Source organism: Halotalea alkalilenta DSM 17697 (assembly GCF_000621205.1).
In the GTDB taxonomy this organism is placed as follows: Bacteria; Pseudomonadota; Gammaproteobacteria; order Pseudomonadales; family Halomonadaceae; genus Halotalea; species Halotalea alkalilenta.
In genome coordinates, this window is record NZ_JHYY01000024.1 from 55,198 (window position 1) to 111,529 (window position 56,332).

General features: G+C 65.5%; 51 protein-coding genes and 1 tRNA gene (2 of these 52 running past the window's edge). 29 read left to right on the top strand and 23 right to left on the bottom strand.

The window, feature by feature from the left end; translation table 11 throughout:
* Positions 1 to 749, top strand: partial view of a lysophospholipid acyltransferase family protein gene (locus Q376_RS0104655; protein WP_027349328.1) — the 3' portion only. 4 nt of this gene lie to the left of the window's left edge; only the last 749 of its 753 coding nucleotides appear in the window; its start codon lies off the left edge, out of view; it ends in the stop codon at positions 747 to 749.
* Between the two features lie 86 nt (positions 750 to 835).
* Here Q376_RS0104655 and fabB read toward each other — a convergent pair whose 3' ends face one another.
* From fabB to Q376_RS0104675, 4 genes are all read right to left on the bottom strand, one after another.
* A complete protein-coding gene (gene fabB, locus Q376_RS0104660; protein WP_027349329.1) occupies positions 836 to 2,053 on the bottom strand; it encodes a beta-ketoacyl-ACP synthase I in 1,218 nt (405 codons plus the stop codon).
* A gap of 13 nt (positions 2,054 to 2,066) precedes the next feature.
* A complete protein-coding gene (fabA, locus tag Q376_RS0104665) occupies positions 2,067 to 2,582 on the bottom strand; it encodes a 3-hydroxyacyl-[acyl-carrier-protein] dehydratase FabA (protein WP_027349330.1) in 516 nt (171 codons plus the stop codon).
* Between the two features lie 280 nt (positions 2,583 to 2,862).
* Positions 2,863 to 4,284 carry a deoxyribodipyrimidine photo-lyase gene (gene phrB, locus Q376_RS0104670; RefSeq protein WP_027349331.1) on the bottom strand — a complete coding sequence of 474 codons (1,422 nt, stop codon included), beginning with the start codon at positions 4,282 to 4,284 and terminating at the stop codon, positions 2,863 to 2,865.
* Between the two features lie 23 nt (positions 4,285 to 4,307).
* Entirely contained in the window at positions 4,308 to 4,685 is a 378-nt protein-coding gene (locus Q376_RS0104675; RefSeq protein WP_027349332.1) for a CbiX/SirB N-terminal domain-containing protein, read from the bottom strand.
* 225 nt (positions 4,686 to 4,910) lie between these two features.
* On the opposite strand from Q376_RS0104675, the gene Q376_RS0104680 reads away from it, so the two are divergent.
* Positions 4,911 to 5,819 carry a TIGR01777 family oxidoreductase gene (locus Q376_RS0104680; RefSeq protein ID WP_027349333.1) on the top strand — a complete coding sequence of 303 codons (909 nt, stop codon included), beginning with the start codon at positions 4,911 to 4,913 and terminating at the stop codon, positions 5,817 to 5,819.
* Here Q376_RS0104680 and rapA read toward each other — a convergent pair.
* Both rapA and Q376_RS0104690 read right to left on the bottom strand, forming a co-directional pair.
* Entirely contained in the window at positions 5,816 to 8,767 is a 2,952-nt protein-coding gene (rapA, locus tag Q376_RS0104685) for an RNA polymerase-associated protein RapA (protein WP_027349334.1), read from the bottom strand. The two genes, Q376_RS0104680 and rapA, sit on opposite strands and share 4 nt — an antisense overlap.
* A gap of 129 nt (positions 8,768 to 8,896) precedes the next feature.
* Positions 8,897 to 9,751: a TlpA disulfide reductase family protein gene (locus Q376_RS0104690; protein WP_155834145.1), complete on the bottom strand. Its 855-nt coding sequence runs from the start codon at positions 9,749 to 9,751 to the stop codon at positions 8,897 to 8,899.
* A 59-nt stretch (positions 9,752 to 9,810) separates the two neighbouring features.
* On the opposite strand from Q376_RS0104690, the gene Q376_RS21430 reads away from it, so the two are divergent.
* From Q376_RS21430 to Q376_RS21435, 3 genes are all read left to right on the top strand, one after another.
* Positions 9,811 to 11,298 (top strand): phospholipase D family protein, encoded by a 1,488-nt coding sequence (locus tag Q376_RS21430; protein ID WP_052364952.1) that lies wholly within the window; start codon positions 9,811 to 9,813, stop codon positions 11,296 to 11,298.
* 137 nt (positions 11,299 to 11,435) lie between these two features.
* Positions 11,436 to 12,500: an HAD family hydrolase gene (locus Q376_RS0104700; protein WP_043446278.1), complete on the top strand. Its 1,065-nt coding sequence runs from the start codon at positions 11,436 to 11,438 to the stop codon at positions 12,498 to 12,500.
* A gap of 86 nt (positions 12,501 to 12,586) precedes the next feature.
* Positions 12,587 to 13,792, top strand: coding sequence for a pyridoxal phosphate-dependent aminotransferase (locus Q376_RS21435; RefSeq protein ID WP_052364953.1), 1,206 nt, complete (start codon positions 12,587 to 12,589; stop codon positions 13,790 to 13,792).
* A gap of 69 nt (positions 13,793 to 13,861) precedes the next feature.
* On the opposite strand, the gene Q376_RS0104710 is transcribed toward Q376_RS21435, so the two are convergent.
* Both Q376_RS0104710 and Q376_RS0104715 read right to left on the bottom strand, forming a co-directional pair.
* Positions 13,862 to 15,310 carry a pyridoxal phosphate-dependent decarboxylase family protein gene (locus Q376_RS0104710; RefSeq protein ID WP_027349337.1) on the bottom strand — a complete coding sequence of 483 codons (1,449 nt, stop codon included), beginning with the start codon at positions 15,308 to 15,310 and terminating at the stop codon, positions 13,862 to 13,864.
* 304 nt (positions 15,311 to 15,614) lie between these two features.
* Complete coding sequence (locus Q376_RS0104715) at positions 15,615 to 15,866, bottom strand: hypothetical protein (RefSeq protein ID WP_027349338.1); 252 nt, start codon at positions 15,864 to 15,866, stop codon at positions 15,615 to 15,617.
* Positions 15,867 to 16,215: 349 nt separating this feature from the next.
* On the opposite strand from Q376_RS0104715, the gene Q376_RS0104725 reads away from it, so the two are divergent.
* Positions 16,216 to 16,395, top strand: a complete 180-nt coding sequence (locus Q376_RS0104725; RefSeq protein ID WP_027349339.1) for a hypothetical protein — start codon at positions 16,216 to 16,218, stop codon at positions 16,393 to 16,395.
* A gap of 32 nt (positions 16,396 to 16,427) precedes the next feature.
* The gene (purU, locus tag Q376_RS0104730) at positions 16,428 to 17,276 is read left to right on the top strand and encodes a formyltetrahydrofolate deformylase (protein WP_027349340.1); all 849 of its coding nucleotides are present in this window, start codon (positions 16,428 to 16,430) and stop codon (positions 17,274 to 17,276) included.
* Positions 17,277 to 17,356: 80 nt separating this feature from the next.
* On the opposite strand, the gene Q376_RS0104735 is transcribed toward purU, so the two are convergent.
* From Q376_RS0104735 to Q376_RS0104770, 8 genes are all read right to left on the bottom strand, one after another.
* The gene (locus Q376_RS0104735; protein ID WP_027349341.1) at positions 17,357 to 18,139 is read right to left on the bottom strand and encodes a DeoR/GlpR family DNA-binding transcription regulator; all 783 of its coding nucleotides are present in this window, start codon (positions 18,137 to 18,139) and stop codon (positions 17,357 to 17,359) included.
* Positions 18,140 to 18,237: 98 nt separating this feature from the next.
* Positions 18,238 to 19,182, bottom strand: a complete 945-nt coding sequence (locus Q376_RS0104740) for a choline kinase family protein (protein ID WP_043446311.1) — start codon at positions 19,180 to 19,182, stop codon at positions 18,238 to 18,240.
* Between the two features lie 16 nt (positions 19,183 to 19,198).
* On the bottom strand, positions 19,199 to 20,134 hold the full coding sequence (locus Q376_RS0104745) for a phosphotransferase (protein WP_027349343.1): 936 nt from the start codon (positions 20,132 to 20,134) through the stop codon (positions 19,199 to 19,201).
* Positions 20,134 to 21,417, bottom strand: coding sequence for a Zn-dependent hydrolase (locus tag Q376_RS0104750; protein ID WP_027349344.1), 1,284 nt, complete (start codon positions 21,415 to 21,417; stop codon positions 20,134 to 20,136). The genes Q376_RS0104745 and Q376_RS0104750 overlap by 1 nt, the downstream gene beginning before the upstream one ends.
* A 30-nt stretch (positions 21,418 to 21,447) precedes the next feature.
* A complete protein-coding gene (locus tag Q376_RS0104755) occupies positions 21,448 to 23,280 on the bottom strand; it encodes an ABC transporter ATP-binding protein (RefSeq protein WP_027349345.1) in 1,833 nt (610 codons plus the stop codon).
* Positions 23,277 to 24,185: an ABC transporter permease gene (locus tag Q376_RS0104760; protein ID WP_027349346.1), complete on the bottom strand. Its 909-nt coding sequence runs from the start codon at positions 24,183 to 24,185 to the stop codon at positions 23,277 to 23,279. The genes Q376_RS0104755 and Q376_RS0104760 overlap by 4 nt, the downstream gene beginning before the upstream one ends.
* Positions 24,185 to 25,165: an ABC transporter permease gene (locus Q376_RS0104765; protein ID WP_027349347.1), complete on the bottom strand. Its 981-nt coding sequence runs from the start codon at positions 25,163 to 25,165 to the stop codon at positions 24,185 to 24,187. The genes Q376_RS0104760 and Q376_RS0104765 overlap by 1 nt, the downstream gene beginning before the upstream one ends.
* Positions 25,166 to 25,225: 60 nt before the next feature.
* Complete coding sequence (locus Q376_RS0104770; RefSeq protein ID WP_043446283.1) at positions 25,226 to 26,806, bottom strand: ABC transporter substrate-binding protein; 1,581 nt, start codon at positions 26,804 to 26,806, stop codon at positions 25,226 to 25,228.
* Between the two features lie 172 nt (positions 26,807 to 26,978).
* On the opposite strand from Q376_RS0104770, the gene Q376_RS24660 reads away from it, so the two are divergent.
* Positions 26,979 to 27,362, top strand: coding sequence for a hypothetical protein (locus Q376_RS24660; RefSeq protein ID WP_155834147.1), 384 nt, complete (start codon positions 26,979 to 26,981; stop codon positions 27,360 to 27,362).
* On the top strand, positions 27,320 to 28,081 hold the full coding sequence (gene hisN / locus Q376_RS0104775) for a histidinol-phosphatase (protein WP_027349349.1): 762 nt from the start codon (positions 27,320 to 27,322) through the stop codon (positions 28,079 to 28,081). The genes Q376_RS24660 and hisN overlap by 43 nt, the downstream gene beginning before the upstream one ends.
* A 149-nt stretch (positions 28,082 to 28,230) precedes the next feature.
* On the opposite strand, the gene Q376_RS0104780 is transcribed toward hisN, so the two are convergent.
* Together Q376_RS0104780 and ispB are read right to left on the bottom strand one after the other, a co-directional pair.
* A tRNA-Pro gene (locus tag Q376_RS0104780) sits at positions 28,231 to 28,307 on the bottom strand.
* 94 nt (positions 28,308 to 28,401) lie between these two features.
* Positions 28,402 to 29,376, bottom strand: coding sequence for an octaprenyl diphosphate synthase (gene ispB / locus Q376_RS0104785; protein ID WP_043446286.1), 975 nt, complete (start codon positions 29,374 to 29,376; stop codon positions 28,402 to 28,404).
* Between the two features lie 369 nt (positions 29,377 to 29,745).
* Between ispB and rplU the strand changes: the two genes are divergently transcribed.
* From rplU to Q376_RS0104850, 13 genes are all read left to right on the top strand, one after another.
* A complete protein-coding gene (rplU, locus tag Q376_RS0104790) occupies positions 29,746 to 30,054 on the top strand; it encodes a 50S ribosomal protein L21 (protein ID WP_027349351.1) in 309 nt (102 codons plus the stop codon).
* A gap of 34 nt (positions 30,055 to 30,088) precedes the next feature.
* Positions 30,089 to 30,346, top strand: coding sequence for a 50S ribosomal protein L27 (gene rpmA / locus Q376_RS0104795; RefSeq protein WP_027349352.1), 258 nt, complete (start codon positions 30,089 to 30,091; stop codon positions 30,344 to 30,346).
* 254 nt (positions 30,347 to 30,600) lie between these two features.
* Complete coding sequence (cgtA, locus tag Q376_RS0104800) at positions 30,601 to 31,818, top strand: Obg family GTPase CgtA (RefSeq protein WP_027349353.1); 1,218 nt, start codon at positions 30,601 to 30,603, stop codon at positions 31,816 to 31,818.
* A gap of 124 nt (positions 31,819 to 31,942) precedes the next feature.
* Complete coding sequence (gene proB, locus Q376_RS0104805) at positions 31,943 to 33,076, top strand: glutamate 5-kinase (protein ID WP_027349354.1); 1,134 nt, start codon at positions 31,943 to 31,945, stop codon at positions 33,074 to 33,076.
* A gap of 228 nt (positions 33,077 to 33,304) precedes the next feature.
* Positions 33,305 to 33,571 (top strand): 30S ribosomal protein S20, encoded by a 267-nt coding sequence (gene rpsT, locus Q376_RS0104810; protein ID WP_027349355.1) that lies wholly within the window; start codon positions 33,305 to 33,307, stop codon positions 33,569 to 33,571.
* 75 nt (positions 33,572 to 33,646) lie between these two features.
* On the top strand, positions 33,647 to 35,197 hold the full coding sequence (gene murJ / locus Q376_RS0104815; protein WP_027349356.1) for a murein biosynthesis integral membrane protein MurJ: 1,551 nt from the start codon (positions 33,647 to 33,649) through the stop codon (positions 35,195 to 35,197).
* A gap of 118 nt (positions 35,198 to 35,315) precedes the next feature.
* Positions 35,316 to 36,365: a bifunctional riboflavin kinase/FAD synthetase gene (gene ribF / locus Q376_RS0104820; RefSeq protein ID WP_027349357.1), complete on the top strand. Its 1,050-nt coding sequence runs from the start codon at positions 35,316 to 35,318 to the stop codon at positions 36,363 to 36,365.
* Between the two features lie 39 nt (positions 36,366 to 36,404).
* Complete coding sequence (gene ileS, locus Q376_RS0104825; protein WP_027349358.1) at positions 36,405 to 39,269, top strand: isoleucine--tRNA ligase; 2,865 nt, start codon at positions 36,405 to 36,407, stop codon at positions 39,267 to 39,269.
* On the top strand, positions 39,262 to 39,792 hold the full coding sequence (lspA, locus tag Q376_RS0104830; protein WP_027349359.1) for a signal peptidase II: 531 nt from the start codon (positions 39,262 to 39,264) through the stop codon (positions 39,790 to 39,792). The genes ileS and lspA overlap by 8 nt, the downstream gene beginning before the upstream one ends.
* Positions 39,789 to 40,253, top strand: a complete 465-nt coding sequence (gene fkpB / locus Q376_RS0104835) for an FKBP-type peptidyl-prolyl cis-trans isomerase (RefSeq protein ID WP_027349360.1) — start codon at positions 39,789 to 39,791, stop codon at positions 40,251 to 40,253. Before lspA ends, fkpB begins: the two co-directional genes overlap by 4 nt.
* Positions 40,254 to 40,391: 138 nt before the next feature.
* Positions 40,392 to 40,775, top strand: coding sequence for a hypothetical protein (locus Q376_RS0104840; RefSeq protein ID WP_027349361.1), 384 nt, complete (start codon positions 40,392 to 40,394; stop codon positions 40,773 to 40,775).
* Entirely contained in the window at positions 40,772 to 41,566 is a 795-nt protein-coding gene (locus Q376_RS0104845) for a PilW family protein (protein WP_027349362.1), read from the top strand. The genes Q376_RS0104840 and Q376_RS0104845 overlap by 4 nt, the downstream gene beginning before the upstream one ends.
* Positions 41,563 to 42,009, top strand: coding sequence for a hypothetical protein (locus tag Q376_RS0104850; protein WP_027349363.1), 447 nt, complete (start codon positions 41,563 to 41,565; stop codon positions 42,007 to 42,009). Before Q376_RS0104845 ends, Q376_RS0104850 begins: the two co-directional genes overlap by 4 nt.
* Here the strand turns inward: Q376_RS0104850 and Q376_RS0104855 are convergent.
* Both Q376_RS0104855 and Q376_RS25025 read right to left on the bottom strand, forming a co-directional pair.
* Complete coding sequence (locus Q376_RS0104855) at positions 41,988 to 42,476, bottom strand: GspH/FimT family pseudopilin (protein WP_162177880.1); 489 nt, start codon at positions 42,474 to 42,476, stop codon at positions 41,988 to 41,990. The genes Q376_RS0104850 and Q376_RS0104855 overlap by 22 nt on opposite strands.
* Positions 42,477 to 42,543: 67 nt before the next feature.
* Positions 42,544 to 42,786 carry a PP0621 family protein gene (locus Q376_RS25025; RefSeq protein ID WP_043446290.1) on the bottom strand — a complete coding sequence of 81 codons (243 nt, stop codon included), beginning with the start codon at positions 42,784 to 42,786 and terminating at the stop codon, positions 42,544 to 42,546.
* Between the two features lie 204 nt (positions 42,787 to 42,990).
* Between Q376_RS25025 and Q376_RS0104865 the strand changes: the two genes are divergently transcribed.
* Positions 42,991 to 44,643 carry an NAD+ synthase gene (locus Q376_RS0104865; RefSeq protein ID WP_027349365.1) on the top strand — a complete coding sequence of 551 codons (1,653 nt, stop codon included), beginning with the start codon at positions 42,991 to 42,993 and terminating at the stop codon, positions 44,641 to 44,643.
* 57 nt (positions 44,644 to 44,700) lie between these two features.
* On the opposite strand, the gene Q376_RS0104870 is transcribed toward Q376_RS0104865, so the two are convergent.
* On the bottom strand, positions 44,701 to 45,504 hold the full coding sequence (locus tag Q376_RS0104870) for an outer membrane protein assembly factor BamD (protein ID WP_027349366.1): 804 nt from the start codon (positions 45,502 to 45,504) through the stop codon (positions 44,701 to 44,703).
* A gap of 228 nt (positions 45,505 to 45,732) precedes the next feature.
* Between Q376_RS0104870 and rluD the strand changes: the two genes are divergently transcribed.
* From rluD to clpB, 3 genes are all read left to right on the top strand, one after another.
* A complete protein-coding gene (gene rluD / locus Q376_RS0104875) occupies positions 45,733 to 46,689 on the top strand; it encodes a 23S rRNA pseudouridine(1911/1915/1917) synthase RluD (RefSeq protein ID WP_027349367.1) in 957 nt (318 codons plus the stop codon).
* Between the two features lie 32 nt (positions 46,690 to 46,721).
* Entirely contained in the window at positions 46,722 to 47,507 is a 786-nt protein-coding gene (pgeF, locus tag Q376_RS0104880; RefSeq protein WP_052364955.1) for a peptidoglycan editing factor PgeF, read from the top strand.
* Between the two features lie 205 nt (positions 47,508 to 47,712).
* Entirely contained in the window at positions 47,713 to 50,289 is a 2,577-nt protein-coding gene (clpB, locus tag Q376_RS0104885) for an ATP-dependent chaperone ClpB (protein WP_027349369.1), read from the top strand.
* Positions 50,290 to 50,364: 75 nt separating this feature from the next.
* Here clpB and treA read toward each other — a convergent pair whose 3' ends face one another.
* On the bottom strand, positions 50,365 to 51,948 hold the full coding sequence (gene treA / locus Q376_RS0104890; RefSeq protein ID WP_043446294.1) for an alpha,alpha-trehalase TreA: 1,584 nt from the start codon (positions 51,946 to 51,948) through the stop codon (positions 50,365 to 50,367).
* A 653-nt stretch (positions 51,949 to 52,601) separates the two neighbouring features.
* On the opposite strand from treA, the gene Q376_RS0104895 reads away from it, so the two are divergent.
* From Q376_RS0104895 to ilvC, 3 genes are all read left to right on the top strand, one after another.
* Positions 52,602 to 54,335, top strand: a complete 1,734-nt coding sequence (locus tag Q376_RS0104895; protein WP_027349371.1) for an acetolactate synthase 3 large subunit — start codon at positions 52,602 to 52,604, stop codon at positions 54,333 to 54,335.
* Positions 54,335 to 54,826, top strand: a complete 492-nt coding sequence (gene ilvN, locus Q376_RS0104900) for an acetolactate synthase small subunit (RefSeq protein WP_027349372.1) — start codon at positions 54,335 to 54,337, stop codon at positions 54,824 to 54,826. Before Q376_RS0104895 ends, ilvN begins: the two co-directional genes overlap by 1 nt.
* A gap of 75 nt (positions 54,827 to 54,901) precedes the next feature.
* Complete coding sequence (ilvC, locus tag Q376_RS0104905; protein WP_027349373.1) at positions 54,902 to 55,918, top strand: ketol-acid reductoisomerase; 1,017 nt, start codon at positions 54,902 to 54,904, stop codon at positions 55,916 to 55,918.
* Between the two features lie 96 nt (positions 55,919 to 56,014).
* On the opposite strand, the gene Q376_RS21445 is transcribed toward ilvC, so the two are convergent.
* Positions 56,015 to 56,332 carry the 3' end of a TetR/AcrR family transcriptional regulator gene (locus Q376_RS21445; protein WP_155834151.1) on the bottom strand. The gene runs 336 nt beyond the window's last position, so only the last 318 of its 654 coding nucleotides appear in the window; its start codon lies beyond the right edge, outside the window; the stop codon is at positions 56,015 to 56,017.

Genomic DNA, 56,332 nt, shown 5'->3' on the forward strand with positions numbered 1-56,332 from the left:
ATGTATTACGCAGTTCGTTGTTCTACATCGGCTACGTGTCGATGGTGCTGGTCAGCGCGGTGACGCTGGTGCCTGCTGCCTGCTTTTTGCCGCTAAGACCGCGTTTTTCGGTACTCAATCTCTATAACCGGACGATCATCGCCTGGTTCAGCCTCTGTTGCGGGGTGACGGTCAGGGTGCGCGGCGGCGATAGGCTGCCGGCTGGTCCGTGCGTGATTCTCTCCAATCACCAGAGTGAGTGGGAGACCTTGTTCCTGCAACTGCTCAAGCCGCCGACCTGTACGGTACTCAAGAAGGAGTTGCTGAAGATCCCGGTGTTCGGCTGGGCGCTGCGCCTGGTGCGGCCTATCCCGCTGGATCGTTCGCGCCCGTCGGTAGCGCTGAAGCAGGTGCTTAGCGAAGGCGCTGAGCGGCTGCGTGAGGGGCTTTCGGTGCTCATCTTCCCCGAAGGCACCCGGGTGCCGCCGGGCAGCCGCAAACCGTTCAGCAAGAGCGGCGTGCATATTGCCTGGCGGGCCGGGGTGCCTGTGGTCCCGATCGCCCACAATGCCGGCGAATGCTGGACCAGCGGCGGCTGGATCAAACGCCCGGGGCGGATCGAGGTGGTGATAGGCGAGCCGATCGCGACCGAGGGGCGCGATGTCAAGGATCTGCTCGTCGAGGTGGAGAACTGGATCGAGGACCAGCTCGAGCAGATATCCACGGTGCCTCGCCCGAGTCGTCGAACGATGCCGGTCGAGCAGGTTTGACCTGGGCCAAACTGTAAGGTGGGTCAACGAAAGACCCCGCGAATCGCTTCGCGGGGTCTTCTTTTCATGACGGGACGTGCTGTGGATCAATCTTCCAGCCGTTGGAACACCAAGCAGGCGTTGGTGCCGCCGAATCCGAAGCTGTTCGACATGACGCGTTCGAGGCGCACGCCGTCGCGCCGCTTGAGCACGACATCGAAGCCTTCGGCCTTGGCATCGAGTTCTTCGATGTTCGCCGAGGCGCAAATGAAGTCGTGCTTCATCATCAGCAGCGAGTAGATCGCCTCCTGGGCCCCCGTGGCGCCGAGCGAGTGCCCGGTCAGCGACTTGGTCGAGGAGAGCGCCGGCACGGCTTCGCCGAAAACCTCGCGCAGTGCGCGCAGCTCGCTCATGTCACCTACCGGCGTCGAGGTGCCGTGGGTGTTGATGTAGTCGATCGAGCCTTCGACGGTCGCCAGCGCCTGCTGCATGCAGCGCGCACCGCCCTCGCCAGAGGGAGCGACCATGTCTGCGCCGTCCGAATTGGCGCCATAGCCGACCAGCTCGGCGTAGATCTTCGCACCGCGGGCCCTGGCGTGTTCGTACTCCTCGAGTACCAGCATGGCGCCACCGCCAGCGATGACGAAGCCGTCACGCTGCGAGTCATAGGCGCGAGAGGCTTTCTCCGGCGTATCGTTGTAGCCGGTGGAGAGCGCGCCCATCGCGTCGAACAGGCACGACAGCGTCCAATGCTCCTCCTCGCCGCCGCCGGCGAAGACGATGTCCTGCTTGCCGAACTGGATCTGCTCCATCGCGCTGCCGATGCAGTGCGCGGAAGTGGCGCAGGCCGAGGAGATCGAATAGTTGAGCCCCTTGATCGAGAACGGCGTGGCCAGGCAGGCGGAAACGGTGCTGCCCATGGTGCGCGTGACGCGATATGGGCCGACCCGGCGAAGACCCTTCTCGCGCAGGACATCGGCGGCCTCGACCTGGTTGGCCGAGGAGGCGCCACCGGAGCCTGCGATCAGGCCGGTGCGAAGGTTGGATACCAGCTCGGGGGTGAGCCCCGCGTCTTCGATCGCCTGCTGCATCGAGACATAGGCATAGGCCGCGGCATCGCCCATGAAGCGGCGATGCTTGCGATCGACCAGCGCATCGAGGTCGATGTCCACTACGCCGGCGACGTGACTGCGCATGCCGCGCTGCGCGTACTCTTCGCGGTAGCGAATGCCCGAGCGCCCTAGCTTGAGGGACTCGAGGACCTGTTGCTGATCATTCCCGAGGCACGAAACGATGCCGATACCAGTGACTACCACTCGTCGCATGGGGACCTCCCAATCAGAAATTCGAAGTGGAGGTGAACAGGCCGACGCGAAGATCGTTGGCCTGGTAGATCGGCTCTCCATCCACGGAGACCACGCCGTCGGCGATGCCGAGGATCAGTCTACGGGTGATGACCCGCTTGACGTGGATGTGATAGGTGACCTTTTCCGCGCTCGGCAGGATCTGGCCGGAGAACTTGACTTCTCCACAGCCCAGCGCACGGCCACGGCCAGGGTTGCCCAGCCAGCCGAGATGGAAGCCGACCAGCTGCCACATCGCATCGAGACCGAGGCAGCCAGGCATTACCGGATCGCCTGGGAAGTGGCACTGGAAGAACCAGAGGTCGGGATGGATGTCGAGCTCGGCGATCAGCTCACCCTTGCCGTACTGCCCACCGGTCTCGCCGATGTGGGTGATACGATCGAGCATCAGCATGTTCGGTGCTGGCAGCTGAGCGTTGCCCGGGCCAAAGAGTTCGCCTTGGCTGCACTTGAGCAGCTCTTCATGGCTAAAGGAGTGTTGCTTGGTCACAGAGACGCTTTCCGAAGATCTGGGTAGGGGGCTTGTTCGTCAGGCGCCCGAGTTTAGAGCATGTCACCCGGTGCCCGCCAATCGCGCCATTCTAGCGTTCCCGGCGCTGCGCCGTGCCTGGTGGTCACCTGGCGCGGGGGTGTCAGGCCCTGTCGTGGCGAGGATCTTGTGCACGCCACGTGGGCATTAGCCGGCGGCATTATGCCATAGCTGTGCGGCGGGTGACTAAATCGAAGCCTGCGGCTCGATGATGCGCCCGGCACAGGGTAATCATCACATACTAGCCTGGGTGCTTGAACGCTGCGGCGAAAGTAGACAGCGCCCGTTCACGTGCCGCGCGGTGATCGACGATCGGCGCAGGGTAGCCGCATGCCTCACGCTGCTGCGCGCTCGGCGCGTGGCGGGCCTTGGCATCGAGCTCCTCGAAGCCCTCGAGCCAAGCGGCGATGAAGGCGCCCTCGGGATCGAAACGCTGCGACTGGGTGGTCGGATTGAACAGGCGGAAGTAGGGCGCAGCATCGGTGCCGGTCGAGGCGGCCCACTGCCAGCCGCCGTTGTTGGCACCGAGCTCTCCGTCGACCAGGTGGTCGAGAAAGAATGCCTCCCCCTCTCGCCAGTCGATCAGCAGATGCTTGGTGAGGAACATCGCAGTGACCATGCGCAGCCGATTGTGCATCCACCCGGTCTCGACCAACTGGCGCATCGCTGCGTCGATCAGCGGATAGCCGGTGCGCCCCTGCCGCCAGGCTTCGAGCTCCTCGGGGGCATCGCGCCAGCGGATCCGCTGCGCCTCCTGGCGAAACGGGCGATGACGACAAACCTGGGGATAGCCGACCAGGATGTGCTGGTAGAACTCCCGCCATACCAGCTCATTGACCCATGTCGAGGTGCCTGCGTCGCCGTCGGCGAGGTGTCCATGATTATGGTGCAGGACCGCATTGAGGCACTGGCGTGCCGAGATCGCCCCGACGGCCAGATAGGCGGACAAAGCGCTGGTCGCGGCCAGGGCGGGAAAGTCCCGGTCGCGCTGATAAAGACGCAGCCGGTCACGGATGAATCGCGAAAGCCTCGCCTGCGCTTCCTCTTCGCCAGCCGGCCAGAGCGCGGTATCGATCGTCGCGCGCCGTGGCGGGGCGGGAAGCTCTTCGCTCACGATCTCGGCTGGAGGGGACTGGCGCTCGGGCATCGGCGAGGGCTTCAACCGGGCTCCCTCCAACTCGCGGTGCCAGGCCTTGGCGAACGGGGTGAAGACGCTGTAGTACTCCCCCTTATTGGTTCTGAGCTCACCGGGCGCGAACTGCACCGTATCGGTATAGCGATGCACTTCGAGCCCCGCGGCGCGACAAGCCTCGGCCACCCGACGGTCGCGCTCGCGTTCGTTGACCGCGTACTCGTCGTTGAAGTGCAAGGCGCTACAGCCGAGCGCTCGGGCCCGTTTCACCAGTGCCTCGGGCACTTGATCGAAGCGCTCGACCTCGAGCACCAGCAGCGGGATGTTCAGTGCATCGAGCCCAGCGGCGAGCGCCTTGGCGCTGCGATACCAGAAATCCAGCTTGTTGGCGCCGTGGCCGTGCTCCCGCCACTGCTCGTAGCAGGGGGAGACGAGCGCGATCACCTCGCCCCTGGCGCTGGCGGCGCTGAGCGCACGCTGGTCCGCGCAGCGCAGATCGTTTCTGAACCAGACCAACTGGCGCTGAGACATCGCTTCCTCCCCGATCCGGTGGCTCACGCCCGTAGGCCGCGTTCCGCGACGATTTCCGCCACCACATCGATGAATGCCGGATGCTGCCCGACCGGCGGCAGCAGGGCCAGTTCGAGCCTGGGGTGCTCCTGGGCGAGAGCCTCGAGCTGCGCTGGCACGTCCTTGCGCAGGTGGCGCCCGGCGGCGAAGAACAGCGGCAGGACGTCGATGCGGGTTCCCTCGGGATGCGCCTCGGCGAGTTCCTGTACCACCTCTTCCAGCAGTGGCGAGCAAAGCTCCATGTAGGCGAGTCGCAGTTGAGGACCCAACCGTTCGCGAAGGCGTGCCTCGAGCGTGGCGAAGGGGGCCTGCCAGGCGGGATCGGTCGATCCATGGGCGAGGATGATCAGCGTGCTTTGCATGGGCGAGCGGCTCTGAAAACGTGTATTCGTCCCAGTCGGAAGGGAGCGTGTGTCCCGCCCATGGTACGACGCCGGAGGCATGGAAGGGGAGGCATCGATGCCCACGGAGAGGCTGCAACGGTGCTGACGCGAGGCAATCTCATGCCAAGGTGGGCATGGCGAGCGGGGAGGCGGGGAACTACCGTAGGTAGAGCGGCGCGATGTCGTGCAATGAGGAATGCCCGTATGTACGTGGTCTTGAGTGGTGCCACCGGCTTCGTCGGTCGGGCGCTATGCCGTCGATTGAAGGCCGCCGGCCACCGGCTGGGCGTGGTTTCTCGCGACCCCGGCGGCGCGGCCGGGCGGATCGGCATCGAGGTGGATGCGCATGACAGCGCGGTCGGCTTTGCCGCTGAGCCGGTAGCGGCGGTCGTCAATCTGGCGGGCGCGCCGATCTTCGGCGGGCGCTGGAGCGAGTCGCGCAAGCGTACGCTGATCGACAGCAGGGTCGCGGCCACCGCTGACCTGGTCGCGCTGTGCCGGCGCCTCGATTCTCCGCCTGCAGTGATGGTTTCCGCCTCGGCGATGGGCTACTACGGCGATCAAGGCGAGCGCGAGGTCGTCGAGGCGACGCCCCCTCACGATGAGTTCGCCCATCGCCTCTGCGCCCTCTGGGAGCAGGCGGCGAAGCCGGTCGAGTCGCTTGGTGTGCGCCTGGTGATCGCGCGCTTCGGGTTGGTGCTGGATCCTGACGGCGGGATGCTGCGTTCGATGCTGCCGACGGTGCGCTTTGGCGCCTGCGCCAGGCTCGGCGATGGCCGCCAGTTCATGCCGTGGATAGCGCGCAGCGACCTGGTCGAGGCGCTGGTGTGGCTGCTCGAGGATCGCGCCCAGGAGGGAGTGTTCAACCTGAGCGCGCCGCGGCCGCTGCGCAACGCCGAGTTCATGGCGGCGCTTGGACGGGCGTTGCACCGGCCGGTGCCGTGGCGGATTCCCGCACGGCTGCTCGAACTCGGCCTCGGTGAGATGTCGCGCATGCTGCTCACCGGCGCCGACATGCGCCCGCGCCGGCTGCTCGAGGCGGGATTCGAATTCTCTCATCCCGAACTCGATGGCGCGCTCGCGGCAATGCTCGAGCGCAAGCGCTCGCGCTAGTCTTCGGCACCGACGGTGACGATGACCCTGACCGCGTCGAGACGCAGGCGGGTGTCGTCGATCGCAGCGCTCAGCGTGTCGCGCTCCGCGACCAGCGCATCGATCTCTTCCTCGCGCACTGCGGGATTGCGGCTCGCCAGCGCGCGCAGCCGGGCGATCTCGCGGTCCAGGCCCGTAGCCAATCGTTGCTGTCCATCTTCGATCAGCGTCGGCAGGGTGCGCTCTGCCTCGACCTCGGCGCGTTCGAGCAAATCACGCAGCTGGGGCAGGCACTGCTTGATCAGGTCCCGCGCCATCGCTCGCTTTACCTTGCGCAGGTTCTTGGCGAGCCCGCCGAAGGAGACCTTGTCGGTGAGATTCTGGCCCTGGTCGTCGAGCAGCACCCGCACCGTGGTGGGTGGCAGGAAGCGTCCCGCCTGATAGCGGCGCGGTGCCGGGGTATGGGTGACGAAGACCATCTCGGCCATCAGCCGGCCGCCGGGAATCGCGGGGTGCTTGAGCAGCGCCAGGGCGGTGTTGCCGAGCGTGCCCTCGAGCGCGCGGCCGAGCATTTCGCGCACCAGCGGATGCTCCCAGCTGAGCCGCTGGACATCGTCGCGGGACAGCGCCTGCGCGCGCGAAAGGGTCGCGGTAAAGCCTTCCTCGCCCTTGGCGAGCCCCGGCAGGCCGTCGAGCATGTGCGGTCCGGCGACCAGATGGAGCAAGCCATCGCCCAGGTCGCTGGTCTCGACACCAAAGACATCGAACGCTTGCTCCAGGTAGCTTGGCAGCTTCGCGTCTTCGTCGAGTTCGATGATCGCGCGCTTGAGCTCCTCGACCCGACCGCGCTCGGCGATGCTCTTGGCCAGCAGCCGATAGCGCCCCGCCGCGCGTTCGGCCAGCCGCTCGCGGCGGCGCTCGGCGGTACGCTCGACCAGGCCATCGAGCTTGTCAGCGTCGAGCAGCGCTTCGTCGAGCTCTTGGCTGAACGCCTCGAACAGCTCTCCACCGAGCCCATTGGGAGCGCCGAAGGCCTCCAGCCCGTCGCGATACCAGCGCATCAATGCACCGTCGGGGGCACCTTCGAAGCAAGCCACGTGCAGCTCGATCGGGAAACGCTGGCCGATCCGGTCGAGCCGGCCGATGCGCTGCTCGAGCAGGTCCGGGTGGGGAGGCAGGTCGAACAGCACCAGATGGTGGCAGAACTGGAAGTTACGCCCTTCGGAGCCGATCTCGGAGCAGATCAGCAGCGGGCTGCCATCCTCTGCGTCGGCGAAGTCGGCCGCGGCGCGATCACGCTCGACCAGCGAGGTGCCTTCATGGAACACCGGCACGTGCTGGCCGCTGAGGACCTGCAGCGCGGTGGCGAGATCCCGTGCGGTCTCGTTGGAATGGCAGATCACCAGCGCCTTCTGGCCCGGGTGGGTCTTCACCCATTGGCGCAGCCACTCGACCCTGGGGTCGAGGCGCCACCAGGGATCGGCCTCCTCGCCGGCGAGCGCGGTGTAGGTCAGCTCGGGGTAGATCAACGCATCGGGATAGGCGAGCTCATGCTCGACCATCAGGGTGTCGAGGTACTCCTCGTCACGCTCGAGCCGGCGCAGCACCCGCCGGTAGGGCATCGGCGGCTCGAGCATAGAGACCGAGAGCCTGCGCTCAGGAAAGCCTTCGATCTCGCGACGACTGTTGTGGAACATCACCCGGCCGATGCCGTGGCGGTCGAGCAGCAGCTGGCGCAGCGCGCGATGCGCGGTGTCGCGCGCGTCGCCGGCCGCGGCCGTCACCAGGGTATCGAGCTGGGCACGGGCATCCTGGTCGTCGCCCACGGTGGTGGCCAATTCGCCGATCAACGCCGCATCGATCGTGCCATCGGTACCGAGCGCCTCACCCAGCCGCTCGAGCTGGTCGGCGAGCCGGGCGAAACCCTGCTCCTCGGCGCGGAAGCGCTCGAGGTCATGGTAGCGCTCGGGATCGAGCAGGCGCAGGCGCTCGAAGTGGCGCTCGATGCCCATCTGCTCGGGGGTCGCGGTGAGCAGCAGCAGGCCGCAGTCGCCGCCGGCGAGGCGCTCGACGCAGGCATAGCCGCTCTCTTCGTCGCTGGCGTCGAGATGATGGGCCTCGTCGACGATCAGCAGGTCCCAGCCCGCCTCCTCGGCCTCGCGCTGGCGCCGCGGGTTGGCGAACAGCCACTGCTGGCTGGCGATCACCCACTGGCTGCTTTCGAACGGATTGGCATCGCGCTCGAGCGCTTCGCTCTGGTGCTCGTCGAGCAGGGTGAAGGCGAGATCGAAGCGGCGCAGCAGCTCGACCAGCCACTGGTGGCAGAGGCTGGCCGGCACCAGCACCAGCACCCGGGAGATTCGTTCGTTGAGCAGCAGCCGATGGAGAATCAGCCCTGCTTCGATGGTCTTGCCCAGCCCGACCTCGTCGGCAAGCAGTACCCGAGGGCGGTGGCGCGAGCTGACTTCGTCGGCGATCGCCAGCTGGTGCGACACCAGGTCGATGCGCGGGCCACAGAAGCCGTGGGCTGCGTGGCGTTGCAACCGCTGGATGTGCTGCAGACTGCGATAGCGCAGGTTGAACCAGTCGTTGCGGTCGACCTGGCCGGTGAGCAGCCGGTCCCGCGCCTGGTGGAACTGCATCTTGTCGTTGAGCCGCGCTTCGGGCAGCTCGATCAGCGCAGCGCTGGCGGTGGATTCGCCATCTGGCTGGCAGATGTAGGTCAGAAGCCCGTCGATCTCCTTGGTGTCGACCACCCGCAGGCGCTCTCCAAGATCGGATTCGACGCGATCGCCGCTCGAGAACGCGACACGGGTGAGCGGTGCCTGCCGCACACTGTAGGTACGCGTTTCTTCGCGTGCGTTGAACAGCACCATGACGGTGCGGAAGTCGCACTTGAGGATGGTGCCCAGCCCTAGTTCGGCCTCGCCGTCGCTGATCCAGCGCTGGCCGGGAATGAATTCGCTCATAGCAGTCGCAAGTCTGGCCTTAGTTGAATCGAGAGCTCAAATCGGGTCGAAGAGTCGTCGCTGCGGTCGGCGCGCCGACATCAATCAGGGGGCGCGTATTCTAGCGGCTTGTCAGCGACGCTTCACGCGCTATTGCATCGCACCCTCCGGCAGACGCGTGCGCCAGCGTCTCCATTCACGCGAGCCGAAGACGCCGAGGTGCCATTCCAGCACCTGGCCGTCGCGGTCGAGCAGGATGGTGAGCGGCAGCCCCGGGGTGCCGGCGGCGGCTTGGAGCCGCTGGCCGGGATCTCGCCATGCGCCGTCGCGATGAGCGCCCAGGGCGCGAAGGTTGGCGAGCAGGCTTTCACCCTGGTTGACCAGCAGCGTCTCGACTGCGGTGGCCGGGATCGGCTCTGCGGCCAGTCGCGCCAGCTGGGCGAGGCATGGTGCGCAGTCGCTGCGCCATAGCACCAGCAGTAGCGGCCTGGCGGGGTATGACGAGCCAGGAGGAGGCGAGGCGTGGCGCAAAGTGCCGTCGAGCCGTTCGAGCGGTGGCAGCGCCAGTCGCTCTGGCAGTCGAGGTGCCAGCGGGGCGTTGTACTCGAGCAGATGCCAGATCGCCAGCGCGAGCGCTAGGGCGAGAAGCTCCCGGGCCTTGCGCCGTCGCGTGGCACGCCGGTGCAGGCTCGAGGGCACTAGCACGCCAAGCGCCGCCAGCACTGCCAGCCAGTCTCCGAGTTGGTCGTCGAGCGCCGGCATCAGCGCCCGTATGAGCAGCCCGCATGCGATGGCCAGCGCCGCACGACCGAGCAGTCGCGGGCGTCCCGCGCGTCCGGCACCGAGGGCGAGCAGCACCGCTACGGCGATCGCCGCGTGCAGCGGTGCAAGCGGCAGCGTCAAAGAGCCTAGCGAGAATGCGTTGATCGAGGCCTCCTGCGCCTTTAGTGGGCGGGGCGGGATACGCGGGTTATCCTGCGGGCGCTGAGTACTGTCTGGTGTCATCGGCGGTGCGCAAGCCATTTTCAGTCGCCAGGCGTTGCCGGCATCGACCAGGAGCAAGCATGGGTTCGATCGATCAGCGCGAGAGCGAAGCCGAGTGGGCAAGGTCGCTTGCCGAGGGACGGGGCGGTCATAGCGGCTTCCAGCTGCTGGCTCACGGTATCGAGGCGCATGCACGACGGGCGCTGCTCGCCGAACGGGCGTGCCACAGCCTGGAAGTGCAGAGCTACATCTTCGAGGACGGCCACAGTACCCGGCGGCTGCTGCGCCAGCTGATCCAGGCTGCGCAGCGCGGGGTCAGAGTCCGGCTGCTGCTCGATGATCTGAGCGTTGGTCACCAGCAGTACCGCCTGGCCAAGCTCGATAGCCATCCCAACATCGAAGTGCGGCTGTTCAACCCCATTCCCTCCGGGCGCCGATTCACCCTCACCCGGCTCGCGAGCCTGGTGCTCAATGCCCGCCGCCTGAACCGGCGGATGCACAACAAGCTGTGGCTGGCCGATCGCAGCCTGGCGATCTTCGGCGGTCGCAATCTTGGCGATGACTACTTCAGCTCCGATTCCCGCCATCTGTTCATCGACATCGACGCGCTGGCCGTCGGTGGCGAGACGCCCGAGCGATTGGCCCAGAGCTTCGATGCCTACTGGAACCATCCGCTGGCGGTGCCGCTGGCGAAGTTCGCGCGTGCACGGGATGGGCAGGCCTGGCGTGCGCTGGATGACGAACTGGAGAGGATTTGCGCCGAGCCTTCGCGAACGGGCAAGGAGTACGACGAAGCGCTCGATGAGCTGCGCCGGGACGACCGCGACGAACTGGCCAGGCGGCTCGAGTGGGCCGCGGCGCGGGTGCTGTGGGACGACCCCGAGGTGGCCGCGATGCGCGGCCTGCCGCCCCGCGAACTGCGGATGAGTGGCAAGGTGGTCGAAGAGTTCGATCGGGTCGAGCATAGCCTGGAGGTGGTCTCTGGCTACCTGATTCCCCATGACCTCGACGGCATCGACCTGTTCGCCCTGCTCGCGCGCGGGGTGAAGGTGATGGCGATCACCAACGCGCTGGAAGCCACCGACGTTCCACTGGTGCACGGCGGTTACGCCCCCTGGCGCAAGCCGCTGCTGGCGGCGGGGGCGAAACTCTATGAAATTCGCTACCAGCCGCTGACCAGGTCACGGATGCGTGCCCGGCTGCGCGCGCGAACCAGGCTCAAGCTCTCGCGGCCGCGTTCCAATTCGCTGCATGCCAAGACCTTCGCGTTCGATCATGACCGGCTGATGATCGCCTCGTTCAATCTCGATCCGCGATCGGTGTGGTGGAACTGCGAGCTCGGCGTCGTGATAGAGAGCGTCGCGCTCAACCGCGAGCTGCGCGGGATCAACGCTTTCGGCGTGCTGCCCGAGCACAGCTATGAGGTACGTATCGACCAGGGGCGGCTGAGTTGGATATCCGACGATGGCAATGGCCGGCTGCGTTGCTATCACCGCGAGCGAGGCAATCCCTGGCGGCGTTTCCAGGCCTGGATCGCGAGGGTATTGAGGTTGGAGCGGCTGCTTTGAGCCGCTGCGCCTTTCTTTTTTAATTGATCATTCAATAAAGCCAGCGGCGATGTTAGGGTCTTGGCGCCGACGCCACGTTGGCGCCGGCAAATACAACGATAACCAAATCCAACGATAACTATGCCGAGAGGATCTTCATGACACGCACTATCTCGTCTTTGATGTTCGGCGTGCTGTGCGCCGCTGCCACGCATCTCGCCTTCGCCGAGACCAAGCTCGAGCACTGGCCGCCGGAGGCGGCCGCCAAGATCGACGCGATGATCGAACAAAACCGCGGTCGCGAGCATGCCTACGCAGTGTTCGACATGGACAATACCAGCTACCAGTTCGATATCACCGAGTCGCTGCTGCCCTACCTCGAGAACAAGGGTGTACTGACTCGCGAAAACCTCGATCCGGCGCTCAAACTGATTCCGTTCAAGGACGCAGAGGGGCAGCCCGAGAGCCTGTTCAGCTATTACTACCGGCTGTGTGAGATCGATGATCTGGTCTGCTACCCGTGGATCGCCCAGTCGTTCGCGGGGCTGAGCCTCGAGGAACTCAAGCGCAACGTGGATGAGATGCTGGCCGAGGGCAAGCCGGTGCCGGCCCACTACTACGATGGCGACGACTACGTCGAATACGAGGTCGAGCCGCCGCGACTCTTCGCCGGCATGCAGGAGCTCTACAATCGGCTGCAGGAGAACGGCATCGAGGTCTATGTCGTCACTGCCGCCAACGAAGAGATCGTGCGGATGGTGGCCTCCGATCCTCGCTACGGCTACAACGTGCCGCCCGAGCACGTGATCGGCGTCAACACGCTGCTCAAGGACCCCGAGAGCGGTGAGCTGACCACCTCGCGGTTCGCGATCAGAGACGGCGTGTACGATCAGGCGGCCAGCCAGCGGATGGTACTGACCAGCTACCTGGTCAATCCGATGACCTGGTTCGAAGGTAAGCTCGGCACCCTCTATGGCTGGATCGATCAATGGAACAAGCCGGTGCTGGTCGCCGGGGATACCTCCGGTTCGGACGGCTACATGCTGCTCAACGGTACCGACGTCGAGCAGGGCGGCGTGAGAGTCTGGGTCACGCGCAGTGCCAGCCATACTGAACGGATGCGTGAATGGCGAAGCCGCTCCGCCGAGCAGCAGCGTGAGGCCGGGCAGCAGCCGAGTGCCGATCTCAACTGGATCGAGGTGGCCCCTGAAGCGCTGCACTGAACGAGATCGAACTTTGGTCTATGTCCTTGGCGTGTTACAACAAGAAGGCGTTTGATTTCCAACAATAACATGCCAAGGATGTCGCCATGACCGATGTCGGTTCCCGCCGCCATTTCCTTCGTTCCTCGCTGGGAGCTTCCGCCCTCGCCGTCGCCGGCACCGCTCTGCCATTGCTCGGCGGCTGCGCCAGTGCAAAGCCTGCGCCCTCGGCGCCTGCGCCCGTCCCCGGGGCACGCTTTGCCCGCGAGGGCACTTTCATCAACTACAACGAGTATCCGCTCGGTCCTTGCGAGTCCGCCCGCGAGGCGCTGGTCGAGATCATCGGGCAGACCGGTTTCTACCGCTTCGATCTGATCCAGCGTTTCCACGACTCGCTGGCCGCGCACCTCGGCGTCGATGCCGAGCAGGTGATCCTCTATCCCGGCTCGGGATGGGCGTTGGAGCTCGCTCCTCGGGTATTCACTTCGGCCGAGCGTTCACTGGTGGTCGCAGACCCGAGTTACGAGGCCTGCGAGCAGGTCGCCAAGCGCATGGGTACCCCCGTCCACCGTGTGCCGCTGCTCGCCAATGGCGCGCACGATCTGACTGCGATGTGCGCCTTCCCCGATGCCGGACTGATCTACGTCTGCAACCCCAACAACCCGACCGGCACCATCACACCGCGCGAGGCGATCGTGAGCGCGCTGGCCAATAAACCCGCCGATGCCATCCTGCTGGTCGATGAGGCCTACATCCACTTCTCCGAAGAGCAGTCGGTGATCGACCTGGTGGCATCGCACCCTGATCTGATCGTGCTGCATACCTTCGCCAAGCTCTACGGTATGGCGGGTCTTCGCTGCGGATTCGCGGTGGGACAGGGTGATGCGTTGGCCAGACTGCGGGCAATGGGGTCCGATGCCATTTCGGTCACTGCTGCGGTGGCGGCGCAGGCGAGCATCGAGGATCAAACGATAGTGGCCGAACGGCGTGCCTATAACTCCGGGGTGCGTAACGATGTGATCCGCTGGCTCCAGGCTCGGGGAGTCGAGTGCACGGTGTCGCATACCAACTGTTTCATGATGGATGTCGGTCGGCCAGGCAAGGACGTGGCCGCGGCGATGGCGAGCCACGGCGTCCATGTCGGGCGCAGCTGGCCGAGCTGGCCCAACTGGGTGCGCGTATCGGTAGGGACGCGCGAAGACATGGAAGCATTCAAGACTGCTTTCGCCGCGGTGCAGGAGCAAGGGGTGCTTGCCGCAGCCACTGCCTGCGCGCCGGAACTACGGCTGTGCACCGCTGCTGCATTGGCCTGATGGCTGTCCGAGCAGCGATGAATCGCTGCTCGGCGGCTGCGCCAGCGCAGTGCCAGGGCGCCTCGAAGTTCAGGCGCCGGCTTGGTTCGTCCGCAGTGTCGAGGCGATGTCCGCGGAGACGGACTGCATCAACGACCAGAGTGACCTCACGTCCTCGTCGGTCGTTTCCGGTGCGCCGATGGATACCCTGACCATCCACTTTCCACCTGCGGTCGCGGGTGTGACGAAGGCCTCGCCGGATTTATTGACCGCGCTCGCCCACGCCCGGGTGAACTCATCGAGCGCTCCCTCCGGGATGCCCGGCGGCTCGAACCGAACGCAGACGGTCTGTAGCGCTACCGGCGCCACCACTTGCCAATGCGGTGTGCGCGAAACTTCCTCGGCCAGCTCCGTTGCTAGCTTCAAATCGCGTCGCAGGCGCGCCTGCAAGCCATCGACACCCTGTTCACGAATCACGAACCACAGCTTCAAAGCTCGGAAACGCCGACCGAGAGGGATGCTTGTATCACGGAGGTTTCGGACCACGCCGTCGGTCTCCGACTGCAGGTATGTCGGATTGGTCGACATGACCCGCAGCAGATGCGGCTCGTCCCGGACGAAGTAGAGGGAGCAGTCGAAGGGCACACCCAGCCATTTGTGGGCGTTGATCACGACGCTGTCGGCGCCCTCGATGCCATTCCACATCCATCGGTATTCCGGAAGGATCATCGCGCTGCCGGCCATCGCTGCATCCACGTGCAGCCAGACGCCGTGCTTTTGCGCAATCTCGGCGATCTCGTCGACCGGATCGAATGAAGTCGTCGCCGTGCCCCCCACGGCGGCGACGATGGCGCACGGTTTGAGCCCAGCGGCCAAGTCGGCGACGATGGCCTGTTCGAGCGCATCGGCGCGCATCGCGAAGACCTCGTCGACATCGATCAGGCGGACGTTCTCACGGCCGAAACCGCAGAGCAGGGCCGCCTTCATCACAGAAGAGTGCGCGCTCACCGAGGTGTAGACGACCAGGCGCTGGCCGCCGTCCTGCAGGCCCGCCCGGGCCAAGGCGTAGTCCGTCGAGCGCTCGCGCGCGGTCAGCAGCGCCACTAGTGTGCTGGACGAGGCGGTATCGTTGATTACGCCGAACCACTGCGGCGAAAGGCCCACCATCTGGCGGAACCAGTCGACGACGACCTCTTCGACTTCCGTCACCGCGGGCGAGGACTGCCAGGACAGGCCGAGGACGCCGAGGCCACTGCTCATCAGGTCTCCGAGAATGCCCGCGTGCAGTGAGTTCGACGGGAAGAAGCCGAAGAACCGTGGATGCTGCCAGTGGGAGAGGTGGGGGAGGACGACCTTGTCCATGTCACCGAGGATCGCTTCGAATGGCTCGCCCTTAGAGGGCGGAGCGTCCGGCAGGAGTGCCTTGACGCTGCCCGGTTCCGTCGCGGCCTGCACAGGCAGGTTCCTCATTTGCGCGTGATAGTCGGCCAGCCAGTCGATCACGGCGTGGCCGTGCCTGCGGAATTCTTCAGTATCCACGTTTCGCTCCAAACGTTTGGTGGGGCCCGACAGGCGCGGTGCGGGCTCTATCCGGCCCGGGCGGGCGCTACGGTCAATCCTTTGGAGTATCGACGAGAGCGCTGCGCCGTTTCCTTAATCCGTGATTTCTAATGACTTACCGGCAGGTCGATGGGCGATTGCCAAAACCGGACTTGGGCTACGCCCGAAGCTGCGATTCTCGATACCAGTTGCAGCGCAGTCCGGGGGGACGAAATGGCCGAGCGCGGCGTGGCGTCTAGCGCGGCGGCTGCCGCAGAATGATCGACAGTGGGAAAGACGCGAGCTAGGAGCCGTTATCCTGACCGACGTCCTGCGCTCGCTCGTGGGCGAGATCGGATCGACGCTGGTGGGCGGCTTGGTCGGGCTCGCTTGAATCCTTGCGCTTTCTGCGCAACGACGAAATCCCGCGGCGGATGCTGCGGGGGCGGAGGTAGAGAGGATCGCGGGGGCGTGCGTTGACCAGCATCGACCAGATCCAGGCGCTGAGACCGGTGAGCGAAATCACCACGAGAGCACTGAGCATCGAATCGGACATATCGAAGGCCTCCGTTTCGAACCTAGGCTGGAGTTTCGCCTGGATCGCGGCCCGAGCCCGGGGGAGGCGCTGGCTGGCGCCCTCGCTGGGCTCGAGTACCCCTCCAGTGTAGCGGCGCTGACCGACGCTGGAAGTGCCTTGCGACCAAAGAGAAGCCCAGGGCAAAGCGGCGCAGAAAAGGTCGGTGGGATGTCCCGAAGGATGCCCGCGGCGCAATGGAGGTTCGTCTCCTCTCCACTGGCGGCCCCTTACCGAGCTCGCTGATCGGGCATATACTGCTCGCCCCATCAAGGGCCGCCAGCCGGCCCTTGGCTATCCAGCCCCTCCTGTACAGCGTGGACCACTGGTCATGAAAGAATCGAACTCAGCCGAAAAAGCGCGTCACGATGCCACCGGCCCCGCTGCTGGAAAGGGCGGCAGGCCAAGTCGCTTTGCGCCGCTCAAGGACGTGCGTCTGTTGATCGTCGGGGTTGCGGTAGTGGTGATCGTTTTGTTTTTCGTCTTTGCCGTGGCCAGTCTGTTCGAATAGCCACGAATCGAATTCCGGAGATATTCCCGCCGATGAAAACCCTCGTCCTCACTCTCTCCTGCGCGGACCGCATGGGTATCGTTGCCGCCGTCGGCAGCGCGATCGCAGCGCAAGGTGGCAACATCATCGAAAGCGGACAGTACGTCGACCGCGAGAATGGGCGCTTTTTCATGCGGGTATGCTGCGAGGTCGAAGAGAGCGGCTCGCTCGAGGCATTCCGCAAAGGGTTCTCGCCGGTCGGCGCTGAGTACTCGATGAAATGGGAAGTGCATGACGCCGCGGTCAAGCCGCGGGTGATGATCCTGGTCTCCCAGCAAGGCCATTGTCTCAATGACCTGCTCTATCGCCATAACACCGGGCAGCTGCCGATGGAGCTGACCTCGATCCTCTCCAACCACGACACCTTCAGGCGTCGCGCCGAGCACGAGGGTGTGCCGTTTCATCATCTGCCCGTGACCGCCGCCAGCAAGGCGGAGCAGGAGGGGAAACTGCTGGCGCTGATACGCGAGCAGCGCGTCGATCTGGTGATCCTCGCCCGCTACATGCAGATCCTCTCCGATGACCTATCGAAAGCGCTCTCCGGACGGGTGATCAACATCCACCACTCCTTTCTGCCCAGCTTCAAGGGCGCGCGTCCCTATCATCAAGCGCACAAGCGCGGGGTGAAGCTGATCGGCGCTACTGCGCACTACGTCACCGCGGACCTCGACGAAGGGCCGATCATCGAACAGGACGTGCAGCGCGTCGACCATTCGATGACCGCCGAAGACATGGCCGCGATCGGCCGCGATACAGAGTGCCAAGTGCTGGCTCGTGCGGTGCGACTGCACCTCGAGCACCGGGTCCTTTTGAACGACGACCGCACCGTGGTGTTCCACTGACATCGAGCCGCAGCGCCGGCGGGTGATCCTCGTCCGCAGCGCTTGCCTCGACACGAATCGGCAAGGGCGCCTGCAAAGGGCTAGCTGCCGGGGTGAAGGACCCGTCCTCCCCTGGCGAGGGCGGCGAGCAGCGCCGGGTCGTCGATGGCGCGATCGCTGACCAGCAGATCGATCCGCGAGGCGCTGCAGTAGGACAGCCGGCTGGCTTGCCCGATCTTGCTATGGTCGGCGAGCAGTGCGACACGCGATGCGCACGAGGCCATTGCGGCGGCGATCTCCGCCTCGTCATGGTCGTAGCTGGTAGCGCCGTGGGCGGCGTCGATACCGACCGGTGACAGCAGCGCCAGATCGGCACGGTAGCGGTGGATCTCACCGATGGTCTTGGCACCGAAGGTCGCCTGCAGGGCGGAGTTGACGTCGCCGCCGAGCAGGACCACCCGGTTGCTGGAAGTGCTGTGCGCCTCTCGTGGGGAGGGGGCGAGCTTCAGCGCCACGGCAATCGAGTTGGTCACCACGATCAGGCCCTCCAGCGTACTGAGCTCCTCGGCCAAGAGGGTCGTCGTGCTGCCTGCGTCGATGAACAGGGTCTGGCCGCTGGAGATCTCGCTGCGCGTGAGCTTGGCGATCGTGCGTTTTTCTTCGATCCGGGTCTTTGCACGCACATCGATCGGCGGCTCTTGGCGCCTGGTCGTCATCGCGCCGCCGTGGATGCGCCTGAGCTCACCGCGGCGTTCGAGGTAGAGCAGGTCCCGCCTGACGGTTTCGCGTGATACACCCAGCTCCGACGCCAACCGTTCGGTGGAGAGGCGTTGAAAAGTGTCGAGCAGCGTGCAGATGCGTTGATAGCGTTCCTGATGCCACATCCGGTCAAATCCCTTTACTCACCGCCAGCGCGGAATACCTTGCCCCGGATAGGGCGCAACGATGGACCGCGAGGGATCCATGATTCGGTATCCGCAACTCATACCTTGGATAGATGGGTCTTCCAGGCGGGGTCGCCAACGATGGCGCGAAAGCGCATCAGCTTCCATGCGCCGTACTTGAAATAATCGAATTCGAGCTGCGAGACCATCATCTGCACCATCGACCAGGCTGCCCACTTGATGTCGGCCAGCGCCTTGTGGATCGTGACGCGTGCGACGAGCTGGTCGGTGACGTGGCCGAAATAGGCTTCGATCAGGGCGTGTTCGACCGCGGGCGAAAAGAACATCTCGCCGAACCAGATCCCGAGATCGTAGCAGCGGTCGTTCATCGACGCATACTCGTAGTCGATCAGCATGATCGCACCGTCCGGGCCGACCATGAAATTACCCGGCATCGGGTCGTTGAAGCAGGGCACCAGGTCCAGTCCCGAGGCTTCCAGCGCGCTGCGCGCCAAGCGGTAGTTCAGCGCGATCCACTCGCCATCGGGCGGCTGCGGTGCGCCCAGCGTCCTGACCTGCTCCTCGTGCTCATCGATCATGTCGAAAACGGTCTTGGTCAGCATCAGCGACGGCAGAGCGTGAAACCTTCGATAGGCATCGATCGCGGCCAGTCGGGCCTCGCTGTCGGCGAAGACGCTGTGGGTGCTGGCACGGTGGGTCGGCATGAAATCGTTGATCTCGATCCCTTCCGCGGCCAGGTCGTCATGCACGGCAGGGCCGATGCCCGCCGCCGCGGCCTTGCGCGATGCGTCCAGCGCGGCGACCCGGTCGATGAACATCTCGGTACCCTTGCCGGGCAGCTTGACGAAGTAGTCCCCCGTGCCATCGCTGCAGGTCACACGCCAGTTCGAATTGCTTATCCCGCCCGATACCGGTCGGTAGGTGATTCCTGCGCAGCGGCGAAACAGCGGCGCCTTGTAGATCGCTGCTTCTATCTCACGTTCGGCGGCCGTGGTGGCCTCTCCGAGCTTCTTGATCATCATCGTCATCCTCCGTCGCTCAAAGCCCGCGCAACTTTTCCTCGAACTGCGGATGGTTCAGCGCCAGTCGCGCGCGCATCAGGCGCCATTCGCCGTACTTCATGAACTCGATCTGCTTTCGCGTCGTCGTCCGAGCCGCGACCAATCCCCATAGCGCGCACATCACGTCATCGACGATGGCGTACAGCCGCGCGCGGTTGAAAGCCTTGGGATCCTCTCCCCCCATGTAATGGCTGAAGGCCATGCGCATCTCGGATTCGAAGTAGTGCGCCTCGTTGAGCACGACGCCGACGTCATAGAGCGGGTCGTTCATCCCGGCCCTGTCGAAATCCAGCAGCATCACGGCGCCTGCATTCGAGATCATCAGGTTGGATGCATTGCCCTCGTTGCGGCAGGGAGCCAGTGGGCCTGCGCTGGTGGCTTGCCCGATCGCCTCGACCATCCTGAGAATCCACCAGAAGTCGTCCGGCAGCGGTAGCCTCAATGCGCCTGCGCGTTCACTGAGCTCGTCGATTCGGGCGAAGGGGTCGAAGCGTGCCGCCATTGGCGGGGCCGCATGCAGGCGGGCCAGCCTGGAGAGGGTCTGGTCCAGGATATCGGGTACCTGCAGGCGATCGAGCGTCGCGGTATGCCAGCCTGCCTCCAACCGTTCGAACAGCACCGCGCCGAGCGCTGCGTCGGCCCAGACCACCCGCGGACCGATTCCCAGGTCCGAGGCCAGTTTTGCTCCGGCGATCGCCGCGTCGAGATCGTAGAAGCTGCGCATTTCCGCGTGCATGATCTTGAGGAACAGCGGCTGGTGGGTGGTGGGGTGTTCGAGGCGATAGGTGAGGCTATCGACGGCCCGGCAGGTCGGTGAGGCCACCGACTCCGGGCCTGGCTGAAGCACGGCCCCGGGCAGTCCCGCCGCCTCGAGCACCAGGTTCGGATCCACCTCGCCGCCATGGTCCGTCATCACGCATCCTCCCTGGCTCGGTCCAGGTCGCCGCCGGCGCGAAACAGCCGCCACAGCATGTGGACCAGCACGTCCCCGCCGGCGGCGAGATTCTCTGGACTAGTGTATTCCTGCGGGTTGTGGCAGATACCGTCCTTGCTCGGCACGGCGATGACGATCGCCGGACAGCGGCGCAGCACCGGGATGGCGTCATGTCCACCGATCGTGTCCAGCTGCATGCGCGGCAGCGCCAGGGCGTCCGCGGCCGTCTCGGTCATCTCCACCAGGCGTGTGTCGAAGCGCCCGGCCGGCCGGCGGTCGATGGAGACGATCCGCCCCGCTACGCCGGCGCGCTTCATGCAGTCGGGCAGGGCGGCTTCGAGCGCCTGCTCGGCCCAGGTAAGCGTCGTCATCTCGGGGGCGCGCAGCTCGGCGAACAGAACCGCCTGCCCGGGGACGATGTTCGGCGAGTTCGGCGAGATCTCCAGGCGCGCCACCGAGGTATGCAGGGTGTCGGGCGCCTGGTCCACCAGTTCGCGGATCGCGCTGATCAGATAGGCGGCCCCCAGCACTGCATCCTTGCGTTCTGCCATCGCGGTGGGACCGGTATGCGCCTGTTCACCGGTGACCTCGATACGGACCTTCAGTGCTCCCCAGTAGCGTACGAAGGGCGCGATGACCTTATGTTCGCGCTCGAGGATCGGGCCGCACTCGATGTGGATTTCGAGATAGGCATCGGGAACCGGCGCGGAAGCGGAGCCGGCGTAGCCGGTACGCTGGAGCTCGTCGCCGACGCGGAGGCCGTCGCCATCGCGCCGATCGAGGGCGAAGTCGAGGGTCAGCTCGCCGGCGAAGACGCTGCTGCCCAGCAGGCTGGGCTGAAAGCGTGCGCCTTCCTCGTTCATCCAGTCCGCGATGGCGAAGTTGCAGCCCGGCGTGATGCCCTGTGCGTGAGCGGCTTCGCGGACGGCCTCGATACCCGCCAGCGCCACCATCACGCCATAGGCCCCGTCGAAACGCCCCCCTTTGGGCTGGCTGTCGAGATGGGAGCCGACCATGATCAGTGGCGCATCGGGGCCGGCCAGCTCGAGCACACCGAACAGGTTACCGATCGCATCGACCCGCACCTCATAGCCTCGGCTGCGCATCTGCGCGGCGAACCAGTCACGGGCCTGGGCATGGGTATCGGTCAGCGCGGGACGGTCGACTCCGCCGTCACCGGTCGAGCCGAATGTCGAGACCGTGGCCATCAGTTCGTCGAGCGACTCGCTGTCGATGCGAGGGATGCGCTGAGTGTCGGGCATGGTTGTTCTCCTTGGGGCTACTGGCCTTGGCTAGCGAAGCAGCTCGGCTGTCGTCGCTCGCTGGGAAGATGGCTGGTGAAGGAAACAGGCGGACAGTGCGCCTTCCCCAGAGCTGCGCAGCCTCGGGCTCTCCAGCCGGCAGCGGTCGAACGCGTGCGGACAGCGATTGGCGAAGGAGCAGCCCGGCGGCAGGTCGATCGGGCTGGGCGGCTCGCCCTCCAGCAGGCACTCCTCGGGGCGGTAGCGGCGCTGCTCCAGCGTCGGGGCGGCCGACAGCAGCGCGCGGGAATAGGGGTGGGCGGGATCGAAGAACAGCTTGCGGTTCGGCGCCACTTCCACGGTCTCGCCGAGGTACATGACCGCGATCCGCGAACACACCCGGCGGACCATCGCCAGGTCGTGGGAGATGAAGATATAGGTGAACCCATGCTGTGCCTGCAGCCGCTCGAACAGGCTGAGCATCTTGCCCTGCTCGGTCTGATCCAGCGCCGACAGGGTCTCGTCCATGATCAGCAGGCGCGGCTCCAGGATCATCGCGCGCGCGACGTTCACGCGCTGGCGCTGCCCGGCGCTCAGCCCCATCGGCAGTTCGTGGTACAGGCTTGGCGGCAGGCCGACTTCGTTCATCACCTCGGCAGCGCGTGCGCGGCGCTCGCGCGCGCTGCCGATCCGATGGATCTTCAGCGGTTCCTCCAGGATCGCACCGATGGTCGACTGCGGCGGCAGCGAGCCATAGGGATCCTGCAGCACCAGCTGGAACCGGCGCCGCAGCCGGCGCAGTTCGGCCGACGAGCTGGTCGAGACGTTGGTTCCTTCGAACAGCACTTCACCGCTGTCGGGCTGCTCGAGCCCGGTCAGCAGGCGCATCAGCGAGGATTTTCCGCAGCCGCTTTCGCCGACGACGCCGAAGTTGTCCCCGGCGTAGACATCGAAATCCACCTGGCGCACGGCTTGCACCTGCACTTTCCCCAGGCCGCCCGGCTTTCGTACCGAGTAGCTGCGACTGACGCCGCGCACCGACATGATCGGCTGGCGTGCGTCGCCGTGCATGGGGGCCGGCGTCGTCTCGTCCCACAGGCGGGGCAGTTCCGCGATCAGGCCCTGGGTATAAGCGTGCCGCGGCCGCTGGACCAGCGCAGCGGGCGGCTGCTGCTCGACCACCTGGCCTCCATGCAGCACCATGACCCTGTCCGAGGCATCGCAGGCGACCGGCAGCGATGAGCAGACGAACAAAACGCCGGTATCGAATTCGTTCGCCAGCTCCCGCAGCAGCTTGAGGATCTGCGCGGCGATGGTCACATCCAGCGGCTGGGTGATGTTGTCGGCGATCAGCAGCGCGGGGTCCGAGATCAGCGCATCGACGATCATCGCCCGCTGCATCATCCCGCCGCTGTACTGGAACGGATATTCGTGGAACCGCTGGTGCGCCGCTGGGATGCGCACCGCCGAGAGCAGTTCGATCGCGCGCTTGCGCGCATCGGTCACCGAGATGCCGGGGCGCACCGCGCGCAGCTTCTCGACGATCTGCGTGCCGACCGTCATCGTCGGATCCAGCGCGCCGGCGGGATTGCCGCCGACGTAGGCGATCTCGCGCCCGGACAGGCGCTTCGCCAAGCCGGCGTCGGCCACCAGGTCGCGGCCCTGGAACAGGATCCGCCCCGCCGAGATTCCAAGCGGTGGCGACAGCCAGCTGGCCAGCGCCCGCGCGAGCACGGTCTTGCCCGAGCCGCTTGCGCCGATCACCCCGACGATCTGGCGCGTGGCGATCTCGAACGAGATGTCGCGCAGGATCGCCGTGCTGCCCGCCGAGGTGTTCAGGTCGACGCAAAGATTCTGCACGCTGAGCAGCGAATCCCCAGTCATCGCTGGCCTCCATAGACGCTGTTGCGGGCGCGCTCCAGCGCGGCGCCCATCAGGTTGATGCTGCCCAGCGTCAGGAACAGGAAGACGCCCGGCATCGTCGCGATCCACCATGCGTTCAACAGGTACTGGCGACCCTCGGCGATGACGTTGCCGAAGGTAGGCGTGGGCGGCTGAACCCCGAGCCCGAGGAATCCCAGCACGCTCTCGAAGATCATCATCCGCGCGATGTCGAGCACGGCGACGAAGGCGATCGGTGGCAGCACCAAGGGCAGCAGCAGCGACAGCATGATCCGCGCGTCCGAGGCGCCCAGCACCCGCGCGCCGCGCACGTACTCCTTGCTGCGCTCGGCCATCACCGTCGAGCGCATCACGCGGGCGTAGACCGGCCAGCCCGAGAGTCCCAGCACCAGGATGATCGCCGGTATCGTGGGGCGTGCGACACCGAGGATGGTGATGGCTAGGATGATCATCGGGATCGACAGCTGGGCATCGGTCAGCCGCATCAGCAGCATGTCGATCCTGCCGCCGTAGTAGCCGGCGACCATTCCTACCGCGCAGCCGATCACCAGCATCAGCACCACGGTGGTCACCCCGATCAGCAGCGAGTAGCGCAGCCCCACCAAGGAGCGCACCAGCATGTCCCGCCCCAGCTGGTCGGTGCCCAAGGGGTGTGCCCAGCTGAAGCCTTCGGCGAGCAGCAGCGGTGGGGTGAAGCGTGCCCGGATGTTCATCGCGGTCGGGTCGATGCCTCTCAGTTCGGGGTAGAGCAGCGCCGCCAGGAGCAGCAGGGTGAAGACGCAGAGCCCGATGCGAAACTCGACCGAGGCCCAGGCCAGGTGCCAGATACGCGAGGTGAGAGTGCGCACGGGTTTCGCGGGGGGCTGGGGGATATCGATCTCGGACATCAGTATTCCAGCCTCGGGTCGATGGCGGTCGTGGCGAGATCGACCGCGATGTTGATCAGCACGAAGGCGGCGCTGGTGACGATGGCGATACCCTGGATCAGCGGGAAATCCCGCTGCAGGACCGCGTTGATGGTGAGCAGGCCGAGACCGGGATAGTCGAAGATGAATTCGACGACCAGCACGCCGCCGAGCAGCATCGAGAACTGCACCCCGAGCAGGTTCAAAAGCGGCACCGAGGCGTTCTTCAGCGCATGTCGGACGATGATCTGGAGGCGCGACAGGCCGCGGATCCGGGCGATGTCGATGAAGCTCTGGCGCATGATCTGGGCGACCGACACCGTCAGGGTGCGGATGATGAACGGCGCCATCTCGACCGCCAGCACGATCGCCGGCAGCACGGTGTAGGCGAAGCCGCGATAGCCGATCGCCGGCAGCCAGCCCAGTTTCACCGACAGCAGCAGCGCCAGCACGATGCCCAGCCAGAAATTCGGCAGGCTGACGAACACCGACCCCAGGTAGAGCGCCATCCTGTCCGGCCAGCGCCCAGGGTGAAGCCCGCCCGCTACGCCGATCGGCACCGCGACGATCAGGGCGAAGACCATGGCCAGCAGCGCCAGCTGGAGGGTCTTCGGCGCCGCCTCGGCGATCAGGTCCAGCACTCGGGCCCGTTCGGAGCGGGTCATGTCGTCGAAGCTTGCGCCGCCTACCGCCGCGCCGCTGGCCGGACGCATGAAGGATTGGCCCAGGTCGCCCTGGGCGACGCTTGCGATGTAGCGGCCGAACTGCACCGGGATCGGGTCGCGCAGTCCCATTTCGGTGGCGATCTGCTCGATCAGCGTCTCGGGCGCCATGCCGCCGGCCATCAGCCGCACCGGGTCACCCGGTACCACGCGCAGCAGGGTGAAAATGACGAAGGCCACCAGCACAACGATCAAGGTGCCCTGTGCCAGCCTCTTCGCTAGAAAGACCATGATGAACATGGCTCCATCCTCCAGCCAGTGAGCGGGGCGGCGCGCAGCGGTGCGCGCCGCGCTTGCAGGTCAGGTGGAGAAGACCGCCTTCGATGCGTCGGTCAGGCCGTCGGGGTAGATGAACAGGCCGTCCATCTCCGCGCGCATGCCGTGGATCATCACCGACGTGAACAGCGAAAGCGCTGGCGCCTTGTCCGCCAGCATCGGCAGCAGGTCGGTCTGCAGCAGCTCGCGGCGCTCCTCGAGGGTCGCGGCGTTGCGTTCACGGTCCAGAGCCGCATCGATCTCGGCATCCTCGATGCCGCAGATGCGCTTCGAGGAGGAGTGGAAATGGGTGCGCAGTACCAGGTCGGGCTCGGGCGATCCGGTCGACCAGCCGCAGTCGATCATATGACCGGGGCCTCCGCCGGGGCGGTCGTACAGGCGCTCGTTCCAGGCGGCGACCTCCATCACGTTCAGCGTCACCGGAAAGCCCTGCTCGCGCAGCAGCATGGTGATGATCTCGCCGTAGTCGCGGGTCTTGGGATAGAAACCGGTCGAGGTGATGTACTCCAGGTCGGGAAGGCCCTCGCCGTTTGGATAGCCCGCCTCGGCCAGCAGGCGCTGGCACTCCTCTGGGTCGTATTCGGGATAGTTGGCCAAGTCCGAGTAGCCGAACTTGATCGGCGAAATGAAATTCGACGACGGTTCGCCCGCGGTACCCAGTATCTCGTCGATCACCGTGCGGTCGATCGCGTGACAGGCCGCGCGGCGCACGCGCCAATCGTCGAAGGGCGGTTTCGAGCAGCGAAACCAGAGGTACTTGTTTTCCACCGAGACCAGCCGCGACAGCTTGATGTCGTCCCGGCCCTCCAGGGTCGCGAACTGCTCCGGTTCCAGGCGTTCGATGATGTCGGCCTGGCCGTTCATCAACGACAGCATGCGCGTGGTCGCGTCGCCGACGAAGGAGAACGTCACGCCCTCTACGGTCGGATGCCCTTTGTAGTAGTCGGGGAATGCCTCCATCACCGTGCTGTTGCCTCGCTGCTCGACGAACCGGAACGGGCCGGTGCCGTTCAACCGCTGGCTGAGCGGGCCGCGCGGCCCACCTGAGATGTCGCTGGCCGACATGATCGGCAGGTAGGCCGCGAGGAAGATGAACAGGTGAGCGCCGTAGCCGCCTTTGGAGGTATCGACGATCACCGTGTAGTCGTCCGGCGTGGTCACCTCGAACGTCTCGTTCGAGCCCGGGTACCACTGCGCCGGCCGGTCGGGCTGCGAGCCGTATTCGAAGGTCGCCTTCACGTCCTCGGCGCGAAACGGCTTACCGTCGTGGAAGGTGATGTCCTCGCGCAGCCGGATCTCGAGCCGGTGAGGATCGAGCTGCTCGATCGAGGTCGCCAGTTCCATCACCATCTCACCGGGGTCCTCGGGGCGCATCGGTGCGCGGGCCAAGTAGCCCATGACGAATCCCTGGATCGTGGTCTGGGACAGCGTGGTATGAGCGGTCGGGTCCCAGTTGCCAGTGATGTTCTCGGCGGAGAGAAAGGTGATCGGACGATTGCTCTGTGCACGGGCCGAGGTGAAGAAGAAATCGGGATCGATCCTGGCAGTGGCCAACGCACCGCAGGCCAGCGCTGAAGCACTGAGGAAATTCCGGCGACTGATCATGAAACCCTCCTGATGTTTTTATCGGTGTTATTGGTCTAGGAACGGCTCTTGAAACTGCTTACGGCGCTACGTCGGCTAGCGATGGGCCAGCGGCCGCGCTCCGGCCCCGGGCATCGGCGCGGGTACCGATGGGATCACGGCCTATCGGTGGCGCGGCGACGGACAGGGCGGCATGGAAGCGCATGTCGGCATCGGGGTGTCACTTTTGTTATCGACCACGGTGCTGCTGGTACTGGTGCTGCTGCGATCGGGCGATGAGGCGAAATATGGCGCTCTGCGCCTGCGGGCCGATCCTGGCGAAGGGGGGCTTGGCGTTATTGTTGTTGTTTTGTGGAATATGTGTTTTTTTATGGATATGTCTATTGAAATCACACCAAAGGATAGGACGCAACGTTTTTTTTACCGCCGCCGACTCCTCGTCCATCGCCCCGTCGGTGCCGAAGGTCACTTCGTCGAGATCGCCCGACCATGCCCAGCGCCGCCGACACTTTCCGCTCCGACCACGACACCCCGATGCGTTTCGCCCAGGCCCTTGCCGATACCGCATCACCCCTGACCCTGGGGCGTTTCCGGCAGTCGTTCGAGATCGACACCAAAAGCGATGAGAGCCCGGTCACGATCGCTGATCGCGAGACCGAAGCCGCGCTGCGGATGATGATCGCGCAGCGCTATCCCGACCACGGCATCCTCGGCGAGGAGCATGGACGGGAAAGGCTCGATGCCGAGTACGTATGGGTGATCGATCCGATCGATGGCACCCGCAGTTTCATCAGCGGCTGGCCGCTCTGGGGAACGCTGATCGCCCTGCTGCGCGACGGTCGCCCGCTTTTGGGAGTGATCGATGCGCCTGCGCTCGGCGAGAGATGGAGCGCGCAGGTGGGAGAGCCGACTCGACTGAACGGGGAGCCTTGTCGCGTCAGCGGATGCGAGACGCTCGCCGAGGCACGGTTCTATACCACTTCACCGTTTTATTTTGCCGCCGATGAGCGCAATGGCCTCGACCAGGTGATGGCGCAGGCCGCGCTGGTACGCTTCGGCGGCGACTGCTATGGCTACGGATTGCTCGCCTCGGGCCACATCGATTTGATCATCGAGACCGGGCTCGAGCCATATGACTATTTGGCCCTGGTCACGATAGTCGAGGGCGCCGGTGGCGTGATCAGCGACTGGCGAGGACGGCCGCTGGGCCTCGACTCACGCGGCCAAGTGATAGCCGCGGCCTCACCCGAGCTGCATCGCCAAGCACTGGCGATGATCGCCGCAGCGGCCCGCTGAGCGTCGTTCGCGGCCGAGCCAGCCTTCCCATCGCCGGTCTTTCGACGGTGGCGGCGCAGGTGGGGGTGATGATCGAGGCAGCAGAAGAGGGGCATACGAAAACCGCCACCCGGAATGATCCGTGAGTGGCGGTTTTGGCGGGATCTATTTGGTCGGAGTGATAGGATTTGAACCTACGACCCCTGCCTCCCGAAGACAGTGCTCTACCAAGCTGAGCTACACTCCGACATGTTGCCCGCTGCTAGCGGCGTTCGCCCCAAGCATCGAGAACGGGGCGCATTATAAGTCTTTGCCGTTCTTTTGCAAGCGATCGTTGCCGTTCAGGCGCTGCGCTCGACCGCTTGCCGCGCCAGCAGGGCGAGACTATCGCGGAACTCGCTCGGCGGCAGGCAGTCCAGGTTGGCCAGCGCCCGGTCGCGCATTTCGAGTGCGCGATCGCGGGTGTAGTCGAGCGAGCCGGTACGCCGGACGATGTCGAGCACGGTGTCGAGGTGCTCGAGGCCGCCTTGCTCGATCGCTCGGCGGATCAGTGTCGCTTCCTCCGCGGTGCCGGTCTTCATCGCCTGGATCAGTGGCAGCGTCGGCTTGCCCTCGGCAAGGTCGTCGCCGACGTTCTTGCCCATCGTGTCGGCGTCGCCGAGGTAGTCGAGCAGGTCGTCGACCAGCTGGAAGGCGAGCCCGAGATGGCGGCCATAGAGCCGCAGCGCCTCGATCTGCTCGCTGCTGCCGTCGGTGAGCATCGCGCCGGTGTGCGATGCGGCTTCGAACAGCATCGCGGTCTTGCCCTGGATGGTCTTGAAGTAGTCCGCCTCGTCGATGTCGGCGTTGCCGATGTTGGTCAGCTGGAGCACCTCGCCTTCGGCGATCGTCGAGGTCGCTTGGGACAGAATCGCCATGATCTCCATCGAGCCGACGTCGACCATCATCTGGAACGAGCGGGAATAGAGGAAGTCGCCGACCAGTACCGAGGGCGCGTTGCCCCACTCCTCGTTGGCGGTCGGCTTGCCGCGACGCAGCCGGGATTCGTCGACCACATCGTCATGGAGCAGGGTGGAGGTGTGCATGAACTCGATCAGCGCGGCCAGCAGTACGTGCTTTTCTCCGCGGTAGCCGAGCGCGCGCGCGGCGAGCAGCACCAGCAGTGGGCGAACCCGCTTGCCGCCGCTTTCCACGATGTAGTGGCCGATCGTCTCGACCAAGGGGACATCGGAGGCGAGACGTCGATGAATGGTGCGATCGACTTCGGCGAAGTCTTCGGCTACTGGAGCGTGAGTCGGGGAGGCGCTGAATGACATGGCTGGCTCTGTCGCTGTGATGCGCTCGCCGCCGCTCTATCCGTCACAACCGAGAGTGTCGGTGCCGGCGTCGGACGAGACGACCGTCTTGGGAGTTGTAAAGGCGATGCCGTGATTCGAACTTCACGGGCACGCTTCGCCGCCATCGGCAGCCTTGCGATGCCCTGGGGCTGCACCGTCGCGGTATGCTAGGCGGGGCGCGCAGGGGCGTCAAGGCGGCTGGTCTGGACACTTGAGTGATGGGGGCTGGATGGTTATAATGCGCGGCCCCAAACTCGTCGTGCTCCCTGTTAGATGGTGCCAGAAGGGGTGCCACTCGACGCAGGTCGACCAAGTAGCGATCCAGATGAGTCGTTCGGAGAAATCCCCATGTATGCAGTAATCAAGAGCGGTGGCAAGCAGTACCGCGTCAAGGAAGGCCAGCGCATCAAGCTCGAGAAGCTCGAGATCGCCACCGGCGAGAGCTTCGATTTCGACCAGGTGCTGCTGATCGGCGGTGACGAAGTCAAGGTTGGCGCCCCGCTGGTCGACGGTGCCAAGGTGACTGCCGAGGTGGTTTCGCACGGCCGCGGCGACAAGGTGACCATCATCAAGTTCCGCCGTCGCAAGCACCACATGAAGCGTCAGGGCCACCGCCAGTGGTTCACTGAAGTCAAGATCACCGGAATCAGCGCGTAAGCGATCGATTCCCCGAGAAGCGAGGTAAAGTGCAATGGCTCACAAGAAAGCGGCGGGTAGTTCGCGCAACGGACGCGACTCTCATTCGAAACGCCTCGGCGTGAAGCTGTTCGGTGGCCAGGCCGCCATCGCCGGCAACATCATCGTTCGTCAGCGCGGCACCAAGTTCCACGCTGGCACCGGTGTGGGCGTGGGCAAGGACTACACCCTGTTCGCGCTGACCGATGGTCACATCAAGTTCGAGACCAAAGGTCCGAAGCAGCGCAAGTTCGTCAGCGTCGTCCCGGCCTGATACGGCCTTCCGCGACCCTGGCGCATGCCGGGGTCGGTCGGCAGGTGAAAGAGCCCCGCCCTCGTCGCGGGGCTCTTTCGCATGTCGGCCCGCAAGGGCCAGTGCCGCTTGGGCGGCTCCATCCAGTTCAAACGATGGCCTTCGGGTCGTCGCAGATCGTGCAATCGACGTCGATGCAGTGTCTTCCCGGGTTCGTTGTTCCCGCCACGCCGTACGATTGCTGAAGGCGCCCGAGCAAGGCGTGAGGAGAACGTATGCAATTCGTCGATGAAGCTTCGATCACCGTCGAGGCGGGCAAGGGCGGCAATGGCTGCCTGAGTTTCCGGCGCGAGAAATTCATCCCCAAGGGCGGTCCCGACGGCGGTGACGGCGGCCATGGCGGCAGCGTCTACCTAGTCGGCGACGAGTCGCTCAATACTCTGATCGACTTCAAGTTCCAGCGCTTTTACAAAGCCGAGAACGGCCGTCCCGGCCAGGGCAGCCAGATGAGCGGCCGCCAGGGCGAGGATCTTTACGTCAAGGTGCCGGTCGGTACCATCGTGATCGATGTCGAGACCCTCGAGGTGATCGGCGATGTCACCGAAGTGGGTCAAGAGCTCAAGGTCGCCCAGGGCGGCCGCCGCGGGCTCGGCAACGTCCACTTCAAATCGTCGACCAACCGCGCGCCGCGGCGCACCACCCAGGGTACCGAAGGCGATCGTCGCGAGCTGCGTCTCGAGCTCAAGCTGATGGCCGATGTGGGGCTGCTCGGCATGCCCAACGCCGGCAAGTCGACCTTGATCCGCGCGGTCTCGGCGGCGCGTCCCAAGGTGGCGGACTATCCCTTCACCACCTTGGTGCCCAACCTCGGCGTGGTCAAGATCGGCTCCCATGAGCACTTCGTGATCGCGGACGTGCCGGGGCTGATCGAGGGGGCCTCCGAGGGGGCGGGTCTCGGGCTTCGTTTCCTCAAGCACCTCACCCGCACCCGGCTTTTGTTCCACGTCGTCGATGTGATGCCGGTCGACGAGAGCGATCCGGTGGCTGCGGTCGAGATGATCGCCGCCGAGCTCGCCAGCTTCTCGCCAGCGCTCGCCGAGCTGCCGCGGTGGCTGGTGATCAACAAGCTCGATCTGATCGCCCCCGACGAGCGCGCCGCCAAGGTCGCCGAGATCAAGCAGCGGCTTGGTTGGGAGGGGCCGGTGTTCGAGCTTTCCGCGGCCAATCGCGAAGGCTGCGACGAGCTGGTCCAGGCCGCTCATCGCTGGCTGGTCGAGCAGCGCCAGCAGGTGCTCGAAAGCGAGGATGCGGCGCAGCGCGAGCGTGAAATGCGCGAGCGGATGGAGCAGGAGTCGCTGGCCCGGGCCGAGGAGCGTCTCGCTCGTCGCCATCGGCGCGTCGTCGAGAAAGACGTCGAGCAGGATGAGAGCGACGACGACGATGATGATTGGGACGAGGACGATTATGATGTCGAGATCGAGTACGTTCGCTGAGCGTACCGCTGGCCTGCGCGGCTGAACGCCGCCTGGTTGGCTCGATCACGTTCCAGACGCCGCGGCATGCACCGCGGCGTTTTCGATTCCAAGGCGGTTCCAAAGCAGGGGAGTAGCGTAAGGGATGAGTGCGCAGGTTCCGGACCGCGCGAGCCTCGAACGGGCTCGCTGCGTAGTGGTGAAGATCGGCAGTTCGCTTCTGACCAACGACGGACGCGGGCTCGATGAGGTCGCGATCGGTGGCTGGGTCGACCAGCTGATCGCGCTGCGCGCGCTCGGCATCGCTCCGGTGCTGGTCTCCTCCGGCGCCGTCGCCGAGGGCGTGGTCCGCCTGGGCTGGCACTCGCGGCCGAGCGAGCTTCACGAGCTGCAGGCCGCCGCCGCGGTGGGGCAATCCGGGTTGGTGCAGTGCTGGGAGGGACATTTCGCCAGGCACGGCGTGCGCAGCGCGCAGATCCTCCTGACCCATGACGACCTTTCCAATCGCAAGCGCTATCTCAACGCCCGCTCGGCGCTGCGCACGCTGATCTCGCTCGGCGTGGTTCCGGTGATCAACGAAAACGACACCGTGGTCACCGACGAGATCCGCTTTGGTGACAACGACACTCTGGGCGCGCTGGTCGCCAACCTGGTCGAAGCCGAAGCGCTGCTGCTGCTCACCGATCAGGAGGGGCTTTTCGATGCCGACCCGCGCAGCAACCCCGATGCGCGTCTGATCGAAGAGTGCGATGCCGACGATCCGCGGCTCGACGCCGTGGCGGGCGGCGGAGGGCTGCTCGGTCGCGGTGGAATGGCGACCAAGCTGCGCGCGGCCAGGCTGGCCGCGCGCTCCGGCGCGCTGACGGTGATCGCCAGCGGCCGGCAGCCGGACGTGCTGCTGCGACTGCTGCGCGGCGAGTCGCTGGGCACGCTGCTCAAGCCCGAGCATGCGCCGATCACCGCGCGCAAGCGTTGGATCGCCGGCCAGCTCCAGGTGCGTGGAACGCTGGTGATCGATGACGGTGCGGTGGAGGTGCTGCGCACCCACGGCTCGAGCCTGCTTCCGGTCGGCGTCAGGCAGGTCAGCGGCCGGTTCAAGCGCGGCGATCTGGTGGTCTGCGTCGATGAGCGCGGCGAGCGGGTCGCCAAGGGGCTGGTCAATTACGACATCGCCGAGGCCGAGCTGATCATCGGGGCGCCGAGCCGTGAGATAGAGGCGCGGCTCGGCTACGTCGAATCCCCCGAGCTGATCCATCGCGACAATCTAGTGGTGCTCTAGATGGCGCAGGCGCCGTCGCAGCATAGAGACGGGTGGCGTTGATCGCGACTCGCTGATAGAATGCCGCATCCTCTCAGACATGGCCCGTACGACCATGGGTCTTCGCATCCGAGAACCCGCGGTCGTAACGAAGCCCGGCTCGTGCAGGCATCAGCGTCATTTGCCTCTAGCCGGGCATAATCACGAACTATCCGTTAATCAACTGTCGATATCTCCAGGGAGTAGACGGTGGCGAATTCCAAGCAAGCCCGTAAGCGCGCACGTCAGTCCGAAGCGCGTCGCGTCCTCAAGTCCAGCCAGCGCTCGATGGCACGTACCTTCGTCAAGCGCGTGCTGAAAGCGATCCAGACCGGCGACCACAGCGCCGCGATGACCGAGTTCAAGAAAGCGCAGCCGGTCATCGACCGCATCGCCGACAAGAACGTGATCGCGAAGAAAAAGGCCGCTCGCATCAAGAGCCGCCTCAACGCGCGAATTAAAAGCCTGGCTGCCTAAGCCGGTCAGGTGCTGTAGAAAAAACCGGCTTCGGCCGGTTTTTTTGTGTTCGTAACGTGAGCGAGAACGGAGCGAATGAAGGAACGCAAGGTGGCGGGGCTGCTCAGGTCTGGCGCGGTGGTCGGCGCGATGACCATGATCTCGCGCGTGCTGGGAATGGTACGCGACGTGATGATCGCATCGCTGCTTGGCGCCGGCGGAGGCGCGGATGCGTTCTTCGTCGCCTTCCGCATCCCCAACCTGCTGCGCCGGCTGTTCGCCGAAGGTGCGTTCAACCAGGCCTTCGTTCCGGTGCTTTCCGAATACGCGACCAAGGATGACCCACGCGAAACGCGTCGGTTGCTCGACGCCACCGCGGGCAGCCTGGCGATGGTCCTGACCCTGATCACGCTGGTCGCGGTGCTGCTTTCGCCCTGGCTGGTATGGATCTTCGCTCCCGGCTTCTCGAGCGATGCAGGCAAGCTCGCGCTCACCTCTGACATGCTGAGGATCACCTTCCCCTATCTGCTGCTGATCTCGCTGACCGCTTTCTGCAGCGCAGTGCTCAATAGCTGGAACCGCTTTGCGATTCCCGCGCTGACCCCGGTATTCCTCAATCTGACGATGATCGCGGCGGTGCTGTGGCTCTCTCCGCGCCTCGAGGTGCCGGCGATGGGGCTTGCCTGGGGGGTGCTCGCCGCAGGGGTGATCCAGCTGGGTTTCCAGCTGCCATTCCTCGGCCGGCTGGGGCTGTTGCCGCGCCCCAAGCCGGATTTCAGCCACCCCGGGGTGAGGCGTATCCTCAAGCTGATGGGACCTGCGCTGTTCGGCGTCTCCGTGGCGCAGATCAACATGCTGCTGAACACCATCCTGGCGTCGTTCCTGGTCACCGGCAGCGTGTCCTGGCTTTACTACTCCGACCGGCTGGTCGAACTGCCGATCGGCATCTTCGGCGTCGCCATCGCCACTGTGATCCTGCCCGCGCTCTCCCGGCGGCATGCCAGCCAGAGTACCGAGCACTTCTCCCGGATGCTCGATTGGGCGCTGCGCATGGTGCTGATCATCAGCCTGCCCGCGGCGCTGGCGATCTTCCTGCTCGCCGAGCCCTTGCTGGTGACGCTGTTCCACTACGGCGCGATGACCGACCACGATATCGAGATGACCGCGCGCAGCCTCAGGGCATTGGCTTTCGGGGTGATCGCCTACATGTTGATCAAGGTGCTCGCGCCCGGCTTCTATGCGCGCCAGGATACTCGCACCCCGGTGCGCATCGGGGTGATCGCGATGGCCGCCAACATGGCCTTCAACCTGGTGCTGGTCTGGCCGCTGGCCCATGCGGGGCTGGCGCTTGCCACTGCGCTTGCGGCCTATGTCAACGCCGGGCTGCTGGCGCGCGGCCTGTTGCGCCAGGGCGTGCTGGTGGTTCAGCCGGGCTGGCGGCGCTTCTGGCTGCAGGTCGGGGGTGGCTGCGGGCTGCTTGGCGCGGGGCTCTGGTGGCTGGTGCCGCCATTGCAGCAGTGGCTCGCCTGGGGAGTGCTCGAGCGTGCAGGCGTGATGAGCGCGGTGATCGTCGCGTCGATAGCCGTCTACTTCGCCTGGCTGGCGCTCACCGGCATGCGCCTTGCCCACTTCAGGATGCGCGGATGAGTGCCCACGCGGCCTGCGCCGCGGCGTCCGGTCCATACCCCTGGGCTCGGTTATACTCGGGGTGCCTGCCGACATTCGCGCGGCGCGGCGCCACGTATCGCCAACGGGATGATCTCGCATGGAACTGATCAGAGGACTGCACAACCTTCGCCAACGCCACCGTGGCTGCGTTGCGACCATCGGCAACTTCGATGGGGTGCACCGTGGCCACCGCGCGATCCTCGACCAGCTGCGTCGGCACGCCAACGGTGAAGGGCTGGCGTTGACCGTGGTGCTGTTCGAGCCCCAGCCGCGCGAGTACTTCGCCGGTACCCAGGCGCCGCCGCGCCTGACTCGGTTGAGGGAGAAGCTGCGGCTGCTCGCCGAGCAGGGTGTCGAGCAGGTGCTCTGCCTGCCGTTCAATCAGCGGCTGCGCGAACTCTCGGGGCGTGACTTCATCGAGCGGGTGCTGGTCGAGGGGTTGGATGTGCGTCATCTGGTGGTCGGCGACGATTTCCGCTTCGGCTGCGACCGTGCCGGCGACTTCGCCCTGCTCGAAGCGCTCGGTCGCGAGCATGGCTACAGCGTCGAGCACACCCATGCTTTCCAGCTTGCCGACGAGCGGGTCTCCAGCAGCCGGGTGCGAACGCTGCTGGCCTCCGGCAACTTCCTCCAGGCCGCCTATCTGCTGGGACGCCCCTATCGTTTCGAGGGTCGCGTGGTCGCCGACCGCCAGCTTGGCCGCACCTTGGGCGTTCCCACCGCCAACCTGCCGCTGCCCGAAGGACCGCTGGTGCTGCGCGGCGTCTACGCGGTGATGGTGGCGCGCGAGAGTGGCGAACTGCTGCCGGGCGCGGCGAATTTCGGCTGGCGACCGACGGTCGGCAGTCAGCGCCCGGTACTCGAGGTTCACCTGATCGACTTTTCGGGCGATCTCTACGGCGAGCGGCTGACCGTGCTGCCCTGCGTCAGGCTGCGTGGAGAGCTCGTCTTCGACGGGCTGGAGGCGCTGCGCACCCAGCTGCATCGCGACGTGGCGGTGAGTCGTGATTACCTGAGCCAAGCGGCGGATCCCGACACCTTCGTGGAGGCCTACTACGCGGGGCGGCCGCTCAAGCTCGCCACTGCGCCGCTCTCTCCGCCGAGCAATGCGAATACGCCTTCGAGCGCGGGCGTCGACCAACGCTGACGCGTTTTTTCTTATCATCCTGAGTCCTACGAGCAGGCCATGAGCGATCGACAGCACGACTACAAGCACACCTTGAACCTGCCGAGCACCGATTTTCCGATGCGCGGCAACCTGCCGAGTCAGGAGCCCAAGCGACTCGCCCAGTGGACCGACATGGGGCTGTACGCCAAGCTCCGCGAGGTTCGTGCCGGCCGCGAGCGCTTCGTGCTCCACGATGGTCCTCCCTATGCCAATGGGAGCATCCATATCGGCCACGCGGTGAACAAGATCCTCAAGGACATCATCGTCAAGTCGAAGAGCATGGCGGGGTTCGATGCACCCTACGTGCCGGGCTGGGACTGCCACGGCCTGCCGATCGAGCACAAGGTCGAGACCACCCACGGCAAGCATCTTCCCGCTGCGCGCGCGCGCGAGCTTTGTCGCGCCTACGCCGCGGAGCAGATCGAGGGCCAGAAGGCCGACTTCATCAGGCTGGGCGTGCTGGGCGATTGGGACAACCCCTACCGCACCATGGACTTCGCCAACGAGGCGGGCGAAATCCGGGCGCTGGCGAAGATCGTCGAGCGCGGCTTCGTGTTCAAGGGGCTCAAGCCGGTCAACTGGTGCTTCGACTGCGCCTCGGCACTGGCCGAGGCCGAGGTCGAGTACCAGGACAAGGAGTCCGATGCGATCGACGTGGCCTTCCCGGTCGTCGATCCGCTGCGCTTGGCGGCCGCTTTCGGTGTCGACGCACTGGCCAAGCCGGCCGCGGTGGTGATCTGGACCACCACGCCTTGGACCATTCCGGCCAACCAGGCGCTCAACGTCCATCCTGACTTCACCTATGCGCTGGTGGACGTCGGCGAGCGCCTGCTGCTGCTGGCCGAGGAGCTGGTCGGAAGCTGCCTCGAGCGCTACGGTCTCGACGGCGAAATCATCGCCCGAGCGCCAGGCACCGCGCTGGAGCTGATCGAGTTCCACCATCCGCTGGCCGGTATCGATCCAGGATACGACCGCACTGCGCCGATCTACCTCGCCGACTACGTCGAACTCGGCGCCGGCTCTGGGGTGGTCCACTCGGCGCCGGCCTATGGCGAGGACGACTTCTACTCCTGCCGCCGCCATGGGATGAGCTTCGATGAGATCCTGAGCCCGGTGCAGGCCAACGGGGTCTATGCCGAATCCCTGCCGCTGTTCGGCGGCCAGTTCATCTGGAAGGCCAATCCCCGGGTCATCGCCGCGCTGGACGATGCAGGGCAATTGCTCGCCCATCAACGCATCACTCACAGCTACATGCACTGCTGGCGACACAAGTCGCCTTTGATCTACCGCGCTACCGCGCAGTGGTTCGTGAGCATGGACAAGCCCTGCGCCGACGGCCGCAGCCTGCGCGAACTGGCGCTCGAGGGCATCGATGGCACGCGTTTCTATCCGGCCTGGGGCCAGGCCAGGCTGCACGGCATGATCGAGACCCGGCCCGACTGGTGCATCTCGCGCCAGCGCAACTGGGGCGTGCCGATTCCGTTCTTCCTCCATCGTGAGAGCGGCGAGCTGCATCCGCGCACCGTCGAGCTGATGGAGGAGGTCGCCCAGCGGGTCGAGCGCGAAGGCATCGAGGCCTGGTTCAAGCTCGATCCCGTCGAGCTCCTGGGCGCGCAGGCGTCCGACTACGAGAAGGTGCTCGACACCCTAGACGTCTGGTTCGACTCCGGCACCACCCACTACCATGTGCTGCGTGGTTCGCACCCGTTGGCCCATGCCGAAGGCCCGGCGGCGGATATCTACCTCGAAGGCTCGGACCAGCACCGCGGCTGGTTCCACTCTTCGCTGCTCACCGGCTCGGCGATCGACGGCCACCCGCCGTATCGAGCGCTGCTGACCCACGGCTTCACGGTCGATGCCCAAGGACGCAAGATGTCCAAGTCGGTCGGCAACGTGGTCGCTCCGCAGCAGGTCATGGACAAGCTCGGGGCCGACATCCTGCGGCTGTGGGTCGCTTCGACCGATTACTCAGGCGAGATGGCGGTCTCCGATGAAATCTTGAAGCGTACCGCCGACGCCTATCGGCGCATTCGCAACACCGCCCGCTTCATGCTCGCCAACCTGACCGGTTTCGATCCCGCGCGCGATATCGTCGAGCCGGAGCGGATGATCGCACTGGACCGCTGGGCGGTGGATCGCGCCGCCCAGCTCCAGGCGCGGGTGGAGAAGGCCTATACCGAGTATCGCTTCCTCGACGTCTACCAGCAGTTACTGAGCTTCTGCTCGAGGGACATGGGCAGCTTCTATCTCGATGTGATCAAGGACCGCCAGTACACCACCCAGGCGGATTCGCTGCCGCGGCGCAGCTGCCAGACCGCGCTCTATCACATCGCCCGGGCGCTCAGTCGCTGGATCGCGCCGATCCTCTCCTTCACCGCCGAGGAGATCCACGAGAACCTGCCGGGTGAAGGCGCCGAGAGCGTGCTGCTCGAGGAGTACTATCGCGAACTCGTCGAGCTGCCGCAGGACTTCGCCTATGGCCGCGCCTTCTGGGATCGGGTGATGGAGGTCAAGCACGCGGTCAACAAGTGCCTCGAAGCCGCGCGTGGCGAAGGCCTAGTCAAGGGGTCACTGGATACCGAGGTGACGCTTTATGTGGACGAGGCGCTGCACTCGCTGCTCGCTCGCCTGGATCACGAGCTGCGCTTCGTGCTGATCACCTCCGAGGCTCGGCTGGAGCCGCTCGATCAGGCGGGTGAGGATGCGGCCGAGACCGAGATCGATGGCCTCAGGGTCAAGGTGATCGCAAGCCCGTGGCCTAAGTGCGAGCGCAGCTGGGAGCGGCGCCCCGACGTAGGCACCCATCCGGAGCACCCGACGCTCTGCGAGCGCAGCATTCTCAACCTGCCGGGCGGTCCGGGCGAGGTACGGCGCTATGCCTGATCTCGATAAGCATTCCTTAGCGCCGATGCGCGCTCCGCTGCGCTGGCTGTGGCTGGCACTGGCGGTGATCGTGGTCGATCTCGGCACCAAGGCACTGGCCTCGAGCCTGCTCGTCTATGCCCAGCCGGTGGTGGTGATCGAGGGATTCTTCGACCTGACGCTTTTACATAACTACGGCGCCGCGTTCAGCTTTCTCGCCGACCACTCCGGCTGGCAGCGCTGGCTGTTCGCCCTGATCGCGATCGGCGCGGCGGTGGGGCTGAGCATATGGATGTCGCGGCTCAAGCAGGGCGAAACCCTGGTGGCGGTGGCGCTGGCGTTGATCATCGGCGGTGCGGTCGGCAATCTGTTCGATCGCATGGTGCACGGCTACGTGGTCGACTTTTTCTCGTTCCACTGGCGCAGGGCCTATTACTACCCGGCATTCAACATCGCCGACAGCGCGATCTGCGTCGGCGCGGTCGGGTTGATCTGGGATGCGCTGCGCGGTCGTCGCGGCCGGCAAGAGGAGGGGCAGTCATGAGTGGAATCGAGCACGATCTTACCCGGATCGGCGAGGGCACCTCGGTGGTGCTCCATTTCACCCTGATGCTCGAGGATGGCACCGTGGTCGATTCGACCCGCGACGGTCGTCCCGCCGAGTTCGACTTCGGTGACGGCAACCTGCCCCCAGGTTTCGAGCAGCCGCTCAGGGGGCTGGGTAGCGGCGAGAGTGGTCGTTTCGAGGTCATCCCCGAGCACGCCTTCGGCCAGTACAATCCGCAGAACGTGCAGATGCTCGATCGTAGCGCCTTCGATGCCTCGATCGAGCTCGAAACGGGCACCGTGGTCTCGTTCTCCGAGCCGGGGGGCGGTGAGCTGCCCGGAGTGATCAAGACGGTCGAAGGGGATCGGATCGAGGTCGATTTCAATCATCCGCTCGCCGGACGCACCCTGCTGTTCGACGTCGAGGTGCTCGAGGTTCGCCCGCTGACCACCCACTGAGCATCTTCCCGCCGAAGCCTTCGATTCTAGCTGCGCCCCTCGGCGCAGCTTTTCGTTTGATTCCTTACGACTCAAACCGTTGCCTGCCTGGCCGATGGCTATCTCGAGTGGCGCTGCCGCGCCGCCAGGGAGCCTTGCATGCGCGATTTCTTGATATCCGATGCTGCCGGTCGCCAGCGCGGTGCCTCGCTGATCGAGGCGCTCGCGGCGGTGGCGATCGCCGCTGTCGGCGTCACAGCGCTGGTAGCCGCGCTAGAGGCGGCGCTCGGACGTGGGCAGCTGCTGCGCGAGCGCAGCCTGGGCACCTCGGCGATCGGGATGCTGCTCGAGGCCCAGCGTGGAGTACCCGCATCATCGGTCACCCCTGCGCCATTGGGCGGCGGGGTGACGCTCTGTCGGCGTGCCGATGACGGCGTGATGCTCGTCTGGCTGGTGTGGCCGAGAAGGCCCGGCTTGGCACCGCCGGCCTGCAGCGAGGGAGAGCCAGCCGGGGCGATCGGGCTTTCGGGGGCCGCGCCTTGAGCGATCAACACGGCTTCTCCCTGGTCGAGACCCTTGCGGCGCTCGCGATCGGTGCGCTGCTGGTGGCCACGCTGCTCGAGGCACACGCCGTGATGCAGCAGCGAGTCCGTTACGAAGCGGCACGCTGGCAGGCCTTCGAGCGGGTCAGAGTCGCTGCCCTGCTGCTCGAGGACGAACTGCGCCTGGCCGGTTTCTGGGGTGGGATACCCGCTGACCGAAGCACTGCCATGCCGGCGGCAGTGACGGGAGGCGGCGGCCGGGTGGTCTGCCGGGGCTCACCCTGTGCGATGCCGGGAGAAGACCGGTTGGCGCCGGCGGGCGGTAGGGAAAGCGCGCTGATCGTGCGCTTCGCGCGCGCCGGCGGTGATCCGATGGCCGCGGGACTGCCGCTACTTTTCGCCGAGGCCCAGGGCGCGCAGTGGCATCACTACGCCGCTGGTTACTACCTCGATGGCGATGGGCCCGGGCTCTATCTGCGCATTGCCGGGCGAACCCTGGCGCAGGAGATGGTTCGTGGGATCACAGGACTTCACTGTGAGTATGGGATGGCAGACGACGCGAACGGCCAGTCCTTCGCTTTCGTCGCCGCCGAGCGGGTGAATGACTGGCGAAGGGCGGTGGCGGTGCGCTGTACGCTGCGGGCGGTGAGTGATCCGCTGGGCTTCGCCGGTGGCGGCATCGATCAGGTCGAAGCCGAGCGCAGCCTGCTGGTGGTGCTGCGCAACCCGTTGGATCAGCATCTCGCGGCGAGCAGGCTCGAGGCGCTCTCGATCTTCGAGGAGCGCGAGTGAGCGTCGCGTCGCGCCAGTCGGGCATCGTGCTGCCCATGGTGCTGGTATTGCTGATGACCTTGTCGCCGCTGCTCGATGCCTTGATCCAACGCCTGGAGCGGGAGCCGCCCGCGCTGTGGGCAGAGCAGCTTCGCCTCGAACGACTGGCCCTGCTCGAGCGCGAGATGGATGCCGCCTGGCGGCGGCTGGGAGAAAGCGATGCGGGCTACGGACGTTGGCAGCGGCTCGATGAGGGCGGGCAGACGGTGATCGCAGTGGTACCGCTCGGGCCCGAGCGGCGCTGCGAAGGACTCGAGCGCCCGCGCTGCAGAGAGATCGAGATTTCCATCGAGTATCGGGACGAGGGCGGTCTCTTCTCCAGGCTGGTACGCGGTGGCGTGGTGGTCGAGTCGCCCGATAGCGGACGCTTGCTGCTGCCGGGCTACTGGGCGCTGCAGCGCTGATCGCGCTCGACCCAGTCCATGCGCGGTCTGCCTACGCGGTTGAGTACCAGCTGCCAGCCTTGGCGCAGTGGCGTGCAGAGTGTGAAGGTGGCATTGAGCACGCTCGCGGCCGGGTGTGCGCTGAAATCGAGCGCGGTCGCCGGACCATGGAGGGTAATGCGCGCTCGGGGGGTGAAGGCGCTGATCATTTGCCCCGAAACCGGGTCAAGCAGCAGTGCGCCTCGCTCCCAGCGCTCTGCGCAGCGCTCGGCATCGGCGCTGGCGCAGAGCCGAAGCCTGCGTCCCTCGAGCAGGCTTTGCAGCCGGGCGCGCTCGATCAGGCCCGCCAGTGCCTGACGGTCGGCCTCGGCATGCCGGGCATCGAGCCAGCGACGGGCGCCATCGACGGCGTACAGCGCGGTCGCCGAGGCAAGGGTCAGGGCCAGCAGCAGCGATGGCAGGCTCGCGCCCGCGTCAGGAGTCGGCATGATGGGTTCGCGATAGCGGTCGGATATCGTCTCCATCGGCACCGACGAGGCAGGATTGAACGCGACCTCAGTGCCTGCGCGGTGGCTTTGGCCCGAGTCGCGCATGCTCGGAGTTGCAGTAGTAGTGATGCGAAGCATCCGCTGCCCGTACCGCCTCGCTGGCAGGCAGGTGCAGGCCGCAGTGGGAGCAGCGAATCGAGGCAATGCTGCGCGGCGCCCTGGTCTCGGCGCGTGACTGGAGTCGGCGATAGTGACGGTAGCACCGGTAGAGCAGGTAGATCAGTGCGGCCAGGATCAGCAGGCGCAGCATCGGGCGGCACTCCTTGAAAGTGATACGGCGGTTTTGACAGCGTCGTGGCAAAGATCACAATAAGAGCAAAGTAGCGCCGCGATGCGCGGTTACTATACCAACACAAGGTCGTTGACGGGATGTCGTCGGCAACGTCGTTGACAAACCGCGTCAGGGAATCTCGACGCGATGAAAGCGCTCCCGGCGAGCGGCACGAGGACTAAAATGCGGCAACTGATCACAGTGATGGCCCAGTGCGACCCGCTGGTCGGCGACATCGAAGGCAACGCCGTGCGGGCGGTGGAGGCGGTGCGAGAGGCGAGCATCGAGCATCATGCCGACGTCGTGGTGTTCCCCGAGCTGTTCCTGGTCGGCTACTCGCCGGAGGACCTGCTGCTGCGCGAGGCGCTCGAAGCCCGCGTGAGCAAGGCCCGCGCGCTGATGGCAAGCCGCATGGTGCCGGGGGTGCTGGTGGTGATCGGCTATCCAGGCCTGCGTGGGAGCCGGCTTTACAATCTCGCCGGAGCGCTGCGCGACGGCGAGTGGATCGCCGAGTACGCCAAGCAGGCGCTGCCCAACTATGGCGTGTTCGACGAACGGCGCTACTTTGCGACGGGCGATGCGCTTTGTGTGGTCGAGCACCAGGGCGTTCGCCTCGGGCTTTCGATCTGCGAGGACCTGTGGCTCGCCGAGCCGGCCGCCGGCTATGCCGGCCGAGTCGACCTGCTGCTCTCGCTCAATTGCTCCCCCTGGCATCTCGGCAAGCTCGACGAGCGTATCGAGGTGATCAGCGAGCGTGCACGCGCGATCTCGACCCCGATCGCCTATGTCCATCAGGTGGGCGGACAGGACGATCTGGTCTTCGACGGCGCCTCGTTCGCCTTGGATCGCGATGGCAGGCTTCAGGTCCAGGCGCCGGCATGGGAAGAGGGGCTGATGCCGCTGCGGCTGGTCGATGAGGGGAGCGGCTGGCAGCTGGCGCCCGGTGAGCGAGCGCGGATCGCACAGGACGAAGAGTCCCTCTACTGCGCATTGGTGGTGGGCCTGCGTGAATACGTGCGCAAGAGCGGTTTCGCCGGTGTGGTGCTGGGGCTCTCCGGTGGCATCGACTCGGCGCTGTCGCTCGCGGTCGCGGTGGATGCGCTCGGCGCTGAGCGGGTCAGGGCGGTGATGATGCCGTATCGCTATACCGCCGATATGTCGCGCGACGATGCGGCGACGCAGGCGCGTGGCCTCGGTGTCGCCTTCGAGGAGCTGCCGATCGGTGCAGCGGTGGAGGCACTCGATGCGATCCTCGGCGAGAGCTTCGCCCCGCTCGGGCCGCCTTCGGCCCAGGACGTCACCGAGCAGAATCTCCAGGCTCGGGTGCGCGGTACCCTTTTGATGGCTCTGGCCAACCGTCGTGGGCTGATGGTGCTGACCACTGGCAACAAGAGCGAGATGGCGGTTGGCTACGCCACGCTGTACGGCGACATGGTCGGTGGCTACAGCGTGCTCAAGGATCTCTACAAGACCCAGGTCTATCGCCTCGCGCGCTGGCGTAACGCCCAGGACGAGAACGGTGCGCCAGTGATCCAGCCGAGGGTGATCGAGCGCGCGCCCTCGGCGGAACTCGCCGAAGGGCAGCTGGACAGTGATTCGTTGCCGGACTATCCGACGCTGGATGCGATCCTCGTGCGCTACATCGAGCAGGACCAGAGCCTGGAGGCGATCGTCGCCGAAGGGTTCGAACGCGAGGCGGTCGAGCGAGTGGTGGCGCTGGTCGATCGCAATGAATTCAAGCGCCGTCAATCCGCGCCGGGGGTGCGAGTCTCCAAGCGCGCCTTCGGGCGTGAGCGGCGCTACCCGATCGTCAACGGTTGGAAGCCGGGGGATTGAGCCTGCGACTTCGTCCCGGCGGCCGTCGGACGCCGGGACGAGGTGGTCTGCAAGTGCTCAGCCTTCGAGCGAAAGGCTGCCGCCCACGTAGCGCGGCTGGAAGGTCTGGCCATTGAGGCGTGAGTAGTCCGGCGCATTGTGGATCAGGATCGCGAGGGTCTCACGCGCGCGATCGATCATGCCCAGCCCCATGTAGCCCTCGATCATCGCGGCGAGGGCGTCGTCGCTGCCCTGCGCCTGCGGGTAGTGCTCGATCACCCAGCGCCCACGCTCGACCGCTGCCACGTAGGCCTGCTTGCGCAGGTAGAAGTCAGCGACCTGCAGCTCGCTGCGCGCGAGCACGTTGCGCAGATAGATGATCCGCTGGCGCGCATCGGCGGCGTAGGGGCTATCGGGGAAGCGGCGCACCACCTCGCCAAGGTCAGCGTAGGCGTCGCGGGTGGAGCCTAGGTCGCGCTTGGAGATGTCGATCAGGTCGAGGCCCTCGAGGCTGAACCGTCCCGCCTGCCAGGCGGCCAGTCCGCGCATGTAGTAAGCGTAATCGACCTGGGGGTGGTCCGGGTGCAGGCGGATGAACCGGGTCGAGGCGGCGCGCGCCGATTCCCAGTTGCTGATCTGGTAGTAGCCGTAGATCAGCTCGAGCTGCGCCTGCTGGGCGTAGTCGCCGAACGGGTAGCGGCTGTCGAGGGTTTCGAGCTGGGTCACCGCGGCGGAGTAGCGGCCATTGTCCAGGGACTGCTGCGCCTGCTGGTAGAGCTGCTGCTCTGGCACGTCGGGGATCGAATCCTGGGTGTCGCTGCTGGCGCAACCGACCAGCATGGCGGCGGCCAGCGCGAGAGCACTCAGTTGAAAGGCGCGCATCATCTTCCTCGTGTCGGGCAAACCGCGGCGCACATGATAGAATTCGCCGCCGCTGTACATCATCGGGATTGCCGCGCGAGCGGGAAAACCGGCCTCTGCCGGCTTCTCCTGCGCGGAAAGCCGCCCCACTATAAAACACCGTGCGACGTTAGAACACCGTCCCGCTTCGACGCGGATGCCGGTGATACGCCCAGCCGCCGTTTGTCGAGCCAGGAGTTGCCCCAGCCCATGCCCGAGCGAATCGAACAGCAGTACATCATCCCCGAGGAGCTCAGCGGGCTGCGTGTCGACCAGGCCGCCGCCCAGCTGTTCGGAGATTTTTCTCGCGAACGCCTCAAGGCCTGGATCGGCGAAGGGGCTTTGACCCTCGATGGCGAGGCGGTCAAGCCGCGCGCCAAGGTGCTGCGCGGCCAGCTCCTGACGCTGTCCGCCGAACTGGAGCCCGCCGGCGACTGGGAGGCGCAGGACATCGCGCTCGAGATCCTGTTCGAGGATGAAGAGCTGCTGGTGATCGACAAACCGGCCGGCCTGGTGGTCCATCCCGCCGCCGGCAATCCCGACGGCACCCTGCTCAACGCCTTGCTCCATCACCTGCCGGAGCAGATCCAACTGGCGCGGGCGGGGATCGTCCATCGGCTCGACAAGGACACCAGCGGGCTGATGGTGGTGGCGAAGAGCCTGCTCGCTCAGCGTTCGCTGATCGAGCAGCTCAAGGACAGGAGCGTGTCGCGCGAGTACGATGCAGTGGTGGTCGGTACGCCGATCTCCGGTGGCCGGGTGGACGCACCGATCGGTCGCCATCCCAGGGACCGCAAGCGCCAGGCGGTGGTGGCGGGCGGCAAACCGGCGGTGACCCATTATCGGGTGGTGGAGCGCTATCGCGCCCACGCCCTGGTGCGCTGCAAGCTCGAGACCGGCCGTACCCACCAGATTCGTGTGCACATGGCGCATCGGCAGCTGCCGCTGGTCGGTGACCCGGTCTACGGCGGGCGGCTCAAGTTCCCCGCGGGCGCCTCCGAGGTGCTCAAGGAGCGGCTTCGCGGCTTCTCGCGCCAGGCCCTGCACGCGCGCCGATTGAGCATCCGGCATCCGGCGAGCGGCGAGACGCTGCGTTTCGAGGCGTCGCCGCCGGCGGATCTGCAAGACCTGATCGCCGCGCTCCGCGAGGACGCCGGCATCGTTTGAGCCCAGCGAGCGACCTGCAAACGAGGACCAGGATGATCAAAAGCGCCGTGTCGCATCAATTCGACCAGAGCGAGCCACGCATGCTCGTGCCCGACTGGCCCGCGCCGAGCACCGTGGGCGCCTTCGTCACCACGCGAGAGTTGGGTCCGAGCGCTCCACCGTTCGACGCTTTCAATGTCGCCGCCCACGTTGGCGACGACCCCGACACCGTCCAGGCCTGTCGGCGGGCTTTGTCACTGCGGATCAACGACCCCCGGCCGCTGCTCTGGCTCGAGCAGACCCACGGCTGCGAGGTGGCGACGAAGCTGCCGCCGGCAGGCGCCGCGCCACCGAAGGCCGATGCCGCTGTGGCGTTCGACCATGGCCACGCATGCGTAGTGATGACCGCAGACTGCCTGCCGGTGTTCTTCTGCGATCGCGCGGGCACTCGAGTGGGCGTCGCCCACGCCGGCTGGCGCGGGCTCGCCGGCGGAGTGCTCGAGGCCACCGTGGCGGCGCTCGGCTGCCATCCTTCCGATCTGCTTGCCTGGCTGGGGCCTGCGATCTCCAACGCCCAGTACGAAGTCGGCCGGGAGGTGTTCGATGCCTTCGTCGCGCAGGACGCCGAGGCCGAGACCGCCTTCGAGGTCAGTCCGTACCGGCTCGAGCACTACATGGCCGATCTCTACCGGCTGGCGCGGCTGCGCCTCGAGCGACTCGGGCTCGAATCGATCGGTGGCGGACACTTCTGCACCGCTTCGGATGCGCGTTTCTATTCATGGCGGCGCGACGATGGCCAGACCGGGCGCATGGCCAGCGTGATCTGGCTCAAGGGCTGAGTCCGCATCGAAAAATCCATCCTGCGGCGTTTTGTCAACCCCTCGCCGCTTGAAACTTCCCCGCTCGCCCTCATCATGGTTTCTGTCACTTCCAGGACCCGGCCCGCGCCGGGCCGAATCCCCGCTTCGCACCGCTGACGGTCCGCTCATCCCGAACTAAGCTTCGGATCAGCGCGATACGCCCAGGTGCCAAGGAGAAACCCGTATGAGAATGGATCGCCTCACCACTAAATTGCAGAGCGCGCTGGCCGATGCCCAGTCGCGCGCGGTCGGGCTGGGTCACAACGAACTCCAGCCGGTGCACCTGCTGCTGGCGCTGCTCGACGAGCGCGACGGCGGCTTTCGTGCGCTGGTGCAGAAAGCCGGCGGCGATCCCGCGCGGCTCAAGCAGGCGCTGGCCCATCAGCTCGAGGAGCTGCCTACGCTCAAGCAGTTCGATGGCAACGTTTCGATGAGCCAGGAGCTGGCCAAGCTGCTCAACCTCACCGACCGTGAGGCGCAGAGCCGCAATGACCAGTTCATCGCCAGCGAGCTCGTCCTGCTCGCCGCGCTCGAAGCGGGGGGCGCGGTGGGGCGGGCGCTGAGTGACGCGGGATTGAGCAAGCAGAACGTGCGCGCGGCGATCGACTCCCTGCGCGGCGGGGCCAGCGTCGACGATGCTGGCGCCGAAGAAAAGCGCGAGGCGCTCGACAAGTACACCATGGACCTCACCGCCCGCGCGGCGAGCGGCAAGCTCGATCCGGTGATCGGTCGCGATGACGAGATTCGCCGCACCATCCAGGTACTGCAGCGCAGGACCAAGAACAACCCGGTGCTGATCGGCGAGCCCGGCGTGGGCAAGACCGCCATCGTCGAAGGGTTGGCCCAGCGGATCATCAACGGGGAGGTGCCCGAGTCGCTCAAGGACAAGCGAGTCCTCTCGCTCGATCTCGGCGCGCTGCTGGCCGGAGCCAAGTTCCGTGGCGACTTCGAGGAGCGGCTCAAGGCGGTGCTCAACGAGCTGGCCAAGGAAGAGGGCCGGGTGATCCTGTTCATCGATGAGCTGCACACCATGGTTGGCGCGGGCAAGGCCGATGGGGCGATGGACGCCGGCAACATGTTGAAACCCGCGCTGGCGCGCGGCGAGCTGCACTGCGTCGGGGCGACCACGCTGGACGAGTATCGCCAGTACATCGAGAAAGACGCCGCGCTCGAGCGCCGCTTCCAGAAGGTGCTGGTCGACGAGCCCTCCGAGGAGGACACCATCGCGATCCTCCGCGGGCTCAAGGAGCGCTACGAGGTCCACCATGGGGTCGATATCACCGACGGCGCGATCATCGCCGCGGCGAAGCTCTCGACCCGTTACATCACCGACCGCCAGCTGCCCGACAAAGCGATCGACCTGATCGACGAGGCGGCCTCGCGGATTCGCATGGAGATGGACTCCAAGCCCGAGGCGATGGATCGCCTCGAGCGTCGGTTGATCCAGCTCAAGATCGAGCGCGAGGCGCTGAAGAAGGAGACCGACGAGCCGACGCGCAAGCGTCTCGAGCTGCTCGAGGAGCAGATCCAGGAGCTCGGCCGTGAGTACGCCGACCTCGAGGAGGTGTGGAAGGCCGAGAAGGCGAGCCTGCAGGGCGCGGCCCAGTTCAAATCAGAGCTCGAGCAGGCGCGTATCGATCTCGAGGCTGCCCGGCGGGCCGGCGACCTGGGTCGGATGTCCGAGCTCCAGTATGGGGTGATTCCGACGCTCGAGCAGAAGATCAGCGAGGCTGGCGAGGCCGAGAAGACCCCGCTCAAGCTCCTGCGCGCCAACGTCACCGAAGAGGAGATCGCCGAGGTGGTCTCGCGCTGGACCGGCATCCCGGTGTCGAAGATGCTCGAGGGTGAACGCGACAAGCTGCTGCGGATGGAAGAGGCGCTGCACCAGCGGGTGGTCGGCCAGGAGGAGGCGGTCGAGGCGGTCTCCAACGCGGTGCGCCGCTCGCGCGCCGGGATCGGCGACCCCAATCGTCCCAACGGGTCGTTCCTGTTCCTCGGCCCGACCGGGGTCGGCAAGACCGAGCTGTGCAAGGCGCTGGCCGCGTTTCTATTCGATACCGAAGAGGCGATGGTCAGGATCGACATGTCCGAGTTCATGGAGAAACACTCGGTGTCGCGGCTGATCGGGGCGCCTCCGGGCTATGTCGGGTACGAGGAGGGTGGCTATCTCACCGAAGCGGTCAGGCGTAAACCCTACTCTGTGCTGCTGCTCGACGAGGTAGAAAAGGCCCATCCGGACGTGTTCAACATCCTGCTCCAGGTGCTCGAGGACGGCCGCCTGACCGATGGGCAGGGTCGCACGGTCGATTTCCGCAACACCGTGGTGGTGATGACCTCGAACCTCGGCTCCGACGTGATCCAGCGCTTCGCCGGGCAGGAAGAGCAGTATGCCGAGATGAAGAGTGCGGTGATGGACGTGGTCGGGCTGCACTTCCGTCCCGAGCTGATCAACCGCATCGATGAGGTGGTTGTGTTCCACCCGCTCGGCCAGGAGCAGATCCAGCGGATCGCCTCGATCCAGCTCGAGCGCCTGCGTGGCCGGCTCAAGGAGCGCGATATCGGGCTCGAGGTCTCCGATGCGGCGATGGCCCAGCTCGCAGTGGTCGGCTTCGACCCGGTCTATGGCGCCCGGCCGCTCAAACGAGCGATCCAGACCCGGCTCGAGAATCCGCTGGCCCAGGCGCTGCTCTCCGGGCGCTTCGGTCCCGGCGATACGATCAAGGTGGATGCCGAGGAAGGGCAGCTGACGCTGCTCAAGTAGGGCTGGAAACGCGGCGTGAAGGCCCCTGGACGATGATCGTCCAGGGGCCTTCGTCTTTCTGCGCCGCCGACTGACTCAGGCGCAGTGGCCCGGGTGGTGTTCGGGATAGAGGGCCAGCAGCGCACTGAGCACGCCGTTGGTCCAGCCGAAGCCGTCCTGGGCGGGATACTCGCCGCCGCTGGCGGTGCCGCCGGTGACGACATCGTATTTTTCGATCAGCTTGCGTCGGCGGTAGTAGTAATCGACGTTGCAGCCGATCCAGCGCCGCGCGATCTCGGCCGCCAGGTCGTGCTCGCCATAGTGGCGCAGACCGATGACCGAGACCCATTGCAGCGGCGCCCAGCCGTTGGGTGCGTCCCACTGCTGGCCCGAGCGTATCGCGGTGGTCAGCAGGCCTCCGTCGGCGAGCAGCCGCGCCTCCAAGGTGGCCGCGGTGGCGCGCGCCTGGTCGGGCGTGGCGATCGCATAGTAGAGCGGATAGCAGCAGGCGGCGCTGAGTACGCCGGTGAGCTGGCACTCCCGCCAGAGCAGATCGCCGAAGACCCCCTGTTCCTCGTCCCAGAAATGGGCCAGCAGCGCATTGCGGCGCTGGATATGGCGCTCATGGTAGAACTCGGCGCGGTGGGCATGGCCGAGGCTTTCATGGATCTTGTAGAGCGTCGCTTCCAGATGATGGATCAGGCAGTTGAGATCGATCGGTGCGATCGCGGTGGTGCGGATCGTCGATAGCCGGTGATCGTCGGTCAGCCAGCGCGAAGTGAAGTCCCAGCCGCTCTCGCAGCCCGCGCGCAGATCGCGCCAGACCTGGCGCTCGTCTCGCTTTGGCGCCTCGTGGGCGGTCTCCAAATCCTCTCGGTAGGATTCGGGGCGCGGTTTGTCGGCATCGTCCCAATAGCGGTTGAGCAGCGCGCCGTCTGCGAGCCGCACCACCCGTCGGTGCGCTTCGCCCGGCGGCAGGTCGTCGGCGCCATCCATCCAGTAGGCGTACTCCGCTTCCAGCTGAGGCAGATAGAGGCGATAGGTCTCGGCTCCGTCGATCAGCGCGAGCAGGTCGACCATGTCGGCGAAGTAGGGCGGCTGCGAACGGCTGAGGAAGTAGTTGCGGTTGCCGTTGGGAATATGGCCGAACTCATCGATCAGGTAGGCGAAGTTGTTCACCATGTCGCGAATTAGGTCGAAGCGTGCGCTCTCCTGCAGGCCGAGAATGGTGAAGTAGGAATCCCAGTAGTAGATCTCATTGAACCGCCCGCCGGGCACCACGAAAGGGTAGGGCAGCTGCAGCCTCGAGGAGTAAGGGTTGTCGCTGGCCTGGGGGCGCCGGGTGAGGACGCCCCAGAGGGTGTCGATGTGGCTATTGATGCAGTCTTCGCCGAGGCGATCGCCCTGCTGGTGGCTGAGCTCGACATCCTCGGCATCCTGAGGGGCGAAGTGGGTCTCGACGAAGCTACCAAGGGCCTCGTCGCTGGGCGAGCCGGCGGCCTGCAGCCGGGAGAACTCACGCAGCACCGCCTCTGGTGCGCCACGGGGGACCAGGTCGACGAAGGTCTTGCTGTCTTCGAACAGGCCGCGCCGTTGGACCTCGATGAACAGCTCGCCCCACAGCTCGTCGGGGGGCGGCGGAACGTTGGGAAGTTCCAGCTGCGTCGCTGCATCGATCATGGCTATCCTCCAGGCGCGAAAGCGGGCTCGGGCGCTCGCTGTTCACGCCCGAGCCATCATCTTAGCGCGTAGTACGAGAACGCTTCGACCAAAGTCAGGACCGGCAAGCGTCCGCTCAGCGGGGAGGGTCGATCCCGAGCCGGGAAAGGGAATATTGTTTTGCAATATAATGCCTGGTTTTCATTGTATGGGGGATAATGTTTCCTTTTTTTGCGTTTTATTTGGGTAATCGTGCTTATGTTGTGCGCTTGGCGCGCTATATGTTGACACTTCCTTTGCGGTCGTAGAGTCTAGCAGCCTCCTGATTGCGAGCATGCTTGGCGAGCGGGCAATCCCCCCGCCAAGCATTGCAGCGGTTGACCGACCGTTCGCTCGTCAAAGGACCTATATCGGGCCACGGCGTCACCCGCCTTCCTCCCGAACAGCTCTCCCTCGGCCTTACGTACGAGAGAGCAGGCCCTACCGGGCCATGGGTGGCAAGCCGCGCGTCCCCAGTCTTGCGATGGCGGCACGCGCTCTTCCCCCACCCCAGGTCCAGCCATCGTGGCGATCAGGTGTCATGCGCCCAGGGCGTGTGACAGGCGGTCATCCGCCCTCGAACTCCGATGCGTACTGCATCGCGATTGCGATCGAGACCTCAAGAGGATTCATCCGTGGAATTGCTTTCCGGCGCAGACATGATCGCGCGCTTTCTGAAAGACGAAGGCGTCGAGTACATCTATGGCTATCCGGGTGGCGCAGCGCTTCACATCTACGATGCGCTGTTCCGTCAGGAAGCCGTCAAACACATCCTGGTTCGTCACGAACAGGCCGCCACCCACATGGCCGATGGCTACGCTCGCGCCACAGGCAAGCCCGGCGTGGTGCTGGTGACCTCAGGGCCCGGTGCGACCAATGCGGTAACCGGCATCGCCACCGCCTACATGGATTCGATCCCGATGGTAGTGCTGTGCGGCCAGGTCGCCAGCCACCTGATCGGCGAGGACGCCTTCCAGGAAACCGACATCATCGGCGTGACCCGGCCGATCGTGAAGCACAGCTTCTCGATCCGCCATCCCTCGGACATCCCCACGGTGCTGAAGAAGGCGTTCTATATCGCCGCTTCGGGCCGTCCGGGGCCGGTGGTGGTCGACATTCCCAAGGATATGACCGCGCCGACCGAGCGCTACGAGTACGTCTATCCGAAGAAGGTCAAGATACGCTCCTACAATCCGGCGTTCCGCGGCCATGGCGGGCAGATCAAGAAGGCGATCGAGCTGATCCTCGAGGCGCGCCGGCCGGTGGTGTTCGCGGGCGGTGGCGTGATCACCGGGGAGGCGAGCGATGCGCTCACCGACCTCGCCAAGCGCTTGGGGCTGCCGGTGATCACCTCGCTGATGGGGATTGGCGCCTATCCCCAGAACGATCGCCAGTGCCTCGGCTGGCCCGGGATGCACGGCAGCTTCGAAGCCAACCAGGCGATGCATCACGCGGACCTGATCTTCTGCGTGGGTGCGCGCTTCGACGACCGGGTGACCAATAACGTCGCCAAGTTCTGCCCGACCGCCAAGATCATCCACATCGACATCGATCCCAGCTCGATCTCCAAGACCGTGCCCACCGATGTACCGATCGTCGGTGCGGCTGCCAGCGTGCTCAACGAGATGCTCGGTCTGCTCGGCGATCGCGAGAAGGACGTCACCACGCGGGAGCAGCAGCTCGCGCCCTGGTGGGAGCGGATCGACGCCTGGCGTGCGAGCCGCGCTGGTCGGCTCTACGAGCCCGCGGCCCAGGGCGAGCTGCTCAAGCCCCAGCAGGTGGTCGAGGCGGTGCACCGTGCGACCCAGGGCGATGCCTTCGTCGCCACCGACGTCGGCCAGCACCAGATGTTCGCGGCCCAGTACTACAAGTTCAACAAGCCCCATCGGTTCATCACCTCAGGCGGTCTCGGCACCATGGGCTTCGGCCTGCCCGCGGCGATGGGTGTGAAGCTCAACTTTCCCGAGGAGCAGGTAGTGCTGTTCACCGGCGAGAGCAGCTTCCAGATGATGATGCAGGAGCTCTCCACCTGCCGGCAGTTCGGCATCGCGGTGAAGATCGTCAACCTGAACAACCAGTCGCTCGGCATGGTGCGGCAGTGGCAAGACCTCAACTACAAGGCTCGCCACGCCCAGTCCTACATGGAATCGCTGCCGGACTTCCACAAGCTGTTCGAGGCCTACGGCTTCAAGGCGATTACCGTGACCCGTGCAGAGGAGCTCGAGGGCGCGCTCGACGAGGCCTTCCGTGACACAAACGAGATGGTCTTCCTCGATATCCACGTCGACCCGCGCGAGCACGTCTACCCGATGCAGGTACCGCTCGGGGCGATGAACGACATGCTGCTGTCCAAGACGGAGAGAACCTGATGCGCCACATCATCTCGATTCTGCTTGAGAACGAGCCCGGCGCGCTCTCCCGTGTGGTCGGCCTGTTCTCGCAGCGCAACTTCAATATCGAAACCCTCAACGTAGCGCCGACCGAGGACGCCAGCCTTTCACGGCTGACCGTCACCACCAACGGCGACGAACGGATCATCGAGCAGATCACCAAGCACCTCAACAAGCTGATCGACGTGGTCAAGCTGGTCGACCTGACCGAGGGCGCCCACATCGAGCGCGAGTTGATGCTGGTCAAGCTCAAGGCGGTCGCCGGCGCACGCGAGGAGATCAAGCGCACCGTCGACATCTTCCGTGCGCAGATCGTCGACGTCACGCCCAGCGCCTACACGGTGCAGATCACCGGTGACGCGTCGAAGCTCGATGGCTTCCTCCAGGCGATCGGGCCGGCCTCGGTGCTCGAGGTGGTGCGCTCCGGTGTCTCCGGTATCTCGCGCGGCGAGAAGACCCTGAGCCTTTGACAACGCCATGGCGCCGCCGATGTGCGGCCGCGCCTACCCTTCATCATTAAGATTCAAGACGACAAGGTGAACATCATGCAGGTGTACTACGACAAAGATTGCGACCTCTCCCTGATCCAGAGTAAGAAAGTCGTGATTCTCGGCTATGGCTCACAGGGCCACGCGCATGCCAACAACCTCAAGGAGTCCGGTGTCGACGTCACCGTCGCGCTGCGCAAGGGTTCCAGCTCCTGGCAGAAGGCCGAGAGCGCGGGTCTCAAGGTCGCCGAAGTGACCGACGCGGTCGCCGGTGCCGACGTGGTGATGATCCTTGCGCCCGACGAGCTGCAAAAGCAGATCTACTATCGCGATGTCGAACCGAACCTCAAGCAGGGCGCGGCGCTGGCCTTCGCCCATGGCTTCAACATCCACTTCCAGCAGATCGAGCCGCGCGAAGACCTCGACGTGATCATGATCGCGCCGAAGGCTCCCGGGCACACCGTGCGCCAGACCTACACCCAAGGCGGCGGCGTACCGAGCCTGATCGCGGTCTATCAGGACAAGTCCGGCCAAGCCAAGGAAATCGCGCTCTCCTACGCCAGCGCCAACGGCGGCGGCCGCGCGGGGATCATCCACACCTCGTTCCAGGAAGAGACCGAGACCGATCTCTTCGGCGAGCAGGCAGTGCTCTGCGGCGGCGTCACCGCGCTGGTCCAGGCGGGCTTCGAAACCCTGGTGGAAGCCGGCTACGCACCGGAGATGGCCTACTTCGAGTGTCTCCACGAACTCAAGCTGATCGTCGACCTGATGTACGAAGGCGGCATGGCGGACATGCGCTACTCGGTGTCGAACACTGCCGAGTACGGTGACTACGTCACCGGCCCGAAGGTGGTCACTGAAGAGACCAAGAACGCTATGCGCCAGGTGCTCAAGGATATCCAGAACGGTACCTTCGCCAAGGACTTCATCCTCGACAACCAGGCCGGTTTCCCGACCCTCAAGGCCAAGCGCCGGATCGGTGCCGAGCATCAGATCGAGCAGGTCGGTGCCAAACTGCGCGCGATGATGCCCTGGATCGCAGCCAACAAGATGGTCGACAAGAGCAAGAACTAAAAAAGCCCGGGCCACAGTCCGCGGTATCGAGGGCCGGCGCGCAAGCGTCGGCCCTTTTGCGTGTCAAGAAGAGGGGGTGTGATGTCTTCGATGAATTCAGGATGCCTTCTGCACCAAAAGCTGGATGGCAGCCGTAGTCACCCGCTCACGCTCGGTCGCGGTCAGGCTTTCGCTTTGGAGGAACAGTGTAGGTGCCACCATCGGTACGGAAATGGCGGTGATGACCATGCTGAAGACCAGGGCCGGATCCGTGCCGCCAATCACGCCCGCTTTCTGTGCAGCCTCGATGATTGGCAGGCAGAGCCTGCGAAAGGGAGTAACGACCCGCCGGTTCAGAAGAATCAGCCGCTCGTCAGGGTTGGTCGCCTCTTGCAATAGAAAGGAGGGTAGGGCCGGCATTTCGAAGCTGATTTG

Coding starts and splice junctions, on each gene's coding strand:
- Q376_RS0104840 (WP_027349361.1), top strand. CDS start 40,392: ATGCGCGATTTCTTGATATCCGATGCTGCCGGTCGCCAGCGCGGTGCC.
- treA (WP_043446294.1), bottom strand. CDS start 51,948: ATGATCGATGCAGCGACGCAGCTGGAACTTCCCAACGTTCCGCCGCCC.
- Q376_RS0104865 (WP_027349365.1), top strand. CDS start 42,991: ATGCGGCAACTGATCACAGTGATGGCCCAGTGCGACCCGCTGGTCGGC.
- ispB (WP_043446286.1), bottom strand. CDS start 29,376: ATGTCATTCAGCGCCTCCCCGACTCACGCTCCAGTAGCCGAAGACTTC.
- cgtA (WP_027349353.1), top strand. CDS start 30,601: ATGCAATTCGTCGATGAAGCTTCGATCACCGTCGAGGCGGGCAAGGGC.
- clpB (WP_027349369.1), top strand. CDS start 47,713: ATGAGAATGGATCGCCTCACCACTAAATTGCAGAGCGCGCTGGCCGAT.
- rplU (WP_027349351.1), top strand. CDS start 29,746: ATGTATGCAGTAATCAAGAGCGGTGGCAAGCAGTACCGCGTCAAGGAA.
- Q376_RS0104725 (WP_027349339.1), top strand. CDS start 16,216: ATGAAAGAATCGAACTCAGCCGAAAAAGCGCGTCACGATGCCACCGGC.
- proB (WP_027349354.1), top strand. CDS start 31,943: ATGAGTGCGCAGGTTCCGGACCGCGCGAGCCTCGAACGGGCTCGCTGC.
- ileS (WP_027349358.1), top strand. CDS start 36,405: ATGAGCGATCGACAGCACGACTACAAGCACACCTTGAACCTGCCGAGC.
- Q376_RS0104755 (WP_027349345.1), bottom strand. CDS start 23,280: ATGACTGGGGATTCGCTGCTCAGCGTGCAGAATCTTTGCGTCGACCTG.
- Q376_RS0104690 (WP_155834145.1), bottom strand. CDS start 9,751: ATGACACCAGACAGTACTCAGCGCCCGCAGGATAACCCGCGTATCCCG.
- Q376_RS0104750 (WP_027349344.1), bottom strand. CDS start 21,417: ATGCCCGACACTCAGCGCATCCCTCGCATCGACAGCGAGTCGCTCGAC.
- Q376_RS0104715 (WP_027349338.1), bottom strand. CDS start 15,866: ATGTCCGATTCGATGCTCAGTGCTCTCGTGGTGATTTCGCTCACCGGT.
- Q376_RS0104760 (WP_027349346.1), bottom strand. CDS start 24,185: ATGTCCGAGATCGATATCCCCCAGCCCCCCGCGAAACCCGTGCGCACT.
- rapA (WP_027349334.1), bottom strand. CDS start 8,767: ATGAGCGAATTCATTCCCGGCCAGCGCTGGATCAGCGACGGCGAGGCC.
- Q376_RS0104870 (WP_027349366.1), bottom strand. CDS start 45,504: ATGCGCGCCTTTCAACTGAGTGCTCTCGCGCTGGCCGCCGCCATGCTG.
- fkpB (WP_027349360.1), top strand. CDS start 39,789: ATGAGTGGAATCGAGCACGATCTTACCCGGATCGGCGAGGGCACCTCG.
- murJ (WP_027349356.1), top strand. CDS start 33,647: ATGAAGGAACGCAAGGTGGCGGGGCTGCTCAGGTCTGGCGCGGTGGTC.
- Q376_RS25025 (WP_043446290.1), bottom strand. CDS start 42,786: ATGCTGCGCCTGCTGATCCTGGCCGCACTGATCTACCTGCTCTACCGG.
- Q376_RS21430 (WP_052364952.1), top strand. CDS start 9,811: ATGGGTTCGATCGATCAGCGCGAGAGCGAAGCCGAGTGGGCAAGGTCG.
- Q376_RS0104740 (WP_043446311.1), bottom strand. CDS start 19,182: ATGATGATCAAGAAGCTCGGAGAGGCCACCACGGCCGCCGAACGTGAG.
- Q376_RS0104680 (WP_027349333.1), top strand. CDS start 4,911: ATGTACGTGGTCTTGAGTGGTGCCACCGGCTTCGTCGGTCGGGCGCTA.
- Q376_RS21435 (WP_052364953.1), top strand. CDS start 12,587: ATGACCGATGTCGGTTCCCGCCGCCATTTCCTTCGTTCCTCGCTGGGA.
- Q376_RS0104700 (WP_043446278.1), top strand. CDS start 11,436: ATGACACGCACTATCTCGTCTTTGATGTTCGGCGTGCTGTGCGCCGCT.
- ilvC (WP_027349373.1), top strand. CDS start 54,902: ATGCAGGTGTACTACGACAAAGATTGCGACCTCTCCCTGATCCAGAGT.
- Q376_RS0104770 (WP_043446283.1), bottom strand. CDS start 26,806: ATGATCAGTCGCCGGAATTTCCTCAGTGCTTCAGCGCTGGCCTGCGGT.
- pgeF (WP_052364955.1), top strand. CDS start 46,722: ATGATCAAAAGCGCCGTGTCGCATCAATTCGACCAGAGCGAGCCACGC.
- hisN (WP_027349349.1), top strand. CDS start 27,320: ATGCGTTTCGCCCAGGCCCTTGCCGATACCGCATCACCCCTGACCCTG.
- ilvN (WP_027349372.1), top strand. CDS start 54,335: ATGCGCCACATCATCTCGATTCTGCTTGAGAACGAGCCCGGCGCGCTC.
- purU (WP_027349340.1), top strand. CDS start 16,428: ATGAAAACCCTCGTCCTCACTCTCTCCTGCGCGGACCGCATGGGTATC.
- rluD (WP_027349367.1), top strand. CDS start 45,733: ATGCCCGAGCGAATCGAACAGCAGTACATCATCCCCGAGGAGCTCAGC.
- rpmA (WP_027349352.1), top strand. CDS start 30,089: ATGGCTCACAAGAAAGCGGCGGGTAGTTCGCGCAACGGACGCGACTCT.
- Q376_RS0104745 (WP_027349343.1), bottom strand. CDS start 20,134: ATGACGGACCATGGCGGCGAGGTGGATCCGAACCTGGTGCTCGAGGCG.
- Q376_RS0104765 (WP_027349347.1), bottom strand. CDS start 25,165: ATGTTCATCATGGTCTTTCTAGCGAAGAGGCTGGCACAGGGCACCTTG.
- phrB (WP_027349331.1), bottom strand. CDS start 4,284: ATGTCTCAGCGCCAGTTGGTCTGGTTCAGAAACGATCTGCGCTGCGCG.
- Q376_RS0104855 (WP_162177880.1), bottom strand. CDS start 42,476: ATGCCGACTCCTGACGCGGGCGCGAGCCTGCCATCGCTGCTGCTGGCC.
- fabB (WP_027349329.1), bottom strand. CDS start 2,053: ATGCGACGAGTGGTAGTCACTGGTATCGGCATCGTTTCGTGCCTCGGG.
- lspA (WP_027349359.1), top strand. CDS start 39,262: ATGCCTGATCTCGATAAGCATTCCTTAGCGCCGATGCGCGCTCCGCTG.
- Q376_RS0104675 (WP_027349332.1), bottom strand. CDS start 4,685: ATGCAAAGCACGCTGATCATCCTCGCCCATGGATCGACCGATCCCGCC.
- Q376_RS24660 (WP_155834147.1), top strand. CDS start 26,979: ATGGAAGCGCATGTCGGCATCGGGGTGTCACTTTTGTTATCGACCACG.
- ribF (WP_027349357.1), top strand. CDS start 35,316: ATGGAACTGATCAGAGGACTGCACAACCTTCGCCAACGCCACCGTGGC.
- Q376_RS0104735 (WP_027349341.1), bottom strand. CDS start 18,139: ATGTGGCATCAGGAACGCTATCAACGCATCTGCACGCTGCTCGACACT.